This window comes from Vibrio genomosp. F6, from assembly GCF_005146325.1.
Lineage (GTDB): Bacteria > Pseudomonadota > Gammaproteobacteria > Enterobacterales > Vibrionaceae > Vibrio > Vibrio cortegadensis.
This window is the reverse complement of the sequence record NZ_SYUT01000016.1, coordinates 115,343-173,013: the sequence shown is the minus strand read 5'-3', so window position 1 is coordinate 173,013 and position 57,671 is coordinate 115,343. Positions and strand designations below refer to the sequence as shown.

The 57,671-nt window shown below is 42.6% G+C and carries 49 protein-coding genes and 1 tRNA gene (2 of these 50 running past the window's edge); 23 read left to right on the top strand and 27 right to left on the bottom strand.

The window, feature by feature from the left end; all coding sequences use genetic code 11:
• On the top strand, window positions 1-219 hold the 3' portion of the coding sequence (folA, locus tag FCV43_RS05125; RefSeq protein WP_136994195.1) for a type 3 dihydrofolate reductase. The gene continues 267 nt to the left of window position 1, outside the view; 219 of the gene's 486 nt are visible here — the last part of the coding sequence; its start codon lies off the left edge, out of view; its stop codon occupies window positions 217-219.
• 69 nt (window positions 220-288) lie between these two features.
• Here folA and apaH read toward each other — a convergent pair whose 3' ends face one another.
• From apaH to lptD, 6 genes are all read right to left on the bottom strand, one after another.
• A complete protein-coding gene (apaH, locus tag FCV43_RS05120; protein WP_017051151.1) occupies window positions 289-1,092 on the bottom strand; it encodes a bis(5'-nucleosyl)-tetraphosphatase (symmetrical) ApaH in 804 nt (267 codons plus the stop codon).
• Window positions 1,093-1,112: 20 nt separating this feature from the next.
• Complete coding sequence (apaG, locus tag FCV43_RS05115) at window positions 1,113-1,493, bottom strand: Co2+/Mg2+ efflux protein ApaG (protein WP_017051150.1); 381 nt, start codon at window positions 1,491-1,493, stop codon at window positions 1,113-1,115.
• Window positions 1,494-1,564: 71 nt separating this feature from the next.
• Window positions 1,565-2,380 carry a 16S rRNA (adenine(1518)-N(6)/adenine(1519)-N(6))-dimethyltransferase RsmA gene (gene rsmA, locus FCV43_RS05110; protein ID WP_017051149.1) on the bottom strand — a complete coding sequence of 272 codons (816 nt, stop codon included), beginning with the start codon at window positions 2,378-2,380 and terminating at the stop codon, window positions 1,565-1,567.
• Complete coding sequence (gene pdxA, locus FCV43_RS05105; RefSeq protein WP_017051148.1) at window positions 2,377-3,369, bottom strand: 4-hydroxythreonine-4-phosphate dehydrogenase PdxA; 993 nt, start codon at window positions 3,367-3,369, stop codon at window positions 2,377-2,379. The genes rsmA and pdxA overlap by 4 nt, the downstream gene beginning before the upstream one ends.
• Window positions 3,369-4,658: a peptidylprolyl isomerase SurA gene (gene surA / locus FCV43_RS05100; RefSeq protein WP_113799565.1), complete on the bottom strand. Its 1,290-nt coding sequence runs from the start codon at window positions 4,656-4,658 to the stop codon at window positions 3,369-3,371. Before surA ends, pdxA begins: the two co-directional genes overlap by 1 nt.
• A gap of 74 nt (window positions 4,659-4,732) precedes the next feature.
• Entirely contained in the window at window positions 4,733-7,075 is a 2,343-nt protein-coding gene (lptD, locus tag FCV43_RS05095; RefSeq protein ID WP_017051146.1) for an LPS assembly protein LptD, read from the bottom strand.
• Window positions 7,076-7,227: 152 nt separating this feature from the next.
• Here lptD and djlA point away from each other — a divergent pair, with 152 nt between their 5' ends.
• Both djlA and FCV43_RS05085 read left to right on the top strand, forming a co-directional pair.
• Complete coding sequence (gene djlA / locus FCV43_RS05090) at window positions 7,228-8,073, top strand: co-chaperone DjlA (RefSeq protein WP_017051145.1); 846 nt, start codon at window positions 7,228-7,230, stop codon at window positions 8,071-8,073.
• 13 nt (window positions 8,074-8,086) lie between these two features.
• Window positions 8,087-8,623: a DUF924 family protein gene (locus FCV43_RS05085; RefSeq protein ID WP_136994194.1), complete on the top strand. Its 537-nt coding sequence runs from the start codon at window positions 8,087-8,089 to the stop codon at window positions 8,621-8,623.
• Between the two features lie 31 nt (window positions 8,624-8,654).
• Here FCV43_RS05085 and FCV43_RS05080 read toward each other — a convergent pair whose 3' ends face one another.
• The 5 genes from FCV43_RS05080 to leuA form a co-directional block, all read right to left on the bottom strand.
• On the bottom strand, window positions 8,655-9,434 hold the full coding sequence (locus tag FCV43_RS05080) for a DUF547 domain-containing protein (protein WP_136994193.1): 780 nt from the start codon (window positions 9,432-9,434) through the stop codon (window positions 8,655-8,657).
• 151 nt (window positions 9,435-9,585) lie between these two features.
• Window positions 9,586-10,188, bottom strand: a complete 603-nt coding sequence (leuD, locus tag FCV43_RS05075; protein ID WP_017051142.1) for a 3-isopropylmalate dehydratase small subunit — start codon at window positions 10,186-10,188, stop codon at window positions 9,586-9,588.
• A gap of 12 nt (window positions 10,189-10,200) precedes the next feature.
• Window positions 10,201-11,616, bottom strand: a complete 1,416-nt coding sequence (gene leuC / locus FCV43_RS05070) for a 3-isopropylmalate dehydratase large subunit (protein WP_017051141.1) — start codon at window positions 11,614-11,616, stop codon at window positions 10,201-10,203.
• 15 nt (window positions 11,617-11,631) lie between these two features.
• Window positions 11,632-12,723, bottom strand: coding sequence for a 3-isopropylmalate dehydrogenase (gene leuB, locus FCV43_RS05065; RefSeq protein WP_113799557.1), 1,092 nt, complete (start codon window positions 12,721-12,723; stop codon window positions 11,632-11,634).
• Between the two features lie 83 nt (window positions 12,724-12,806).
• The gene (gene leuA, locus FCV43_RS05060) at window positions 12,807-14,354 is read right to left on the bottom strand and encodes a 2-isopropylmalate synthase (protein WP_113799555.1); all 1,548 of its coding nucleotides are present in this window, start codon (window positions 14,352-14,354) and stop codon (window positions 12,807-12,809) included.
• A 649-nt stretch (window positions 14,355-15,003) separates the two neighbouring features.
• Between leuA and FCV43_RS05055 the strand changes: the two genes are divergently transcribed.
• The 8 genes from FCV43_RS05055 (at window position 15,004) to FCV43_RS05020 (ending at window position 27,292) form a co-directional block, all read left to right on the top strand.
• Entirely contained in the window at window positions 15,004-15,654 is a 651-nt protein-coding gene (locus tag FCV43_RS05055; RefSeq protein ID WP_017051138.1) for a TetR/AcrR family transcriptional regulator, read from the top strand.
• Window positions 15,654-16,994 (top strand): efflux RND transporter periplasmic adaptor subunit, encoded by a 1,341-nt coding sequence (locus FCV43_RS05050; protein WP_136994192.1) that lies wholly within the window; start codon window positions 15,654-15,656, stop codon window positions 16,992-16,994. Before FCV43_RS05055 ends, FCV43_RS05050 begins: the two co-directional genes overlap by 1 nt.
• A complete protein-coding gene (locus tag FCV43_RS05045) occupies window positions 16,991-20,104 on the top strand; it encodes an efflux RND transporter permease subunit (RefSeq protein ID WP_136994191.1) in 3,114 nt (1,037 codons plus the stop codon). Before FCV43_RS05050 ends, FCV43_RS05045 begins: the two co-directional genes overlap by 4 nt.
• 493 nt (window positions 20,105-20,597) lie before the next feature.
• Window positions 20,598-21,557, top strand: coding sequence for a transcriptional regulator LeuO (gene leuO, locus FCV43_RS05040; protein WP_017051135.1), 960 nt, complete (start codon window positions 20,598-20,600; stop codon window positions 21,555-21,557).
• 198 nt (window positions 21,558-21,755) lie between these two features.
• Entirely contained in the window at window positions 21,756-23,564 is a 1,809-nt protein-coding gene (locus FCV43_RS05035) for an AMP-dependent synthetase/ligase (protein ID WP_136994190.1), read from the top strand.
• 458 nt (window positions 23,565-24,022) lie between these two features.
• Window positions 24,023-25,744, top strand: coding sequence for an acetolactate synthase 3 large subunit (locus FCV43_RS05030; protein WP_017051133.1), 1,722 nt, complete (start codon window positions 24,023-24,025; stop codon window positions 25,742-25,744).
• Between the two features lies 1 nt (window position 25,745).
• Window positions 25,746-26,240, top strand: coding sequence for an acetolactate synthase small subunit (ilvN, locus tag FCV43_RS05025; RefSeq protein ID WP_017051132.1), 495 nt, complete (start codon window positions 25,746-25,748; stop codon window positions 26,238-26,240).
• A 134-nt stretch (window positions 26,241-26,374) separates the two neighbouring features.
• On the top strand, window positions 26,375-27,292 hold the full coding sequence (locus FCV43_RS05020) for a sensor domain-containing diguanylate cyclase (RefSeq protein WP_170961605.1): 918 nt from the start codon (window positions 26,375-26,377) through the stop codon (window positions 27,290-27,292).
• Window positions 27,293-27,797: 505 nt separating this feature from the next.
• Here the strand turns inward: FCV43_RS05020 and FCV43_RS05015 are convergent.
• The gene (locus tag FCV43_RS05015) at window positions 27,798-28,460 is read right to left on the bottom strand and encodes a GntR family transcriptional regulator (RefSeq protein ID WP_017051130.1); all 663 of its coding nucleotides are present in this window, start codon (window positions 28,458-28,460) and stop codon (window positions 27,798-27,800) included.
• A 173-nt stretch (window positions 28,461-28,633) separates the two neighbouring features.
• The gene (gene pykF, locus FCV43_RS05010; RefSeq protein WP_017051129.1) at window positions 28,634-30,043 is read right to left on the bottom strand and encodes a pyruvate kinase PykF; all 1,410 of its coding nucleotides are present in this window, start codon (window positions 30,041-30,043) and stop codon (window positions 28,634-28,636) included.
• 430 nt (window positions 30,044-30,473) lie between these two features.
• Between pykF and FCV43_RS05005 the strand changes: the two genes are divergently transcribed.
• Complete coding sequence (locus FCV43_RS05005; RefSeq protein WP_136994188.1) at window positions 30,474-31,235, top strand: DeoR/GlpR family DNA-binding transcription regulator; 762 nt, start codon at window positions 30,474-30,476, stop codon at window positions 31,233-31,235.
• 108 nt (window positions 31,236-31,343) lie between these two features.
• Window positions 31,344-33,176 (top strand): glutamine--fructose-6-phosphate transaminase (isomerizing), encoded by a 1,833-nt coding sequence (glmS, locus tag FCV43_RS05000; RefSeq protein WP_136994187.1) that lies wholly within the window; start codon window positions 31,344-31,346, stop codon window positions 33,174-33,176.
• Window positions 33,177-33,425: 249 nt separating this feature from the next.
• On the opposite strand, the gene nagB is transcribed toward glmS, so the two are convergent.
• From nagB to rpsU, 8 genes are all read right to left on the bottom strand, one after another.
• Window positions 33,426-34,226, bottom strand: a complete 801-nt coding sequence (gene nagB, locus FCV43_RS04995; RefSeq protein ID WP_017051126.1) for a glucosamine-6-phosphate deaminase — start codon at window positions 34,224-34,226, stop codon at window positions 33,426-33,428.
• A gap of 454 nt (window positions 34,227-34,680) precedes the next feature.
• Window positions 34,681-34,956 carry a D-fructose-6-phosphate amidotransferase gene (locus tag FCV43_RS04990; RefSeq protein WP_136994186.1) on the bottom strand — a complete coding sequence of 92 codons (276 nt, stop codon included), beginning with the start codon at window positions 34,954-34,956 and terminating at the stop codon, window positions 34,681-34,683.
• A 250-nt stretch (window positions 34,957-35,206) separates the two neighbouring features.
• Window positions 35,207-36,244: a TRAP transporter substrate-binding protein gene (locus FCV43_RS04985; RefSeq protein ID WP_240697130.1), complete on the bottom strand. Its 1,038-nt coding sequence runs from the start codon at window positions 36,242-36,244 to the stop codon at window positions 35,207-35,209.
• Window positions 36,245-36,676: 432 nt separating this feature from the next.
• Window positions 36,677-36,752, bottom strand: a tRNA-Ile gene (locus tag FCV43_RS04980).
• Between the two features lie 174 nt (window positions 36,753-36,926).
• Complete coding sequence (gene rpoD, locus FCV43_RS04975; protein WP_017051123.1) at window positions 36,927-38,774, bottom strand: RNA polymerase sigma factor RpoD; 1,848 nt, start codon at window positions 38,772-38,774, stop codon at window positions 36,927-36,929.
• Window positions 38,775-38,873: 99 nt separating this feature from the next.
• A complete protein-coding gene (gene dnaG, locus FCV43_RS04970; protein ID WP_017051122.1) occupies window positions 38,874-40,619 on the bottom strand; it encodes a DNA primase in 1,746 nt (581 codons plus the stop codon).
• A gap of 154 nt (window positions 40,620-40,773) precedes the next feature.
• Window positions 40,774-41,217, bottom strand: coding sequence for a GatB/YqeY domain-containing protein (locus tag FCV43_RS04965; protein ID WP_017051121.1), 444 nt, complete (start codon window positions 41,215-41,217; stop codon window positions 40,774-40,776).
• 25 nt (window positions 41,218-41,242) lie between these two features.
• Window positions 41,243-41,458 (bottom strand): 30S ribosomal protein S21, encoded by a 216-nt coding sequence (rpsU, locus tag FCV43_RS04960; protein WP_004396009.1) that lies wholly within the window; start codon window positions 41,456-41,458, stop codon window positions 41,243-41,245.
• Between the two features lie 256 nt (window positions 41,459-41,714).
• Between rpsU and tsaD the strand changes: the two genes are divergently transcribed.
• Together tsaD and FCV43_RS04950 are read left to right on the top strand one after the other, a co-directional pair.
• Entirely contained in the window at window positions 41,715-42,731 is a 1,017-nt protein-coding gene (tsaD, locus tag FCV43_RS04955) for a tRNA (adenosine(37)-N6)-threonylcarbamoyltransferase complex transferase subunit TsaD (protein ID WP_136994185.1), read from the top strand.
• Between the two features lie 191 nt (window positions 42,732-42,922).
• Window positions 42,923-43,738, top strand: a complete 816-nt coding sequence (locus FCV43_RS04950; protein WP_136994184.1) for an alpha/beta fold hydrolase — start codon at window positions 42,923-42,925, stop codon at window positions 43,736-43,738.
• 130 nt (window positions 43,739-43,868) lie between these two features.
• On the opposite strand, the gene plsY is transcribed toward FCV43_RS04950, so the two are convergent.
• Window positions 43,869-44,474 carry a glycerol-3-phosphate 1-O-acyltransferase PlsY gene (plsY, locus tag FCV43_RS04945; protein ID WP_113799506.1) on the bottom strand — a complete coding sequence of 202 codons (606 nt, stop codon included), beginning with the start codon at window positions 44,472-44,474 and terminating at the stop codon, window positions 43,869-43,871.
• Window positions 44,475-44,596: 122 nt separating this feature from the next.
• Here plsY and folB point away from each other — a divergent pair, with 122 nt between their 5' ends.
• The 3 genes from folB to FCV43_RS04930 are packed head-to-tail and all read left to right on the top strand — an operon-like array spanning window position 44,597 to window position 46,290.
• A complete protein-coding gene (gene folB / locus FCV43_RS04940) occupies window positions 44,597-44,956 on the top strand; it encodes a bifunctional dihydroneopterin aldolase/7,8-dihydroneopterin epimerase (RefSeq protein WP_017051117.1) in 360 nt (119 codons plus the stop codon).
• Window positions 44,953-45,450 (top strand): 2-amino-4-hydroxy-6-hydroxymethyldihydropteridine diphosphokinase, encoded by a 498-nt coding sequence (gene folK, locus FCV43_RS04935; RefSeq protein WP_136994183.1) that lies wholly within the window; start codon window positions 44,953-44,955, stop codon window positions 45,448-45,450. Before folB ends, folK begins: the two co-directional genes overlap by 4 nt.
• A gap of 36 nt (window positions 45,451-45,486) precedes the next feature.
• Window positions 45,487-46,290, top strand: coding sequence for an undecaprenyl-diphosphate phosphatase (locus FCV43_RS04930; RefSeq protein WP_017051115.1), 804 nt, complete (start codon window positions 45,487-45,489; stop codon window positions 46,288-46,290).
• A 56-nt stretch (window positions 46,291-46,346) separates the two neighbouring features.
• On the opposite strand, the gene FCV43_RS04925 is transcribed toward FCV43_RS04930, so the two are convergent.
• Complete coding sequence (locus FCV43_RS04925) at window positions 46,347-47,561, bottom strand: multifunctional CCA addition/repair protein (RefSeq protein WP_136994182.1); 1,215 nt, start codon at window positions 47,559-47,561, stop codon at window positions 46,347-46,349.
• 86 nt (window positions 47,562-47,647) lie between these two features.
• Here FCV43_RS04925 and FCV43_RS04920 point away from each other — a divergent pair, with 86 nt between their 5' ends.
• Together FCV43_RS04920 and FCV43_RS04915 are read left to right on the top strand one after the other, a co-directional pair.
• On the top strand, window positions 47,648-49,348 hold the full coding sequence (locus FCV43_RS04920) for an AAA family ATPase (RefSeq protein WP_136994181.1): 1,701 nt from the start codon (window positions 47,648-47,650) through the stop codon (window positions 49,346-49,348).
• Window positions 49,349-50,299 carry a general secretion pathway protein GspB gene (locus tag FCV43_RS04915; RefSeq protein ID WP_136994180.1) on the top strand — a complete coding sequence of 317 codons (951 nt, stop codon included), beginning with the start codon at window positions 49,349-49,351 and terminating at the stop codon, window positions 50,297-50,299.
• Window positions 50,300-50,429: 130 nt separating this feature from the next.
• Here FCV43_RS04915 and FCV43_RS04910 read toward each other — a convergent pair whose 3' ends face one another.
• The 3 genes from FCV43_RS04910 to FCV43_RS04900 form a co-directional block, all read right to left on the bottom strand.
• On the bottom strand, window positions 50,430-51,041 hold the full coding sequence (locus FCV43_RS04910; protein WP_017051111.1) for a TIGR04211 family SH3 domain-containing protein: 612 nt from the start codon (window positions 51,039-51,041) through the stop codon (window positions 50,430-50,432).
• 196 nt (window positions 51,042-51,237) lie between these two features.
• On the bottom strand, window positions 51,238-52,500 hold the full coding sequence (locus FCV43_RS04905) for an inorganic phosphate transporter (RefSeq protein WP_017051110.1): 1,263 nt from the start codon (window positions 52,498-52,500) through the stop codon (window positions 51,238-51,240).
• A 130-nt stretch (window positions 52,501-52,630) separates the two neighbouring features.
• Window positions 52,631-53,311, bottom strand: a complete 681-nt coding sequence (locus FCV43_RS04900) for a TIGR00153 family protein (protein WP_017051109.1) — start codon at window positions 53,309-53,311, stop codon at window positions 52,631-52,633.
• 206 nt (window positions 53,312-53,517) lie between these two features.
• Between FCV43_RS04900 and FCV43_RS04895 the strand changes: the two genes are divergently transcribed.
• A complete protein-coding gene (locus FCV43_RS04895) occupies window positions 53,518-55,035 on the top strand; it encodes an inorganic triphosphatase (protein WP_136994179.1) in 1,518 nt (505 codons plus the stop codon).
• A 60-nt stretch (window positions 55,036-55,095) separates the two neighbouring features.
• Here the strand turns inward: FCV43_RS04895 and FCV43_RS04890 are convergent, their stop codons facing one another.
• Window positions 55,096-55,857 (bottom strand): potassium channel family protein, encoded by a 762-nt coding sequence (locus FCV43_RS04890; protein WP_136994178.1) that lies wholly within the window; start codon window positions 55,855-55,857, stop codon window positions 55,096-55,098.
• A gap of 96 nt (window positions 55,858-55,953) precedes the next feature.
• Between FCV43_RS04890 and FCV43_RS04885 the strand changes: the two genes are divergently transcribed.
• A complete protein-coding gene (locus FCV43_RS04885; RefSeq protein WP_136994177.1) occupies window positions 55,954-57,210 on the top strand; it encodes a methyl-accepting chemotaxis protein in 1,257 nt (418 codons plus the stop codon).
• Window positions 57,211-57,432: 222 nt separating this feature from the next.
• A protein-coding gene (gene glnE, locus FCV43_RS04880; RefSeq protein ID WP_136994176.1) for a bifunctional [glutamate--ammonia ligase]-adenylyl-L-tyrosine phosphorylase/[glutamate--ammonia-ligase] adenylyltransferase crosses the window boundary here: on the top strand, window positions 57,433-57,671 show its 5' end (the start). Its footprint extends 2,608 nt past the window's final position; the window shows 239 of its 2,847 coding nt (coding positions 1-239); it begins with the start codon at window positions 57,433-57,435; its stop codon lies off the right edge, out of view.

Here is a 57,671-nt window from a genome sequence, read left to right as displayed (position 1 = left end):
TGTGCAGAGCTAATGGTTATTGGTGGAGGATCCATTTATGAGACCTACCTCAGCCAGGCAGATAAATTATATCTAACATTTATCGATACCGATATTGAAGGTGGTGATACTCAATTTCCTGAATGGGGACGGGGTTGGATTGAGTCATATTCAGAAAGCTATGCAGCTGACGATAAAAATGCTTATGACATGAGATTTGTTACGCTAGAGCGTGGTTAATCGCTTTTTATGCCCTGTGAGTCTACAGGGCATCATTATCATCTTTAGGACGCTATATTCACGGCGAAGTTATAGTGCTGGCTGAGTAAAAAATTGTTTATCTTCCCATCTGATCATAGTTAAGTGACCACCCCAAACACAGCCTGTATCTAACCCGATGACATCCTCCCCAGAGTATCCCTCAAGTGCAGCCCAGTGACCAAACAGAATAGGCTTTTCAAAGGCGACTCGTTGTGGAAGTTTGAACCAAGGCATAAGCTTGTCGTCATTGAGTTCATTAGGGGGGAGTTTACACTCCATATCTAAACGCATGTCATTAAAGCAGAAACGCATTCTGGTATAAGCGTTAATAATGTAACGGTAACGCTCTATTCCTGCCAGGTTGTCATCCCACAAATCGGGTTTGTTATCGTACATATTCGTGAGTAACCAACGCCACTGGGCACTAGACAATACCTCTTCAATCTCTTTGGCTGCTGCTCTTGCCTGTTCCAAATTCCATTGTGGTGAGACGCCAGCATGGCACATAACAAATTCATCATGTTCAGCTAAAAGAGGCTGTTTACGTAGCCAATGGAAGAGCTCATCTTTATCAGGGGCATCAAAAATATCGGCTGTTCTATCTTTTTCCTTGATCGGATGTATACCAATTGAGATTGCGAGAAGGTGGAGATCATGATTACCAAGCACCACTTTGGCTGCGCTACCTAGTGATTTTACGAATCGCAATGTTTCAAGTGATTTTGGACCACGAGCCACAAGGTCACCCGCAAGCCAAAGCGTATCTTGATTCGTGTCAAAAGAGACCGTATCTAAAAGCTGACGTAATTCATCGTAGCAACCCTGTATATCTCCAACGACATATGTGGACATAAATGGCTCTCTATCTGGCGTTAATTTAGGATGTTGGGAATCGCTAAGCGGAATGGATCAATTTCAGCAGCAAACTCTTGCCCGTGCTCATCACGCATGATGTATTTTCCTTGCATGACTCCAACAGGGGTTTCAATTGCCGTTCCGCTGCTATAGCTATACTCGTCGTTTGCATCAATAAATGGTTGTTGGCCAACCACACCATCCCCTTCAATCACAAGCTGCTTTCCATTGGCATCGGTGATCAGCCACTGACGGCTAATAAGTTGAACCGTTTGAGTGCTGAGGTTTCGGATGGTCATTAAATAAGCAAAGACGTAGCGTTTCTGTTCTGGCTGAGATTGCTCTTCAATGTATCTGGTTTGAACTTGGCACTTTATACAAGGGATGGATACGTCCATGTCATTCTCCTATAAAGGGGATTGCTAGCCGATAGAAAAAGGGTTCTAAATCTAATTTAGAACCCTTTATTTTAATTTGAAACGGCGTGATTATCTTCAAGCCAGTTTGCCATATCAACAAACTGTTTTAGCGTTAAATTCTCTGGACGCATGCTAGGGTTAACGCCCAACTCTTCCAAAATTTCTGTACTAAGAAGCGTTTTGTAGCAATTACGAACCGTTTTACGACGCTGGTTGAAACCTTCGCGACATACGCGATCTAACCATTTTAGGTTCTTCGCAGGGTAAGGTAACACTTCGTATGGCATTAAGCGCACGACAGCTGAATCCACTTTTGGTGGTGGGATGAATGCCGTTGGCGGCACTTCCAGAACCGGAACCACTTTACAAAAGTATTGTGCCATTACGGTTAAACGACCATAAGCTTTACTGCCAGGCCCGGCCGCTAAACGGTTCACCACTTCTTTTTGTAGCATGAAGTGCATATCTTGAATATCTTTATGAAACTCAAAGAGATGGAACATTAGAGGCGTTGAAATGTTGTATGGCAAGTTACCAAAAATACGCAGTTTGTTATTTGGTTTCACTAACTGTTCAAAATCGAAACGCATAGCATCACCTTCATGAATGGTCAGTTTATCTGCCAATTCAGGGTGGTTGCGAAGGCGTTCTGCGAGGTCTCGGTCAAGCTCGATAACTGTAAATTTATCAACTTCACGACCAACAGGCTCAGTGATGGCACCAAGTCCAGGGCCAATTTCCACTAGGTTTTGACCTGGAAGTGGATTGATAGCTGATACGATACCGTCAATGATATAAGGATCATGAAGGAAGTTTTGACCAAAACGTTTACGCGCTTTGTGTCCTAAGTGGACATCATTTCTCATTGTTTATTCTCTACTAATTCAATCGCGTGCGTGAGCGCTGTTCTAAAGCTCCCTGTATCCGCTTGGCCTGTCCCAGCCAAATCTAAAGCAGTACCGTGGTCTACCGATGTTCTGATAAAAGGTAGCCCAAGAGTAATGTTTACTGAGCGACCAAAGCCTTTGTATTTCAATACAGGCAGTACTTGATCGTGATACATTCCTAAAACAGCATCTGCATCTTGCAAATACTTGTCATTAAAGATGGTGTCTGCTGGCAATGGACCAATCAAATTTATACCATCTTGTTGTCGAATTTTATCTAGCGTTGGAGTGATCGTTTCGATCTCTTCACGTCCTAAACAGCCATCTTCTCCTGCATGCGGGTTTAAGCCACAGACGTAGATTGATGGGTTTTCTATAGCAAACTTCTCGACTAAATCTTGATGCAAAATCTTGATGATTTTCTCAAGACGTTCTTCCGTGACCGCTTTCGAGACGTAAGCGAGTGGGATATGAGTTGTAACCAGAGCAACTCGTAACCCTTCGGTTGCCAACATCATCACTACTAGTGGTGTATTGGACTTTTCAGCAAAAAACTCAGTATGGCCGCTAAAAGCAACGCCAGCTCGGTTAATTACTCCCTTGTGAACAGGGCCGGTGACAATAGCATCAAATTCATCATTCATACAGCCTGTCGCGGCTCTTTCTAATGTATTTAATACGTAATGTCCATTCGCTTCATCTAAAGCTCCGGCGACGACAGGTGCCGCCAAGGGTAGATGATCAACAATCAAAGAGCCTGCTTTTTGTGGCTGAGCGGCTAACGTTGAGTCATAATCGATGAGTTCAACATCAATATTTAGCTCACGAGCTCTTTGATTTAATAAGTTTTTATCAGCACATACGACAATTTGATGAGTCCAAGATTCTCGTGACAATGCAAGTACGAGATCTGGTCCTATACCTGCTGGTTCACCAGCGGTTACGACTATGCGTCGAGTAATTGCCATTATTGCTCCTTAGCTTCAGCCATTTCAACAAATGCACTCGCACGAATTTCTTGCATCCATGCCCCTGCTTCTTCGTTAAATTTGCGATTGAAAAGGATGCGGTATGCTTTGTTTTTCAATGCTGAATCGGTTTTGTCTACTTCTCTGCGATCAAGAACTTCCACAATATGCCATCCATGAACCGTTTTAAATGGTTCGCTGATTTTGTTGACTGGCAACGTTTCTATTTGATGTTTGAATTCTGGAACATAAAGATCTGGCGTTTGGTATCCCAGCTCACCATTTTGAGCAGCAGAACCAGGGTCTTGGCTATATTGTTGAGCAAGATCCGCAAATGTAGCTTCTCCAGAATTGATACGTTGCGTGATGTTTAATAGCTCTTTCTTAACACCTTCATCGCTAAGGATTAAGGTCGGCTTAATCAATATATGACGAGCATTCACTTCCGTAACGGCAACAGTCTCTAGCCCTTTAATGTCTTCAATTTTTAGGATATGAAAGCCGACACCACTTCTAAATGGGCCGATGATGCTGCCTTTATTCTGTAGCTTAATTTGATCGGCAAAGATCGTTGGCATCTCTTCTTTACGCATCCAACCCCAATCACCGCCTTGTAGCGCTTTTGGGCCTTTAGAGTAGGTGTAAGCCATTGTGCTGAAATCAGCGCCATTGGCGAGTTTTTCTGCAAGTTGATTTGCTTGTTCTTCGATCTCTGACTTCTCTTGCTGGTCATTAAATCGTAGCTGAATATGGCCAATTTTGTATTGTACGGTTGCATTCGTTTCTTGAGCTAGGATATTCGCAAGGTTATCCACTTCCGCTGGAAGAATGTTAATGCGGCGGCGAACCAGTGCATTACGCGCTTCACTGGCTGCGATTTCTTTACGAACTTGCTCGCGAAACGCAGGGTAGCTTAACCCTTCAGCCGCAATAGAAGCGCTGAGTTGTTCAATGGTTTGGTTATTCTCTTTTGCAATTTCAGCAATCGCTTCGTTCAGACGGTTATCATCAATACGAACCCCAATACGATCGGCTTCTTGGGTTTGAATTGTATCGAGAATGAGTTTCTCAATAACCTGTTCACGTAATACAGCTTCGCTTGGTAACGTTTGGTTGTTTTTCTTCGCATTGGCACGCAGTGTCTTCAGTGATGCATCAATATCGCTCTGCAATACGACACTTTCATTGACAATAACCGCCACTTTATCAAGCTCGACAGGGGCAGCATTCGCTTGTGCCATATTAAGAGTTGCCAATAGACTCAATAGAGTACATTTCCACGATTTCATTCAAAGTCTCATTTTGTTGGGGCTTACCTCATTAGAAGTAAGCCAAAATAGTAATTTAGTTAATACTTAGAGCATTAATTGTTTAGATAAAAAGGTCTACCGTAAGTGATCGCATTATCTGAAGTATCAATATCTCTTAATTCAGTTCGGGCTGAGCTATTGGTTGCAAAACCTTCAATACCAAAGTTGATGCCAATGTTGTTTTCATAATCCGGTTTTGAGCCTTCAGAGCCAATGACTGCTTTATTCCAGCCTCGAATCTGGTTTGAGTAAGTGAAGGCGATATACCAACAATCAGAGCGGTAACGCAAATTGGCTAGCCACTCAAGTTCCACATCTTCAGTTAGATCATGGTAATACTGACCGCTAATTGTCCATTTAGAATCAATATTGTAAGCGCCTAAGATCCCAGCTTGGGATATACCATCTTTTGTCACTTTGTTTAGGTCAGTAAACTCAATGGTATCTTCAATGTACTCTTTGGTTACGTAGCGATAGTTTGTCTGGATAAAGCCCTTTTTAAATTGGTATTCAAAAGTGCTGTTAGCCAGTTGCATTGAACCTAAGTCAATGTCGTACTGCATGCCACCATGATAAAATAGGAAGTCATCATAGTTAAAATCGGTTTCAATCGCCCATGATGAATAGTTGGATGATGACTCTTCATTCGACGCGATTTTAGTGGTCTTATCGATGTAGTAAATCTGACCAAATGAGATGTTCAGACGCTCTTTGTAGCTCTCATCAAAAAAGCGAGTACTTGCGCCATAGCTGACTTGGTTTGCTGGTGCGACTTTATCAACACTGCTGTATTTACGACTGCGGAACAGTCCGTAATAGTCGGTTTGTAGCAGAGTTGTATCGTAGTTATAAATATTGGTTTGATCTTCATCTGGTACGTATAAGTATTGAACTTGTGGCTCTAAACTTTGTACATAGCCATCAAATATTTGAGTTTCACGCTCTAGATAAATTCCTGCATGAGTTCGAAACTCTGGAATGACGCGAGAAACTCTCTCATCTAAGCTATTTTTTAGATTGTTGGTATCTTGTGTGATGCTATCTAGATCTTGCTGATAGTAGGTTGCTAAGACTCGAGCTTCGGTTGTCCAACTCGCCCATGTATTTGATAGGGGAATGGTAATTCCGGGCTCTATATGAGCACGAGTAGCCGATGGTTTGGCTTTGTCATTAGTATCAAAGCGGCTAACTTGACTCTTTAGATCAAAGTTAACGTAGTTCCCCCAAAGAGGTGTGTAATAATTAAAGCCAACCTGCGGCAGTAGTCGGTAGGGTGAACTATCGTCAACTAAGACTTGGAAATCACGAACTTGCAGTGACATATCCCAAAATTGTGAGCGATAAAATACCGCGCCTTCTTGCATGAGTTGGCCATCTTCACGCTTACCAATATCAGAGTCTAAATCACGGAAATAATCGTTATCACTGACTTGAGAGTAGTCTGCCATGACCCTCCAGTTGCTATTGATGATACCGTCGTGTTTATATTGAAAAGCCCAACGCTCACCTGGGTCGGTATATTTTCTATCTGAACCTAAATATTCGGTTTTAATCTCACCTTCACCAAATCCATCGGTTAGGTAGCGGAAGTCAGCATCAAACTTTGTTCCACGCTCTTGCATATAAAGCGTGGTAATGGTGGCATCATAATCCGGAGCAATATTCCAATAAAATGGCATCTCAAATTCAAAACCATCACTAGAACCATAAGCGATGCTTGGGAATAAGAAGCCCGTCTTTCTTGTATTACCGATTGGTACCGTTATATAAGGGGCATAGAAAATAGGGACATCGAGCACTTCAAATCTTGGGTGATAGAATGTGGCGCTCTCTTCGTTTTGATCGACTTTGATTTCAGATGCAACCATGCGCCATGAATTGTCACCATCGGGACATGAGGTGATAGAACCATCTTGTAATTGGTAAACCGCTTTACCTGTTTTTGAGATATAAACGGCATCCCCACGACCTTGTTGGCAAACAAAGTTATATTGAGTATTTTCTAATTCAAACTCATTGCTGGCTAAATCGCTAGTTACGCGGGTCGAATTGGCTTCAAATTGCCCATCAGTAAAATGCACATTACCTTCAGCTATTGCAATGTTATCTTGTTGATGCAGTGTGATTTTATCGGCAGAAATAACCTTCTGGCCTTGAGTGATTTTGACGTCACCAGAGTATGAAGCTTTATCGCCATTAATCGCTTCTAAGCTATCGGCAGTGACAACAATAGGCTCTTGATTCGCATTAGAATTGACAGAAGAGTCGATCAAACATTGATCTGTAGAGGGCATTTCCTGCACACTATCAGTTGCGGTAGTTTCTGCCTGGGCGGTTGGCACTAACAAAGCGGCGCTAATAGAAGCGGCTAAAAAGGTGCGGGAAAAACATTGCATTGAATTGAACTATCCTTTGTCACTAACTTAGCGGTTGTTTAACATACAACCGAAATGAGAAAAAATTATCTCCCTTATGATAAAGGAAATAAATGCATCCAGCACTATAAGACCACATTACTCCTAAAAAATTCATAGATAGAGAACACATAATGCAGATTTTTGGCAAAATTCTTGGCGCCTTTTTTGGTTTTTTATTTGGTGGCCCGTTGGGCGCCATGTTCGGACTTTTTCTAGGTCATCAATTTGACAAAGCTCGTCGCTTAAATCAGGCCGGCTTTAGAACGGCTGGTTTTGGTTCAGGGCCAAGCCAAGTGGAGCGTCAGAACGAGTTCTTTAAAGCCGCATTTTCGGTGATGGGACATGTAGCAAAAGCAAAAGGCCAAGTTACACGTGAAGAGATCCAATTAGCTTCAACCATGATGGAACGCATGAATCTTCATGGCGAACAACGGAAAGCGGCGCAAGATGCATTTCGTGATGGTAAAGAGTCAGATTTCCCTTTAGATGAAGTGCTACAACGCGTCCGTGTTTCGACGGGAGGGCGTTTTGATTTAATGCAGTTCTTCTTAGAATTACAAATCTCCGCCGCATTTGCAGATGGTCAACTCGATCCGAGTGAGCGCAGTGTTTTACATAAAATAGCGCAAGGTCTTGGATTTTCTGCTGAACAACTAGAACGTCGTTTGCACATGCAAGAGGCCGCGTTTCGTTTTCAGCAGGGTGGTGGTCAACAAGGTGGGCATGGCCAGCAAGGTAATTGGCAACAAGCCTCACAAGCAAGTCAATTGGCCGATGCCTATAATGTACTAGGTGTGAGTGAAGATACTGAGCCAAAAGAGCTTAAACGTGCTCACCGTAAACTGATGAACGAACATCACCCTGATAAGTTGATGGCGAAAGGCTTACCACCAGAAATGATGAATGTTGCAAAAGAGAAAGCACAAGAGATCCAAAATGCTTATGACTTAATTAAGAAAGTGAAAGGCATTAAATAGCAAGGAGCTATCTATGTATAAGGATGTACTGACGTTTTGGTTTGAAGAGTTGACTCCCGCAGATTGGTTCAGCCGTAATGATGAACTGGATTCTTGTATTCAGCAGCGCTTTGGGGGTTTGTTGATTCAAGCTGCTCAAAGTGAGTTGTTTGACTGGAGGGATAGTGCGGAAGGGCGTTTAGCAGAGATCATTGTTCTTGATCAGTTCTCGCGCAATGTATATCGAGATACTGCACAAGCGTTCTCTGCTGACCCACTTGCATTAGGATTAGCTCAAGAGGCGATTGCGCAAGGCTGTGATCAACAACTGACGGCGATTCAGCGTAGTTTCTTATACATGCCTTTCATGCATAGTGAATCATTAAAAATTCATCAACAAGCGGTGGCGCTGTTTGAATCGAATGGTCTTGAAGGGAACGTTGAATTTGAACATAAACACAAAGTGATTATTGAGCGTTTTGGGCGTTACCCTCATCGTAATGATGTTTTAGGTCGCCCTTCAACGGCTGAAGAGGTTGAGTTTTTAACCCAACCGAACTCTCGCTTTTAATGGTTGCAGTCGTACGCTCATTCTTTCGTACTTACTTTTTATTTAGGTTCCAATCGTAGTCGTAAGTGATCTTTCCTTTGAAATCGGCAAGATCATTTCGATAGGAACCTAAGTGCTGAAATAACATCTCTTCTGAACCAAAATCCTCAATGAACCAGTCATATATCGAAGAGAGCTGTAAGTTCTTACCTTGTCGCAAAACACCTTTGTCACTATTAATGTATTGAGTCGCTGCGAGCTCAAGCAGTTGTTCGGCATTGTCGGCGCGGAATGCTGTAGCTTGTAAATTTGGACAACCTAAACTGGCGCAATTAACGGCATAATGGGTACGTGGATCTTGCCAGATTGGACGCAAGATTCGGTGTTCAATATCATTTAAGGTCAACGTTTTTCCTGCAACCGTCGTGATGTCCTCTCCCCAAGGTCCAAAACTGAAGAACCCACCAAGCTTGGTTATTGACTCTATCGGGTAATTTTCGATGATGATGTTGACGGTTAGGGCGTTATAGAAGTTGATCCAATAGGCATATTGTTCGTCTTTTGAATAGTGGCGAGGATCCAGCGACGCGAGTTGCTTTAGATAATTCGTGAGTTTGTTTTGATCGGCAATAGTCACTTTGTCATACGAAAAAAGGGTGTTTTCACCTTCAACGCTCAAGTATTGATTTAAAATCTCCTGCCAAGATTGATGAGATATTTTGGCTGTGTTTGTTTCGTCACTTTGATTCCAATAAGACCACAAGTCAGATTTTGGCGCCGCAAGGCTAGAGGTGGAGAAGAGAATGATGAGGATGGATAAAATGTATTTCATTGAAGGCTCCACTAGTAATTTGAATGATACAGCTTAACTTATCAGACCTTGTCGCTTCGTATTATATTTCAAGTTAAACAAGAAAAAGGTGAGCCACATACATGACTCACCTTTATCGCTATTCTTACCTTTAAAACGATGACCGAATTATCTATTTTAAAAAGTTGGGAATAGAGGTTTCGTATTGAGCAATCTTATCCGCGTGTTGCAGCGTTAAACCAATATTATCTAACCCATTCAATAAGCAGTGGCGACGGAATTCATCAATCTCAAAAGAGTATTGCTTACCATTCGCTGTGACTAACATGGCTTCCAAATCTATTGTAACTTTAGCCCCTTCGTTTGCTTCGATAAACTGGAAGATCTCATCGACTTCAGATTCCGTTAAGCGAACGGGTACCATTTGGTTATTGATGGAGTTGCCGTAAAAAATATCAGCAAAACTTGGGGCGATCATCACTTGGATGCCATAATCCGCGAGTGCCCAAGGTGCGTGTTCACGCGAGGAGCCACAACCAAAGTTTTCACGGGCAAGCAGAACCGTAGCGCCTTGATAGCGAGGGGCATTCATCACAAACTCTGGATTAGGTTGTTCACCTGCATCATCAAGAAAACGCCAATCATGAAATAGGTGTTTACCAAAACCAATGCGATTTACTTTTTGTAAAAATTGCTTTGGTATGATGGCATCCGTATCAATGTTTGCCGTATCTAAAGGAACGACTAGACCTGTATGTTGCTTAAAACCTGACATAGTAAATTCCTTTTATGCGTGTTCAGTAATGGTGCGAATATCAACAAAGTGACCCGCAATTGCGGCAGCCGCAGCCATCGCTGGACTGACTAGGTGAGTTCGACCATCACGGCCTTGGCGACCTTCAAAGTTACGATTAGATGTTGATGCACAACGCTCTTGTGGGCCTAGTCGGTCGTTGTTCATAGCAAGACACATAGAACAACCCGGTAGACGCCATTCAAAGCCAGCTTCTTTAAATATCACATCCAAACCTTCTTTTTCTGCTTGTGCTTTTACTTGTTCAGAACCTGGAACAATCAGAGCTTGAACATGAGCCGCCACTTTATTGCCCTTGGCTACAGCCGCCGCCGCGCGCATGTCTTCAATACGTGAGTTAGTACATGAGCCAACAAATACTTTATCGACATTGTAATCAGACAGAGATTTACCCGCTTCAAGCCCCATGTAAGCTAATGCTTTTTCAGCAGACGCTTTTTCTACTGGGTCAGCAAAACTCTCAGGTGCAGGGATTGGTTGATCAACGGCAATCACTTGACCCGGGTTTGTGCCCCAAGTCACTTGCGGTTTAATCTCTGAAGCATCAAGGGTGACTACTGCATCAAATTCTGCGTCATCATCCGTTTTTAGTGAAGACCAGTACTCGATAGCTGCCGTTAAATCTTCCCCTTGAGGTGAAAATTTACGGCCAGTGATGTAATCAAATGTGGTTTGGTCAGGTGCAATTAAACCGGCTTTAGCGCCTAGCTCAATTGCCATGTTACATACCGTCATACGACCTTCCATCGTTAGATCGGTAATGGCTTCACCGCAAAATTCAACCACGTAGCCTGTACCACCCGCAGCGGTTGTTTTGCCGATAATGGCAAGAACGATATCTTTTGCGGTAATGCCTTCGGCTACTTTGCCTTTAACTTCGATTTTCATGGTTTTAGCACGCGCTTGTTTTAGCGTTTGTGTCGCTAATACGTGCTCAACTTCAGAGGTACCAATACCAAAAGCCAAAGAGCCAAATGCGCCGTGGGTTGCTGTGTGTGAATCACCACAAACAATCGTCATACCCGGTAAAGTAATACCAAGCTCTGGCCCCATAACATGAACAATACCTTGGTATTTATGGTTGAGATCGTAAAGGGTTACGCCAAACTCTTCACAGTTTTTAGACAGTGTTTCCATTTGGATACGAGCCATTTCACCAGAGGCATTAATGTCTTTGGTTTGGGTCGATACGTTATGATCCATGGTTGCGAAAGTTTTACCGACTTGGCGAACTTTACGGCCTTTTTCACGTAGGCCATCAAACGCTTGTGGTGAGGTCACTTCGTGCACCAAATGGCGATCGATGTATAAAATTGGGTTTTCACCTTCCGCTGCAACGGCAACATGGGCATCGTAAATTTTTTCGTATAATGTTTTTGCGTTAGACATTGCTTCTTCCTTGAATTACGAATTCAAAATGTATTCAGCGATTTTATCGCCCATTGCTGAGGTCGTTAGTGCTGGCTTATCACCGGCTAGATCCGCCGTGAGTTCCCCGGCTGACAGCGCTTTAGATACGGCAGCTTCAATGCTTTGTGCTGCTTCTTCTTCACCTAGGCTGTAACGTAACATCAGTGCTGCAGATAAGATCTGAGCTACTGGGTTTGCGATGTTTTTACCTGCGATATCAGGCGCTGAACCACCTGCTGGTTCATACAAACCAAAGTTGCTCTCATTCAGGCTTGCAGAAGGAAGCATGCCCATTGAACCTGTGATCATCGCGCACTCATCAGAGATGATGTCACCAAAGATGTTTGAACACAGCATCACATCAAATTGAGAAGGGTCTTTGATTAGTTGCATGGTCGCGTTATCAATATACATGTGGTTTAGTTTTACATCTGGGTAATCTTGAGCGATCTCTTCGACCACTTCACGCCATAAAATGGAGCTTTGTAGAACGTTGGCTTTATCGATTGAGTATACGTTCTTATTACGTAGACGAGCCGACTCAAAAGCAATTTTGGCGATACGTTCAATTTCATAACGGTGATAAATTTCAGTATCAAATGCTTTCTCGTTTGGCCCTTCGCCTTCACGACCTTTTGGCTGACCAAAGTAGATACCACCAGTCAGTTCACGAACCACCACGATATCAAAACCACGCTCTGAAATGTCAGCACGCAATGGAGAGAAGTTTTCTAATCCTTTATGGATCTGGGCTGGACGAAGGTTACAAAACAGTTGGAAATGCTTACGTAAAGGTAGTAGAGCACCACGTTCCGGTTGATCGTTTGGTGGAAGGTGCTCCCACTTAGGACCACCAACAGAACCAAATAATACGGCATCAGATTCTTCACAGCCTTTCACAGTACTTTCAGGAAGTGGGCAGCCGTGGTTATCAATCGCAATACCGCCAACATCATGTTGTTCGCGAGAGAATGAAATCGCGTGTTTTTTCTCAATGGCATCCAGTACTTTATGCGCTTGTTCCATCACCTCTGGGCCAATACCATCGCCCGGTAAAATGGCAATCTTGTATGTTTTATTCGTCATGTTAATCCTTTAATCTTTTTATTTAACTTGGTCAGTCAGGGGAGAGTTTACTTCCTCTGACTTAAAATTATTGTCTGCTTCTTCTAAACTGCGGCAATCTTCTTTTGTTTCATTTCAGCAATTTGATCGGCTCGGTGAATGCTATTGATTACATGCAGTAGTGCTTGGCCAGACGCTTCGATAATATCGGTCGCTAAGCCAGTACCGTGATATTTACGACCTTTATAGTTAGCAATGATATCGGCTTGGCCTAAACCATCCTCACCTTCACCCTTCGCGGTTAGGTGGAACTTGTCCAATACGATTTCGTAACCCGTTAATTTGTAAATACACTGGTAAAGAGCATCAACGGGACCATTTCCGACAGCGGCTTCGCATTTTTCTTCATCACCACATAATAACTTGATGCTGGTGGTCGCCATTACACTGCCTGATTGCACACTTAGATAGTTCAGCTTATAGAAATCATCTTCATCACGAAGGTTAGCGAAATGCATCAATGCTTCTAAATCATAATCAAAGACTTGGCCTTTACGGTCGGCCAGTTTCACGAAATCAGCGTAAAGCGTATCGAGGTTATACTCTTCTTCTTTGTAACCCATCCCATCCATGTGGCTCTTAACAGCGGCACGGCCAGAACGACTGGTTAGGTTCAACGCTTGGTTTTTCAGACCAATCGACTCTGGAGTCATGATCTCATAAGTATTTTTATTCTTAAGCATGCCATCTTGGTGGATACCAGAAGAGTGGCTAAAAGCGTTCGCCCCAACAATGGCTTTATTGCTTTGAATTGGCATATTGCACAGTTGACTGACTAGCTTGCTGGTGCGGTGGATTTCATCATTTTTAAGCCCTGTTCGAACCCCTAGAAACTCAGAACGGGTTTGAAGGATCATTGCAATCTCTTCTAATGAACAGTTACCCGCACGCTCGCCAATACCATTGATGGTGCCTTCTACTTGGCGAGCCCCGGCTTGAACCGCCGCAATAGAGTTAGCAACCGACATGCCTAAATCATCATGGCAGTGAACCGAAATGATGGCTTTATCGATGTTCGGTACGCGGTTGAATAGCTGCTGGATAATGCCACCAAACTCATTAGGAACCGTGTAGCCAACCGTATCTGGAATGTTGATGGTGTTAGCGCCAGCATTAATCGCCGCTTCAACCATGCGGCAAAGGTTATCGATCGGTGTACGACCAGCATCTTCGCAAGAAAATTCCACATCATCGGTATAGTTACGAGCGTGTTTTACCGCTTTGACGCCCATCTCGACAACGTCATCATAGCTGCGACGAAGCTTATCTTGAACATGAACCGTCGAGGTTGAAATAAAGGTGTGAATACGGAACGCTTCTGCCACTTTTAACGCTTCGGCAGCGGCATCAATATCTTTGGCGACAGCACGAGACAAACCACAAATACGGCTGTTTTTGATATTTCTCGCGATAGTTTGGACGGATTCAAAATCGCCAGGTGAAGAGACTGGAAAACCGGCTTCGATTACATCGACACCCAGTCGTTCAAGCGCATAGGCAATTTGCAGTTTTTCTTTCACTGTCAAACTGGCGGAGAGTGCTTGTTCGCCATCACGTAATGTGGTGTCGAAAATGATGACTTGATCGTTCATGAGTGCTTCCTTCTTCCGATGTAGACCGTTTACTTCCATAGAATAATTTTAAGGTGATCGTTGGTTTTATATGCGTAGCACGCTTAAATTTTTACCGTTATAAAAAAACCCGCATCAAGTGCGGGTTTCTAGAAATTGTGTACATATTCGCCGTTCACAACCTACCCGCGTGCATTGCTCACGATCAGGAGGAGGTTCAGTAGAAGTGGCGAAGTTAACATCATTACACAAGTATCCTTAAAATTTGTTAACCACATATTTACCGTAAATTTCATTAAGCGTCAAACAAGAAAATCTATTATCCTCCTCACACTTAGAAGGGAATCTTTGTAATTGACTCTTGTGGGTGCTTTATTTGGTGTTTTATGCTGATTATTCCAATATCTTCCTGCTGATGATGTCACGTGATTTTATATATGCAGGTTAATATTTTATATGTAGAGTTGGTTTATTGTTAACAAGAGAAAGAGAGGAAAATAGACGATAGGCGTGTTGAGTTAATGACCACTAAATTAACATTTTACGTTTCTATGAGCTTGATTCGATTAATTAATCACTTGATTGATTAGTGTTGAATTAATCTCCTGCTTATTTGATTCATTTCTACCTATAATTAATCGCATGATTAATTGAGTAGAGAAGGGCGGCCGTGACAACGAGAAAAGCAGGGAGACCTCAGCAAGATGTGGATGTTAGAGCGCTGTTGATTCAGCATGCTCGTGATCTGTTTGTGGTTCAGCCTTATGACAAGGTATCAACTCGCCTCATTGCAGAACGCGCGGGCGTCAACATCGCAATGATCCGGTATTATTTTGGTAATAAGGCGGGGTTGTTCGAAACCATGTTGCGAGAAACATTACGCCCGATGCAGCTACAGATGAATAAGTTAGTTCAAGATAGCAACCAAGAGAACTTTCTAGACTTGATGCGAACTTATTATAAAGAGATGGTTAAGGTACCGAAGTTTCCCCGTTTGATTGCCCAAGTGATGAATATGCCGCCTTCTGAAATGCAAAGGGAGTTACTAGAAAAAGTATTCCTTGATGTGACGAAACCGGCTCAAGATGTCATTTTTGACAAGCTTGTTGAACGTGGTGTACTGAAACCCGGAATGGATCCCAAGTTATGTCGGGTCTCTTATATAAGCTTAATGGTTTTTCCCTTTATCGCTCCTCCCCCTCTACTTGCTTTTCATGGCATCGAAATCAATGAAGAATTTCTAAATCGATTACTCGAACATAACATCAAATTGATGACTCATGGTTTTATCCAAAAAGATAATATTCAAGGACCAGAATAATGAAAGTGAACCGCAAATTTCTTTTCTTCCCTGCGTTAGCGGTAGGTGTTGTCGTTTTAGTACTGGCGATTAATTTACGCCCTGATTTACCGACAAACCCTGCCACCGATAGAGCCCGACTTGTGGATACGATGCCGTTAGAACTTAAATCCATGGCTCCTGTCGCTATTGGTTATGGCAAAGTGACGCCTAAATTTGAATGGAAAGCGATCGCAGAAGTCACAGGGAAGGTGGTGTATCGTCACCCCAATTTAGAGAAAGGTCAGGTACTTCCGAAAGATACTGAAATTATCAGAATTGATCCCCTAGATTACGAATTAAAGTTGACCCAAGCTCAAGCGGATCTGAAGTCAAGCCAGACTCAATTAGCGAAACTGTCGTTAGAAGAGCGAAACTTACAACAAACGCTTGGAATCGAACAAAACCGTTTGTCATTGAGTAAACAAGAATTAGGACGTATCGAAAATTTACGTAAGAAGGGTCTCTCTTCTCAGTCTGATGTGGATCAACAGACGCAAAGCTATTTATCCCAGCAAAAACTCGTCCAAGATATGAAGAATCAACTACAGCTTTTTCCTGACGAGCAGAAAGTTGCGCAAGCTGTTGTTAGAGTGAATCAATCGAAGGTCCAAGAAGCCCAGCGTTCATTAGATAAAACATCGATCCGCTTACCTCGTTCTTTACGAATCGCCAGTGTGGATATCGAGATAAACCAAGTGGTGAACTTACAGCAAACGATGGTGGTAGGGCATGGAATGGATGTAATGGAAGTAGAAGCACAACTTTCGATTCATGACATGCATACCCTTGCTTCAAGTGTTGGTTCGTTTACTCGCGATGATGCAGGTATTCCTAAACCGGATATGGCGTTCATTAACGCAGAAATTGAATTGAACAGTGGTAATTTAAAAGCCATTTGGCCTGCGAAAGTTGCACGTATCAGTGAAACGGTTGATGTGAATCAAGCGACTGCTGGTGTCATTTTAGAAGCGACGCAAAATTACGCCGATCTGACTCCGGAAAGTTTACCGCCTTTAGTCAATGGGATGTTTGTGCAAGCGACCATTGAAGGTCAGCAGCAACCAAGCTGGGTGATTCCTGAAAGAGCATTGCATGGCAATCGCATCTACCTTATGAGCCCTGAATCTCGATTGGAAATCCGAACGATTGAAGTGTTGTACCGCAGAGATAACCAAGTCGTTATCAATGGGGATATCGAACAAGGAGAACGCTTGGTTCTGAATGATCTTCTTCCTGCGATTGATGGAATGATGCTACGCGAAGCGACGGTGAACTCAGTCAATAGTACAGGAGCGAATCAAGTAGGAGACGAGTCATGATCCGTTTTTTCTCTCGCCATCCAACGGCCGCAAACTTATTGATGCTGGGTTTGCTCGTACTTGGTATCACATCTTTATCGACGATCAAACGTGAAACCTTTCCAGAGTTTGATCCTCCATACATCATGGCGAGTGTGATCTATCCCGGAGCCTCCCCTCAAGAAGTTGAGGAGAGCTTATGTGTACGTATGGAAGATTCGGTGGATGGCTTAGCTAATATTGAAGAGACTCAGTGTGAAGCGGTTGAAGGTTCGGCTCGGTTGATCTTAAAGTTGAATGAGAAAGCAGACATCGGACGAATGCTGGTGGATGTCCAAACTCAGATCAACTCAATCAATGATTTTCCCACTGAGATCGAATCACCAATGGTTCAAGAGCTTGACTGGAATGAGCCCGTTGTTGATGTTGCGATCACAGCCGATACCAGTTGGCCAGAGTTAAAGGCTTATGCTGAAGATCTTAAACGCACCATGAAGCTTGATTATGGCGTCTCTTTGGTGTCGGTTAGTGGCTTTTCAGATCACCAGTATCGTGTAGAGCTTGATACTCAAGCTATTCGTCAATTAGGGTTAAGCGTCGGTGATATCGCGGAACAGATCGGGCGTCAGAACGTTAAATTACCGAGTGGTAGTATTGAAACTCGAGATAAAAACTTTTTAATCCGTTTTGATGAACGTCGAGTGACGCCAGAAGAGTTGGAATCGATCGTCGTAGCATCGGGCGCAAATGGATCCTTGATCCGTTTACGAGATATCGCCACGATCACCGATCGTTTTGAGTTGGATGAACAGAAAGTATTGTTTGATGGTAAGCCATCTGCGTTACTGAAGATCAGTAAAAACAAAGAAGATGACGCGCTGAGAATCAAAGATCAAGTCACGCGATTTGTGGAAGACCAACGTAAAATTGCACCGGATGGCGTAACGCTACAATTGACCAATGATCTCTCATCAGTATTGTGGGATCGTCTGACCATGATGGTCAAGAACGGATGGCAAGGGATCATTCTTGTGTTTGCTACCATGTGGCTATTTTTTAGCTTCCGCTACTCTTTTTGGGTGGCGGCAGGTTTACCCGTCGCATTTTTGGGCGGTCTATTCTTGATGGCTAATATCGGCTTATCGATCAACATCATGTCACTGGTTGGTTTGCTAATGGCAATAGGGATCATGATGGATGATGCGATTGTGATTGCTGAATCGATCGCGTCCCACTTAGACAGAGGCCAGAATATTGACGATGCGGTCTATAATGGCGTTCGAAAAGTATTCCCTGGCGTGCTCTCCTCATTTTTAACCACAGTATGTATTTTTGGTAGCTTGCTCTTTTTAGAGGGTGAAATGGGGGCCGTGTTAAAAGCGGTGCCGCAAGTACTGATTTTAGTCTTATCATTAAGCCTAATCGAAGCGTTTCTAATTCTACCCAACCACCTTGCTCATTCATTGCATAAAGAGAAGAAAGAGAAGGCTCCGCTAAAATTCAAACGTGTTTTGCTAGATAGATTTGAGCAATTTCGTAATACCACGTTGGTTAATGCCGTTGGAAAAGTGGTTCAGTTTCGTTATGCCTTCTTGGGTGGTGTAGTTGCGCTGATGCTGATATCCATCTCTTTAATCGTAGGTGGTGGGGTGAAATTTGTTCCGTTCCCTGATCTTGATGGTGATACTGCTGAGGTTCGCATCATCCTGCCTCCCGGCACATCACTGATGCACACTGAAAAAGTCGTTGAGCAGGTGGTCTCATCAGCGAAGCGACTTAATGAAGCGTGGTCTAAAGAGGTTGAGAATGGGATCCCACTCGTAGAGCATATTACCAGTAAGTTTAATGTTAATGCGGATGCCAATGAATCTGGACCACATCTGGCGACGGTGCGTTTGGATCTCCTTGGGGCAGAGAGCCGTAACACTCGAATCGATGATTTTGTTGATGCATGGCGCGAAGATGTCGGAGATCTTGCGGAACCGATCTCCATGGTCTTCAAGCAACCAACTATGGGGCCTGGTGGCCGAGCTATTGAGATCCGAGTAAAGCATAATGACTTGGATGAACTAAAACAGGCATCCATTGATATTCAAACCTATTTGAACACATTCGATGGTGTGACGGGTGTGCTTGATGACATGCGAATGGGTAAAGAGGAGATTCTCGTTAAGCTCAGACCCGGTGCGGAAACGTATGGCGTGAATGGGCAGATGATCGCGGCACAGCTAAGGGCTGCATTTTTTGGTCAAAGTGCCGATGAAATACAGCTTGGTGTTGAGAATATTTCGATTGAAGTGCGTTTAAATAAAACGGAAGCGGGTGATCTTCAACGCTTGTCTAACTTCCCCATTATTACACCAGATGGAAGCCAAATCCCACTGGCCACACTGGCAACATTAGATTTCCAGCGTAACTATGTACGAATTCAACGTATTGATGGTTTAAGAACGATCAGCGTATATGGTGACATAGATAACAAGAAGGCCAGCTCGACTGAAATTGTTCGCCAGTTTCAAACCGATGAAATGCCGAAATTGTTAGATAAGTACTCAGGACTTCGATTTGATTTTGAAGGCGAAGCAAAAGACTCTGCGAAAACGGGAGCCTCAATGGGGAAAGGTTTCTTACTTGGATTGTTTGGTGTATTTATTATCTTAAGTTTCCAGTTCCGTAGCTACTTAGAACCTTTTGTCGTGATGCTTGCGATCCCATTGGCTTTCATTGGTGTTGTGTGGGGACATTGGCTATTAGGACACTCTTTAAGTATGCCGAGCATCATGGGGTTTGTATCGTTAGCGGGGATAGTGGTCAATGACTCTATTCTATTAGTGCAGTACATTCGTCACCATGTGGATGAAGGTGATAATGTCCATGATTCAGTCGTAAAAGCGAGTCGAGAAAGATTCCGCGCAGTGTTTTTAACTTCGATGACAACCGCCGCTGGGTTATTACCACTGCTAATGGAAACGAGCCTTCAAGCGCAGGTGATTCAACCTCTAGTCATCTCCATCGTCTTCGGGATTTTTGCTTCTACATTATTGGTGTTGTTCATGATACCAGCCGCTTATGCGGTGTTGGCTGACTTTGGCTTAATTCATAAACATGAGCCAATTGATATGGAAGCCTAATCTTCGTTCGTTTGATTCTGTGATACAAAAAATAGGCCCTGAATGCTTGATGCGTTCAGGGCTTTTTAGTCTCAATGTTTCTCAACTACCCGGAGTTTGATTTGTGCACAACAGCTAAATATCAATGTTATCTATTTTAAGGCTAACCCATTTACGCTGTTTTTAGGTTTGGGTCGTTACTCATTCATAGCGGGAATGAAATGTAACAAATGTAACAAAACCCATAACTCACCATGATGTTTAATGTAAAAGTGATAAAAAGGTGGTTTTTATAGTTTTTTATAAAATTGTAATAGTCTGTTTTAAAAGATAAATTATATAAATAGGGTAAAATTAGCTGATTCTTTCTCAATCTTGTTGGTGTCGCTAGATTGATTGGTTAATAGTTGTGTTGTTCCTAGATATATCTGAGTCGTCAATATGACAATTTCTGGTTATCTATTACGACTAACTTTAAGCAAATACTATTGACTACCAGTAAGAGGCGCCCCCTATGTTAGATAAGAAAAATGCAATGAGTGCCATTGCAAGCTACCGAATGGAAAGTACTTTACGTGGAGTTGATTTGAACCTTCTGACAGTGTTTGATGCTGTTATGCAGGAGCAAAATATTACCCGTGCAGCGCACAATTTAGGGATGTCTCAACCAGCAGTCAGCAATGCAGTGGCTCGGTTAAAAGTTATGTTCAATGATGAACTCTTCATGCGTCAAGGCCGTGGTATTCAACCCACTCAACGAGCTCGTCAACTATTCGGACCGATGCGCCAAGCGTTGCAATTAATTCGTAATGAACTGCCAAGTTCTGTATTTAATCCTGAGTCTTCAACTCGACTGTTCAAGCTGGCGATTTGTAGCCCTTGCGACATGCGTTTTGCACCGAAAATCATGACCAATATCCATGAACAAGCACCCGATGTCCAACTTCATATGGATGCGGAATTTGACCGTAAGCTTTCTGAGCGTATGCGTTACCAAGAGATCGACTTTGTGATTGATTACGCTCGTTTTGATGAGCAAGGCTTCTCTAGCACTGAAATATTCCAAGATGAGTTAGTTGTTGTTACTTCAAGTTCTCACCCACGTATTCAAGGTGATGTGACGGCAAATCAGCTGCTGAATGAGAAACATGCCAAGCTATCTAAAATTCACGGTCAGCGTAGTTTCTCTGAGCAAGCGTATCGAGACTTAGATTGTCCTGCTTACTATGAAGGGACGAGTTTAAGTAATGTATTGTACGTTGTGGGGCAGTCAGAATTAGTGACCATCGCACCACGCTGGATGGTTGAAAATGCGGCAAATAAGGATCAACTGAATATCATCCAGTTCCCATTTGATAATGCATCTATTTGCGGCTACTTGAGCTGGCATGAGTCGAGCGAAAAAGACAAAGGCCATATCTGGTTACGAGATCAGCTGATGATGATCTGCGGTGAAGTTGTTGCAGTGAAATAACGGTCCGATAGCTCTGTTGCTTTAACCCTAAACCGTGAATCACTGTTTAGGGTTTTTTTATGGTTTTAAGACGAGGTATTATTTTAGGGTATAGCAAACTATTAGTGATAACTTTGACACTCGTCAGTTGCCTTTTTTTACATCGAAGGTACACTTGTGCGCTCAAACGCTTACAGGTGTAAGCCAAAGGTAAGAGACATGGCCAACTTAGATTTTCACATCGTAAAAAAAATCCGTGAGCAAGTAGCAAAAGGCGGAGACCGTGCAGCCCTAAAGCATAAAAAAAATAATGCTTGGCAAGATATTAGCTGGAAACAGTTTGGTCAGCAGATAGACACACTTTCTTTAGCTTTACTCTCTCGAGGTTTAAAAGTTCAGGATAAAATTGGTATCTTTTCGAACAACATGCCTGAATGGAGTTTCGCCGATTTTGGTTCGCTTCAGGTTCGTGTTGTCACGGTTCCTATTTATCCGACCAACACACCAGCACAATCGTCATACATTATTCAAAATGCAGATGTTAAAGTTCTGTTTGTTGGAGAGCAGGCTCAATTTGATGCTGCTGTTACTCTTTATGAAGAGTGTGAGCAATTAGAGTTAATTGTTGCAATGTCGGCAACGGTCGATCTTCAAGGTCATGAGTTTGCGATGTCATGGGCTGATTTCATGGCAACGGCGGATGAGGCTCATCAACCAGAGCTGGATAAACGTATTGCTGATGCCAATATGGATGACTTGCTGACGTTAATCTACACTTCTGGTACCACAGGGCAGCCTAAAGGTGTGATGCTTGATTACATGAATATCGGCTCTCAGCTTCAAGCACATGATGAGCGATTAAGCTTAACGCCTGATGATGTCTCTCTTGCATTCTTACCACTATCACATGTATTTGAACGTGCATGGAGCTTCTACGTATTGTACAACGGTGCGACTAACTGTTACCTGCAAGATACGATGCAAGTTCGTGATGCGCTAACTGAATTACGCCCAACCGTGATGTCAGCTGTACCGCGTTTTTATGAAAAAATATTCTCAGCTATTCATGAAAAAGTGTCTAAAGCCCCGTTTATCCGTAAAGTGCTCTTTACTTGGGCGGTGAACATGGGTGCGAAAATGTCGGTGTGTCACCAAGAAGGTCGTACTCCGTCATTTATGTTACAGAGAAGCCATCGCTTGGCGGATAAATTAGTTCTGTCTAAGTTACGAGCACTGCTTGGTGGTCGAATCAACTTCATGCCATGTGGTGGTGCGAAGCTAGATGAAACGATAGGCCGTTTTTTCCATGCTATCGGTATTAACGTCAAGCTTGGCTACGGCATGACAGAAACAACAGCAACGGTATCTTGCTGGGATGATAAATGCTTCAACCCAGATTCTATTGGTATGTCGATGCCTGGCGCACAAGTTAAAATTGGTGCGAATAATGAGATTCTTGTTCGTGGTCCTATGGTGATGCGCGGCTACTACAAGATGCCAGAAGAGACCGAAAAAACGTTTGATGAACACGGTTTTTTGAAAACAGGAGATGCTGGTCATTTTGATGAGAATGGCAATTTATTCATTACCGACCGAATCAAAGAGCTGATGAAAACATCAGGTGGTAAATACATAGCACCGCAAGTGATTGAAGGTGCGATCGGTAAAGATCATTATGTTGAACAGATTGCGATTATTGCTGATACGCGTAAATTTGTTTCCGCATTGATTGTTCCTTGTTTCGATACGCTAGAAGAGTACGCGAAAGAGCTTAATATTAAGTACCACGATCGCTTAGAGCTGATTAAACATAATGAAGTGGTAGAGATGTTTGAAAAGCGAGTGAATGGCTTACAGACTGAGCTAGCGAAATTCGAGCAAGTGAAGAAATTTAAGTTGCTACCGAAAGCTTTTTCGATGGACAAAGGTGAGTTGACGCCAACTCAGAAATTGCGTCGTAAAGTCATTAACGATAGGTATCAGGACGAAATTGAAGAAATGTACACAGAAAAGAAGAAAGATAAGTAATTTTCTGTGAGATAAATTTTCAGTTGCTTAAAAATCCCCCATTTTAATATTGAATTATTAGTGGGGGATTTTTGTTGCAGCTTACAAATTGAAGCCTGTTTTATCACACACTTTTATTTCGTATTTTGATGACGATTTAGCACTTTCTATTAAAATATTATCCTCTTTTATTTGCCCAGTATGAAAGTTAAGCCTGATCTGGGCTTACTAGTTGGCATCTTCATCTTTTATTTTCACTAACGATAGAATATTTATAAAAACCTTTCAAAACCCCCATTAGACCCAATGATAATAAAGGGTTACAGTTGTTGCGTACCCTCTCTTTTTGTTATGACAAAAGGAAGGCATAGCCGAAAAGTGGAAGTATTTCGATTTAGGCTAAAAATAAGACCTAGACTATGGAAAACCAGAGCCAACCGTATTACCAATACAGATGGTTTCAGGTAAGGAGAATATAGATGGAAATGTTATCTGGCTCAGAGATGATCGTACAGTCTTTGATTGATGAAGGTGTTGAGCAAATTTTCGGTTATCCGGGTGGTTCAGTGCTTGATATATACGATGCTTTGCACGCAAAAACGGACGATATACAGCATGTTCTTGTTCGTCATGAACAAGCAGCGACACACATGGCGGACGGCTATGCGAGAGCATCGGGTAAACCGGGTGTGGTGCTTGTCTGTTCTGGACCTGGAGCGACGAATACAATTACGGGTATTGCGACTGCTTATATGGACTCCATTCCTATGGTTGTGCTATCAGGAAACGTGCCTAATAACCTTATCGGTAATGATGCCTTCCAAGAGTGTGACATGGTGGGGGTTTCGCGCCCTGTCGTGAAACATAGCTTTTTGGTTAAGAAAGCAGAAGACATTCCAGAGACCATAAAGAAAGCCTTCTATATTGCATCAACGGGCAGACCTGGACCTGTGGTGGTCGATTTGCCAAAAGATGTCATGAATCCACAAATAAAATTCCCTTACCATTATCCTGAGTCGATTAAGTTGCGTTCATACAACCCAACAACGACAGGTCATAAAGGACAGATAAAGAAAGCCTTGAAAGCGCTTTTAGAAGCTAAGAAACCCGTACTTTATGTTGGGGGAGGTGCCATAATTTCGGAAGCGGATCGTCAAATTATGCAGCTATCTGAAAGCTTAAATCTTCCAGTGGTAAGCACCTTAATGGGTCTTGGCGCTTTTCCTGGCACCCACAAAAATGCGTTAGGCATGCTAGGTATGCACGGCACCTACGAAGCCAATATGACCATGCATAATGCGGATCTTATTTTCGGTATTGGTGTTCGTTTTGATGATCGTACGACCAATAACCTTGAGAAGTATTGCCCCGATGCAAAAGTAATTCATATCGATATTGATCCGTCATCGATCTCTAAAAACGTACATGTTGATCTTCCCATTGTTGGTTCTGCTGAAGTTGTACTTGATTCAATGTTGACACTGCTTATCGAGCAAGGTGGATCGAATGATGAAACCGCGATAGAAAGCTGGTGGAAAGATATTAATCAATGGCAGTCACGTAACTGCTTGAGTTATGACAAGTCGAGTGAGCGGATTAAGCCTCAACAAGTCATCGAAACTTTACACAAACTAACAGGTGGTGATGCCTTTGTTGCGTCAGATGTTGGCCAGCACCAAATGTTTGCCGCTCTCTATTATCCGTTTAACAAACCACGTCGCTGGATCAATTCTGGTGGCCTCGGCACTATGGGGTTCGGTTTTCCTGCCGCTTTAGGTGTTAAATTTACTCATCCAACGGAAGAGGTGGTATGTGTGACGGGGGATGGCAGTATTCAAATGAATATTCAAGAGCTGTCTACGGCAATGCAATACGATATACCCGTGAAAATAATCAATTTGAATAACCGTTTTCTCGGTATGGTGAAACAGTGGCAAGATATTATTTATCAAGGTCGCCACTCTAACTCTTACATGGATTCTGTCCCAGATTTTGCGGCCATTGCAGAAGCGTACGGCCACGTTGGTATTCGAATTAACACACCTGATGAGCTTGAAGCAGGATTGAAAAAAGCATTGGATATGAAGGACCGTTTGGTTTTTGTAGATATTAATGTGGATGAAAATGAACACGTTTACCCTATGCAAATAAAAGGCGAGGGCATGGATAATATGTGGCTAAGCAAGACGGAGAGAACCTAATATGAGACATATTCTTTCACTATTATTAGAGAACCAACCGGGTTCATTATCTCGTGTTGTAGGGCTATTTTCGCAGCGTGGTTATAACATTGAATCACTGACGGTTTCACCAACTGATGACGAGACACTCTCTCGCCTCAACATTACCACTGAATCTGATTCATTAGAGCTTGAGCAAATTCAGAAGCAACTGCATAAACTGATAGATGTACTTAAAGTTCAAGAAATATCTGAATTTGAGCACATTGAACGTGAATTGATGATGGTGAAGGTAAAGGCGGGTGGTTTTGCTCGCGCGGAAGTTAAGCGCACCGCTGATATTTTCCGAGGGCAGATTGTTGATGTCACAGCGTCCCAATATACCGTGCAGCTAGCTGGTACAAGTGAAAAGCTTGATGCATTCATTCAAGCCATTTCTGAGGTTACCGACGTAATCGAAGTCGCTCGAAGTGGCGTAGTAGGAATTGCTCGTGGAGAGCGTGCCTTAAAAGCCTAACTATTGATCGCGGTAATTAATTGACCACTTATTGATTTGAGCCACTTATTTGAAGTGGCTTTATTGTTTTTTAAAGTATGATGGGTGGTATAATGTTTTTTCATTAATTAGTGCCGTGAAGTGTAGGAATGGTAGTGAGATATAAAAAAGAAGCGGCTGTTATTCTAGCCGTGAGTTTGTTCTTGGGATCATTATTTTCGCTTTACTATCACCAACGGGCTGATTCAATTTATACAGACACGGCAAGGCAGATCGCCAATCAAACACTTGACCAGTTAGAGTTTACTGCACGCGAATCTGAACATCTGCGTTACCAAATGAAATCAGTGGTGAGTTTACTTAGCCACAGTATTGTTTTACTGGACTATACATCCTCTCCTGAGCCTGATAAGAAGAAATTTCTCGAAGATAACTGGAAATCCATAGCGTCGAAACAGAAGTGGTTCACACAGATGGGCTCTCCTTTTATCGGATTGATTCGAATTCATGGTGTATTGGATCATTCAGATAAAGTCAGTTATTACATAGTATCGATTGTGGATATTACTGAGCGAAAAGAGTTAGAAGATAAATTCCGAAACTTAAGTGAAAGAGATGCATTAACTCAGTTATGGAATCGTCGTAAATTTGATGAAACGATAGATCATCATACGGCTCTTTTGCCGCCTGGTTCTGAAAGTAGTCAAACTTGTTTAGCCTTGATTGATATTGACCATTTTAAGCTGATTAATGATAACTCAGGACATGATGAAGGCGATCGAGTGATAAAAGTGGTGGCCTCTTTATTGGCAGAGAATGTCAGAGACTCGGACTTTGTCGCGAGAGTTGGCGGAGAGGAGTTCGCTATCATTATGCCTTGTATAGGCCTTGATAATGCGGAGTTGTTGTTAAACCGGTTACGACGATTGATTGAGGGCTCTATGGAGGCTCCTGTGACGATAAGTATCGGATATAGCAACTTTACTTTAGATAGCAGTGAAACTTATAAGAAGTCAGATATTGCACTTTATGAATCAAAAGCATTGGGTCGTAACAGAGTGACATCGGCTTAATGTAGGCTTTCTAAGCAATATTTGCTAAGTAAGACTTCCTAAGCAATACTTTGCCATTTAGCGGTGATTGGTGGTTAGACTAAAGTCTAATGCTTAACCAATTTTAGGCTAAACTTGGTAGAAGGTAAGTGGATATATTTTTGAATTGACCATGCTTCATTCAAAAATTCTTATCTTTTTGAGAAAGGATTCGTGCAGTAAAGCAAAAAATAATAAGGAAATCATACAGTCTAGTTACAGAGGCATCGTATGTTAAGCCATTTTCTAGTGAGGCTCACGATAGGTATTTTGGTGGTATTGGGTATTCAATTAAGTGCTCTCTACTTTTTACCTATGGTTTTGTTACTCAACACACACCATAAAGAATTTTTTGGATGGTGAACATTGAAGACATTAAGCAATGTTAGTAGCACTATTCATATTATTCTAAATAGCAAAAAATCGGGATTTAACCCGATTTTTTGTTTTCAGCATGGCCGCTCTTTAGCGTGTAACCGCCATCAAATTAAGCGGCGTTAATGATGGTCTCAATTTCTTTCATTGAACCAGCAAGGTGCTTATCAAGTAAATCAAGCGCTTGATCGGTGTTCTTTGCTAAAACAAGCTTCATGATCATTTCGTGTTCATCAATGTTGAATAGCTCGCTTGAGCTATCTGGGTTCGATGTCATGGCTAAGTAGCGATAGCGTTTAACTTGATTGATTAAGTCGCTGAAGAATTCAAACATATTCTTTGAGTCAGCCCCTTCTAATAGAGCGACATGAAATTGGTGATGTCTCTCTTCCCATTCCGTATAGTCAAAATGGTCTTGATTATTCTTCACACGAGAAAGCTTATGGTAAGACGTTAATACATCAAGCTCCCAGTTTTCATCTCCGGAGTTAATCGCTTTCTTCAGTAAAACAGAAGAGACGACACGTAGGCTTTCATACAAGTCATGAAGTTCGACGACGGATACAGGTGCAACCCAACAGCCTTTTTGTGGTGCTAACTTCACGTATTTGCTCCACGACAATTGAACCAGCGCTTCACGAATTGGAGATGCTCCAACATTATATTTGTCTTTTAATTCAGCAACGACCAATTTTTGGCTAGGAAGTAGCTCGCCGTTAAGAATATCTTGGCGAATCATTTGGCAAACTTTATCTGTCAGAGTTGGGCTAGACACGTTGGAACCTCATTTAATAGTCGTGTGGAGTCGAGACACGATGATAATTAATTTAACGGTACGAAGTACCAATGAGATCGATAATACAGCGTACTGATTAATTGGGCAAGTAAGATTCATAAAAAAAGAGAGCCGAAGCTCTCTTTTATATTTTTTTGATAAATACGTTGTTCTTATAGAACTTGTACAGATACTGTGTTTGTGCAAGAAGATACTAATGCACCAGATACCATTACAACGATATCGCCTTTATTACCTAAACCAGACTCAAGAGCAAGTTTCTTACCGTTGATGTAGAAGTCATCAGTGCTGTCTAGAGAATCAACAACAACAGGAGTTACACCTTTAGTAAGAACAAGCTGAGCAGCTGTCTTAGTGTTGTTTGTTAGTGCGATGATGTTTGCTGTTGGGAAGTACTTACGTACTGAACGAGCAGATTTACCACCTTCAGTTGAAACAACAATTAGCGGAGCTGCTAGTTTCTCAGCTGTATCTACAGCACTTTTACATACTGCTTCAGTGATACGTAGACGTGGGCTATCTAGACGAGAGCTTAGCTCTGCTTTTAGAGCGCCATCTGTACGGTTACAGATTTGAGCCATGATAGTTACTGCTTCAACAGGGTATTTACCTTTAGCTGTTTCGCCAGAAAGCATTACCGCATCAGTACCATCCATAACCGCGTTCGCAACGTCGCCAGCTTCAGCACGAGTTGGACGTGGGTTGCTGATCATAGAATCAAGCATTTGAGTTGCAGTGATAACCATCTTACGAGCACGGTTACACTTCTCGATCATCATTTTTTGAGCGAAGATTACTTCTTCAGCTGGGATTTCAACACCTAGATCGCCACGAGCAACCATGATGCCGTCAGAAGCTTCAAGAATAGAATCGAAGTTATCAACACCTTCTTGGTTCTCAATTTTAGAGATGATGTGGATGTTTTCGCCGCCGTTAGCGTTTAGAAGCTCACGGATTTCTTTAACGTCTTCTTCTTTACGGATGAAAGAAGCAGCAACGAAATCTACGCCTTGCTCACAACCAAACTTAAGGTCAGCTTTGTCTTTCTCAGAAAGAGCAGGAAGTTGAACAGAAACGCCAGGAAGGTTAACACCTTTGTTTTCGCCTAGAGCACCGTTGTTAAGAACTTTACACTTAACTTCAGTTTCTGTTGTTGCGATAACTTCCATTTCGATTAGGCCGTCATCAACAAGGATAGTGTTACCTGCTGTTAGGTCTTTAGCGAAACCTAGGTAAGTTACTGCTACTACGTCTTTGTTACCAACAACTGTTGCGTCAGTTGTGAAAGTGAACTCTTGACCAGCTACTAGATCTACGTCGTTACCATCTTCAAGTTTGATAGTACGGATTTCTGGACCTTTAGTATCTAAAAGGATAGCAAGTTGCTGACCTTTTGCTTCCATAACAGAACGGAAGTTCGCGATGCGAGTGCCATGTTCAGCGAAGTCACCGTGAGAGAAGTTTAGACGCATAACGTTCATGCCTGCATCTACAAGTTCAGTTAGTTTCTCTACAGATTCTGTTTTAGGGCCAATCGTACATACGATTTTGGTCTTTTTCATGGAAGGTGCTCTCCGGTAAATATAATTTAAATTGAAATTTTTGTATTGGTATCTGAAGGCTACTCGTTCAATCACTTTTCATATCAGCAATCGTCTCATCTTGAGCAGTCTTTAAAGCCATCAGATCTGAAAGTCTTTCATCAACTTTAGTCATTTTATGACCAGTTGGTCTGTCTATTTTGGCTGTTTTTTGTGACTTACTCGACTATATCGGGAGAAAGTGGCAAAAAAATGACAGCTAATTTTGTAATTTATTTTCTTTTCGGAGGCGGATTCTACCATTGAATTGATCTTATTTCACTGCTTAAGAATTGTCTTAGGACAAGGTTTTTGCGCTATTTATTAATTTTTTAGGTCGAAATAAATAGACCTTATTGTTTCGACTTGATTATAATAAGTTCTGAAACGAAACTTTTTTTAAGAGTATTAAATGTCGAAACGAAACACTCAGTTAAGAAGGCACACAATAGCCAATCTTGTAACAGAGAAAGGTGAAGTGAGTGTTGATGAGTTATCTATCAAATTTGGAACATCGGAAGTCACCATTAGAAAGGATCTTGCTTCTTTAGAGAAGAATGGTCAGCTCCTGCGTCGTTATGGTGGCGCGATTGCTTTACCAAAAGAGGTAGTGAATGATGAGTTGAGTCAAAATGTTTCGGATCGAAAGATAGCACTTGCGAGTGCCGCAGCTGAACTGATCAGAGACCATAACCGGATCGTGATAGACAGTGGTAGTACGACTGGGGCATTAATTCAGCAGCTTAATCATAAGCGCGGCCTCGTGGTTATGACTAATTCATTGAATGTTGCGAGTGCTCTCAATGAATTAGAAAGTGAACCTACACTTTTAATGACAGGCGGAACTTGGGACATGCATTCGGAATCTTTCCAAGGGCAAGTCGCTGAGTCTGTATTAAGAGCTTACGATTTTGACCAACTATTTATTGGTGCTGATGGAATCGATTTAGAGCGTGGCACGACGACATTTAATGAGTTAGTTGGGTTAAGTAAAGTCATGGCAGAAGTGTCACGTGAAGTGATTGTCATGGTGGAATCTGAAAAAGTAGGGCGAAAAATCCCGAATCTAGAGCTGTCATGGGAAAGCATTGATGTATTAATTACCGATGCTGAGCTCTCAGAAACCGATTTACAAACAATAGAATCAAATAATGTTCGAGTTATTCGAGCATAAATAAATGCAATTGATTTCTTATCGCTATACTGAATAGATTCAGTATCAATGGGTTTGATTGCCGCCGATAAGAAATAATCAAAAAATTAATAATATTGGAGACGCTTTATGTGTGGGATTGTTGGTGCAGTAGCACAGCGTGATGTAGCAGAAATTTTAGTTGAAGGTCTACGTAGGCTTGAGTACCGTGGATATGACTCTGCGGGTGTTGCTGTTGTCGACCAAGATTCTAACCTAACTCGAGTTCGTCGCTTAGGTAAAGTGAAAGAACTTGCTGCGGCAGTGGAAGAGCAAGAAGTACTTGGCGGCACTGGTATTGCACACACTCGCTGGGCAACGCATGGTGAACCTTCAGAAGTGAATGCACATCCACATGTTTCTGGTGATATTTCATTAGTACATAACGGTATTATTGAAAACCATGAAGAGTTACGTTCTCTGCTTAAAAGTCGCGGCTACGAATTCCAATCTCAAACAGACACTGAAGTTATTGCTCATTTAGTAGAGTGGGAACTGCGTACTTCTGAGACTCTTGTTGAGGCACTACAAAAGACAGCTAAGCAGCTAGATGGCGCATATGGCACCGTAGCCTTTGATCGTAAAGATCCTAGTCGTGTTGTGGTTGCTCGCTCTGGTAGCCCTATTGTTATCGGTTTTGGTGTTGGTGAAAACTTCCTTGCATCTGACCAACTTGCTCTTTTAAGTGTGACACGCCGCTTTATGTACCTAGAAGAAGGTGATGTTGCTGAAGTTACTCGTCGTGACGTTACCGTTTATGATCAGCAAGGTGAACAGGTTGAGCGTGAGATTGTTGAGTCTAATATCGAACAAGATGCTGGAGATAAAGGAAAGTTCCGCCACTTCATGCAGAAAGAGATTTTTGAGCAACCAAAAGCGCTTATTAATACGATGGAAGGACGAATCACTGATAAAGCCGTGATCACAGAAAGCATAGGTGTGAATGCGGTTGAGATCTTAAACAAAGTTGAACACGTACAGATCATCGCTTGCGGTACTTCTTACAATGCAGGTATGACGGCGCGTTACTGGTTTGAATCTCTTGCGGGTGTGAGTTGTGATGTTGAGATCGCATCAGAATTCCGTTATCGCAAATTTGTCACTCGTCCAAATAGCTTATTGATTACGCTTTCTCAGTCAGGCGAAACCGCAGACACGCTAGCTGCGCTTCGATTAGCGAAAGAAAAAGGCTACATGGGAGCTATGACGGTTTGTAACGTTGCTGGTTCATCATTAGTTCGTGAATCTGATTTTGCCTTCATGACTCGTGCTGGTGCAGAAATTGGCGTTGCATCGACCAAAGCATTCACGACTCAATTATCAGCTCTACTTATGCTTGTGACAGCCTTAGGTAAGCAAAAGAACCTGATCTGTACTGAAAAAGAAGAAGAGATTGTAAAAGCGCTGCATGAATTACCTGCTCAAATTGAAACGGCACTTTCATTCGATAAAGAAATTGAAGCGTTAGCACCAGACTTTGCCGATAAACACCACACGTTATTCTTAGGACGTGGAGAGTTTTACCCAATCGCGGTTGAAGCATCACTTAAGTTGAAAGAAATTTCTTACATTCACGCTGAAGCTTACGCTGCAGGTGAATTGAAACATGGTCCACTGGCTCTGATTGATGCGGACATGCCTGTTGTTGTTGTTGCTCCAAGTAATGAATTACTAGAGAAATTAAAATCGAATGTAGAAGAAGTGCGTGCTCGTGGCGGCCTACTGTATGTATTCGCTGATGAAGAGGCTGGTTTTGAAGCTGATGAAGGAATGAAAATTATCACAATGCCGCACGTTAGTGAGATCACCGCACCAATCTATTACACAGTGCCAATGCAACTGCTGTCGTATCACGTTGCACTGATTAAAGGTACGGATGTCGATCAACCTCGTAATTTAGCTAAAGCAGTGACGGTAGAGTAATAAACGTCATCACTTAGCATTAAAATCCTGATAGTAAATGGCGATGTGTCTTTTGGTTACATTGCCATTTTTACTCCTTTCTTTTCTCCAAAATCCATTACTACTCACAGCCAATATTCGAAAACTCGATGGCTAATAACTCGAACTACTGAAAGGCTTCTATTGGTTTTCGTTGGTATCCAGTGACGCGGAAAATAAAAAACCACTTTAATATAAAGTGGTTTAAGTTGTTATTAAGTGAACGGTAACTTATAGATCTTGAATGTTCTCAGCTTCTAGATCTTGGAAATATTTAAGCGTTTTCACTTTTAGTTCTTGCTGTGCTGGTTCATCAGCAACGATAACGGCTTTTGGATGCATTTGAAGCGCAGTAACCGTCCACATGTGGTTCACAGAGCCTTCGATAGCCATTTGAAGCGCTTGAGCCTTGTTATGACCTTGCGAGAGGATCATGACTTCTTCAGCGTCGAGTAGTGTTGCTACACCAATGGTTAATGCAAATTTTGGTACCTGATTCATATCATTATCGAAGAAGCGTGAGTTCGCGATACGAGTATCTGGCGTTAGAGTTTTGATACGAGTGCGAGAAGATAGAGAAGAACCAGGTTCATTGAATGCGATATGACCGTCGATACCAACACCACCCATGAATAGGTTGATTTTACCGTAAGAACGAATCTTTTCTTCATACTCGGCGCAGTGTGCATCCACATCTTTCGCTAGGCCGTTAAGTAGGTTGATGTTCTTTTCTTGGATGTCAACGTGATTGAAAAAGTTGTCATACATGAAAGAGCGGTAAGATTCAGGATGGTTTGGATCGATACCAACATACTCATCCATGTTGAAAGTCACAACATTTTTGAAGCTAACATCGCCAGCTTTGCAAAGGGCAATCAGCTCTTTATATGTCGCAAGAGGTGTACCACCTGTTGGTAAACCAAGAACAAATGGACGGTCTGCTGTTGGGTTGAATGCGTTGATTTTGCTTGCAATGTGACGAGCTGCCCATTTACCAACTTGTGCAGCATTATTTAGAGGAATTAGTCTCATTTGTCTTTTCCTATAGAAATAGTATTGGATGTGATTCTTAATTTTCATTATAAAATAAGATTGAAATATTGGCTAGTTTTTTCGCGATTCAAGCAATACTTTAACGATAGTAAGATTTACATTAATGCCATCATTGTGAATTTAGATAAAAATCCACCTCGTTTTTTAGCTTGGTTAAAAAAGAATGAGAGACCCGTTTGATTACGAACTATTGGTTTGTAAGCTCGCTAGGGAATCTCATCTCTTAAGATATAAGTAGGGTTCTTGTTACTAAGGGCGAACTATTGGGAAAATCTTGCAATCGTGAATGTGGTATTAAGTCGGCAGTTCTTGGATAGAGATGTTTTTAGAAGTAAGAGCCCATCAGTATCGGGCTCTTCTGAAAATACTAACTTGGAAAACTAGACATTATCGCTATTTAAGAAAAATGTAAGATATGGCCTATCAGTCGTACTTAGAATTGTTCATTCTTACTTTTGTTTAATTGGTATTCTTGAACAGCCACAATCAATTCTGGGCGATTGATAAACTTCCAAATGAAATATGGTGGAATAAGGAAGGCTATGAAATACAAAGATTCATGGAAGAAGGTATTCGCGATGATATCTTCATGACTGAAATATGCGATGCCTCCCATGATATCGAGTAGGAAACTCAATACAGCAAACGCAGTTGAAACGATTAGAGCCAAGCCCAGCAAGTCCCTTAGAAAATTTTTAGACGCTGTCATATATATTCTCCTCAATATGAACGCCAGTAAAAATACGCCTCTCATCGCTATCTTTATTTGATCTCCATCACTATTTTTTTGTAAGTAATAAGAATAGATTTTATATGCCTGTATTTACATACTGGATGGAAATTACTGCATTGAATAACATGATTTTTTAACAAAATAGCCCACTAAAATCATAGTGGGCTAATTTGCTGGTTTAAGGGTTTAAGGGTTTAAGGGTTTAAGGGTTTAAGGGTTTAAGTATCTAATTGTTATTCAAATATGCCTTTGTTGAGATATCTGTCCACCCACGGACTTTTTGTAGGTAGTTTGCCTGTGATTCGATGATTTTTCTGGCTAGAGGATCTTGGCTTGCTTGCTCTTCTAATAGTTGCTCTGTCGCTAAACGCATGGTACTCAAAACTTCAGGCGGAAAATCTCTAACTTTAATATCAGGATATTCAGCAAGCATCGAACTCCAGCTATTTGCATTTGCATCTATGGCTTGTACGTACATATCAAATGCCGCAACGCGGAAAGCGGTTTCTAAAATTATCTGTAAATCTGCTGGTAATTTATCCCACGTTTTCTTATTCACTAGGAACTGGGTTTCTGAACCTGGTTCATGCCACGCTGTATAATAGAAAGGAGCAATTTTCTGAAAGCCCATACGAAGATCAAAAGCGGGCCCAACCCACTCTAAGGCATCTATTGTTCCACGTTCAAGAGAGGTAAAGAGTTCTCCTGGTGCAATGTTGGTTGGCTTTGCTCCTACCTTTGCGAATACCTCGCCAGCAAAACCTGGAATGCGCATTTTAAGCCCTTGTAGGTCGTCGATAGATTTAATCTCTTTCTTAAACCAACCTCCCATTTGGATATCAGAGTTACCTCCTGGGAAGGAGAGTAAGTTATGCGGTGCGTACACCTCTTGCATTAGCTCCATGCCCCCACCACGATAAAACCACGCATACTGCTCTGTTGTCATCATTCCGAATGGCATTGATGAGAAGTATAGGGTGTTTGGAACCTTGCCTTTCCAATAGTAAGAGCTTGAGTGGCCTAGATCGTATTGCCCTGATTTCACCATGTCGAAAATACCCAACGGCGCTTTGTGCTTGTTTGCGGAATCAATGCGGATCTGTAAGCGGCCGTTAGACATTTCATTGGCAAGCTTCGCCATATTTTTAGTCGCATCGCCAAGGATAGGGGTATTTGGTCCCCAGGTTTCAGCGAGTTTTAATCTATAGGTTTTCTCTGCGGCATGTAGCGATAAAGAGAGTGTGGCAATCGCTGCCATAGCCATTGTTTTTAAAAGTAATAGGACTTTATTGTTAGTTTTCATTCATTCCTCTTTTCTAGCTTTAATTATTATTGGCAAAGCTAGATTCACGGGGTATGTGTGTTAGGTCAAATGAGTTATAGGTAATCTTGGGAGATAAAACTGATCGTATATTCTAGAGGTAGGAGAGAGGTGATTGGTTATATGTTGGAATATTCATATATGGATGGTTGTTAATTCTTTCTTGCTTAGTGTAGATGGTGGTTTATCGTTATTGTTTAATTGATGCTCTTATCACGTAGTTAGTTGTGATCATGCATTCGAATGTAGGAATCGCTAATGGTTCGATGCTGAATTGTGATTTGTCTTAGAGAGTCGTTCATCTTCAAAAAGCAAAAAGCAAAAAGCAAAAAGCAAAAAGCCAGAGCAGCGTAAACTGTTCTGGCTTTTCTAATTTGGTGGCCCCTCCCAGATTTGAACTGGGGACCGAACGATTATGAGTCGTGCGCTCTAACCACTGAGCTAAGGGGCCGAATAGGGGATAGATTATAGGGGATGCTGCCTAATGTGTCTAGATGCTAAATAGGGCATTTGCGCTTAGTTTTTATCCACTTAGACTAGTAGATATAAAAAAAGGTGAGCCAACGCTCACCTTTTTCAAATGTTGCTTATAAATCGTTCTATCTGCCGATTACTTTACTAACGATTACTCGTCTAAGAAGCTACGCAGTGTTTCTGAACGACTTGGGTGACGTAGTTTACGAAGTGCTTTTGCCTCGATCTGACGGATACGCTCACGAGTCACGTCAAACTGCTTACCTACTTCTTCCAAAGTATGGTCAGTGTTCATATCGATACCAAAACGCATACGCAGTACTTTAGCTTCACGAGGAGTTAAGCCAGCAAGAACGTCTTTAGTTGCGCCACGTAGGCTTGTCGCCGTTGCAGAGTCTAAAGGTAGCTCTAGAGTTGTATCCTCGATGAAATCACCTAGATGCGAATCTTCGTCGTCACCGATTGGTGTCTCCATTGAGATTGGCTCTTTAGCAATTTTCAGTACTTTGCGGATCTTGTCTTCTGGCATCTGCATGCGTTCAGCAAGCTCTTCCGGTAACGGTTCACGGCCCATCTCTTGTAGCATTTGACGCGAGATGCGGTTTAGTTTGTTGATCGTTTCGATCATGTGAACTGGAATACGGATAGTACGCGCTTGGTCAGCAATAGAACGTGTAATTGCTTGACGGATCCACCACGTTGCATAAGTCGAGAACTTATAACCACGACGGTATTCAAACTTATCAACCGCTTTCATCAGACCGATGTTACCTTCTTGGATTAGATCCAGGAACTGTAGACCACGGTTGGTGTACTTTTTAGCAATTGAGATTACTAGACGTAAGTTTGCCTCAACCATCTCTTTCTTCGCACGACGAGCTTTAGCTTCACCGATAGACATGCGACGGCTGATGTCTTTAATGCTTTGAACCGTTAACGATGTTTCACGCTCAATGATGTTCAATTTTTGAATCGAACGGCGGATTTCGTATTCGTTACGCTTCACTTTTTCTGCGTATGGTTTACCAGAAGCAAGCACTTCATCTAACCATGCTTCACTAGATTCGTTACCAGTGAATAGCGCAACAAAAGATTTCTTCGGCATTTTTCCGTATTCAACGGTTTGACGGATGATCAAACGCTCTTGAGTACGAACACGGTCCATCGACGTACGAAGTTCTTTTACTAGGTAATCAAACTTTTTAGGCGTCAGACGGAATTCGCGGAAAACGTCTTGCATCAATTCCGTGGCTTTAGCTGCTTTCGCGCTGTCAGCACCATGTTCATTGATAGCAAGTTGACGGTTTTGGTAGCTATTACGAAGATCGGTGAATTTCTCTAGAGCAAGCTCTGGATCAATACCAGTGTCTTCTTCTTCCTCGTCCTCTTCTTCTTCCTCGTTCTCGTCTTTATCTTCATCAGCTAAATCTGTTTCAGCTAACTCAGAACCGATGTGAGTCGCGGTTGGAGCCGCAGTGCCATCGTCATTTGGATCAACGAAACCAGAGATAATATCGGTAAGACGAAGTTCTTCAGCAAGGACTTTATCAAACTGTTCAAGAATGTATGGAATAGTACCTGGGTATTCAGCCACAGAGGATTGAACTTGGTAAATACCATCTTCAATACGCTTTGCAATATCGATCTCGCCTTCACGAGTCAATAGCTCAACAGTACCCATTTCACGCATATACATGCGGACTGGATCAGTTGTACGGCCAATTTCGCTCTCTACACTAGATAGTGCAGCAGCGGCAGCTTCAGCTGCATCTTCATCTGTGACAGATTCGTCATCATTCAATGCAAGATCATCAGCATCAGGAGCAGTTTCAACTACCTTGATACCCATGTCATTGATCATTTGAATAATGTCTTCTACCTGCTCTGAATCAACGATCTCTTCAGGTAGGTGGTCATTTACTTCGGCGTAGGTCAGATAGCCTTGTTCTTTGCCTTTAATGACAAGTAATTTTAGCTGTGACTGCGGACTTTGATCCATAGACGATATCCAACTTCAAGTTCTGGTGGCGGAATTAGTATGCGAAATGCAAACCACTAATATTAACAAATTTATTCACTGCTGACTAATCAATCTGGGTTACGCTTTTAAATCTAGCATTAGTGCTAGTAGCTCCCGTTTCTCTTCGGCTGATAAACCGATACTTCTTGCTTTAGCCTGCAAGTTTTCAATTTGTTTTTCTACGCATTGGGCAAGAATTTTGTCCAATGAGTCTAAGAATAGATCTTCTTGATTGTCTTCATCGAGTGGGATTTCCCAGCTCGCAAGACGAGACAGAAGTGCCTCATGTTTGTTATTGCGCCAATGTTCTAATAATTGACCCGTGCTGATATGGGGATTCCCTCGACATTTATCAAGGACTTCTATCAATAAACTTAATCCCGGTAGTGTTAATTCTATAACACTGGATAAATCCGGTACCATATCAGCATAGCTTGGATTTTGAATAAGCAAAGCAATAACTTCGCGCATTGGAGTTCGCTTGATCTCTTTATGCGGTTGAGCTGTAGGCCGATTCTGCGGTTTTTTATGGGACTTGTTTTCCATAAAAACGCCGGTGCGTTCGCCTAGAATTTTAAACAACTGAGCTTGAAGAAAATTATCAGGAACTTTTTCTATCAATGGGGTTGCTAGTGCCGCTAATGCCGCTTTTCCTTCATTATTCCCAACTTTTACCTGGCTGGTTAAGTTAGTAAATAGATATTCAGAAAGCGGCATCGCATTTTGTACTTCTTTTTCAAATGCTTCTTTACCAAATTGACGAATATAGCTATCTGGGTCTTCACCATCTGGTAAAAACAGGAACTTTAAAACATTGCCACTTTTAAGATAGCTTAGCGCATTCTCTAGTGCTCGCCATGCGGCTTCTCGGCCTGCTCTGTCACCATCGTAGCAACATACCACAGTGCTCGTTTGTCTAAACAGCATTTGAAGGTGATCACCTGTGGTCGATGTGCCAAGCGATGCGACGGAATAATCAACCCCGTATTGCGCTAAGGCGACCACATCCATGTAACCTTCCACAACAAGAACTTGTGGTGGTTCTCGGTAGGCTTGAAGCACTTCATAAAGGCCATAGAGCTCTTTACCTTTATGGAATATAGGTGTTTCTGGTGAGTTAAGGTATTTCGGTGTTCCATCTCCAATGACTCGGCCACCAAATCCAATTACGCGCCCACGGCGATCTCTAATTGGAAACATCACGCGGCCTCGGAAGCGGTCGTAGCGATTACCGTTGTCATTTTCGATTAACATGCCACCAGTCACGAGCATCTCTTGTGCGTCTTTCTGCTGGCCGAAGTTTTTCCTTACTGCATCCCATTCATCAGCGACAAACCCGATACCAAACTTTTGTACAATCTCACCGGATAGACCGCGATCTTTAAGATACTCAATCGCATGTTTGTTTGCTGATTGTTTTAATTGAGAGCGATAAAATTGGCTAATGCTGCCCATTAAATCGTATAAATTGCGCTTTTGCTCTGTGTTGGCTCTTGGCCCCGATGAAACACTGCCATTACGCTCTTCCCTTGGAACATCAAGGCTCAAGTAAGAGGCGAGCTCTTCAATCGCTTCAACAAACTCTAAGCGTTCAAACTCCATGATGAAATCAATGGCGTTGCCATGAACACCGCAACCAAAGCAGTGATAGAACTGTTTTTCTTGGCTAACACTGAAAGAGGGGGTCTTTTCATTATGGAAAGGGCAACATGCCCCGTAGTTCTTGCCTTTTTTCTTAAGTTTTACGCGTGCATCGACGATATCGACAATATCGAGACGAGCGAGGAGGTCATCAATGAAACTACGCGGGATGTGTCCTGACATAAAACCTAAAATAAATAAGTGATGAAAGAAGAATTAAATCATTATTTGTAAACGAAAGATGAGAGCTTGCTCGGTTTAAAAATAAAGACTTCAGATACAAACAAGCCGTGCCTTCCAATGGATAGCACGGCTTGTTGCAATATAGCGCTGGATATTAAGCGAGTTTAGAACGAACTAAACCACTTACTTTACCCATGTCTGCACGCCCTTGAATTTGTGGTTTCAAGATAGCCATCACTTTACCCATGTCTTGCATGCCCGCAGGTGTCGATTCTGCAATTGCGCTTTCAACAAGAGCAACAACTTCATCTTCAGTTAGCGGTTGAGGCATAAAGCCTTCAAGTACAGTAATTTCTACTTGTTCCACGTCAGCAAGATCTTGACGACCCGCTGATTCATATTGAGCAACAGAATCGCGACGTTGTTTAACCATTTTTACCAGCACAGCAAGAATGTCTTCGTCGGTCAGAGTGATCTGCTCGTCGACTTCACGTTGCTTAATTGCTGAAAGGGCTAAACGAATAGTGCCAAGGCGCGGTTTGTCCTTGGCTTTCATCGCTAAAATTTGCTCTTTTTTGAGTTGTTCAATCAGAGCCATAACTCAGTCCTTATGGATTAAGTTATTAGTACAGGCGAACGCGACGTGCGTTTTCGCGAGCTAGCTTCTTAGCGTGACGCTTTTGAGCTGCTGCTTTAGCGCGTTTGCGAACTGTAGTTGGTTTTTCGTAATGCTCACGACGACGCACTTCAGAAAGGATACCTGCTTTTTCACAAGAGCGCTTGAAACGACGTAGTGCAACGTCGAACGGTTCGTTTTCACGTACTTTAACTATTGGCATATGCCTTTCACCTCAGGGGTTATTCATTATCGCTGGTTACTCATTTCCAAATCAGAGAAGTTGCCCATTAAGCTAACTCTCTATGTTGTTTGGTCTCTAACCAGCTTGATCAAAAATGGTGCGGAATTTTAATCCGATCACAGTGGCTTTGTAAAGCACTTTGTCGATTATAGTCTGTGCAAAATTTGTTTGAGAAGCCTCAACAAGGTAATATTGCGCTAATTTCCGATTTAAGACAAAGCGTGCTGAGAAAAATATGCGAATTATTGGTATCGAAACCTCTTGTGATGAAACAGGTATCGCTATTTATGACGATGAGAAAGGGCTGCTTTCTCACCAATTATATAGCCAAGTAAAGCTGCATGCTGATTATGGCGGTGTCGTACCTGAGCTAGCTTCTAGAGACCATGTAAAGAAGACCATCCCACTGATTAAAGCGGCGCTTGCTGAAGCTAATTTAACTAAAGATGATATCGATGGCGTTGCGTATACCGCAGGGCCTGGTTTAGTTGGTGCTTTATTGGTTGGTGCGACAATCGGTCGTAGCATGGCGTATGCGTGGGATGTTCCGGCTATTCCTGTTCATCATATGGAAGGGCACCTGCTTGCACCAATGCTAGAAGATACCCCACCACCGTTTCCTTTTGTTGCGTTGCTCGTTTCAGGCGGTCACACAATGATTGTTGAAGTGAAAGGGATTGGTGAATATAAAATTCTTGGTGAATCGATTGATGATGCGGCGGGTGAAGCGTTTGATAAAACCGCGAAACTCATGGGATTAGATTACCCAGGCGGTCCTCTGCTTTCTCGATTAGCTGAGAAAGGGACGCCGGGTCGTTTCAAATTCCCACGTCCAATGACAGATCGCCCTGGTTTAGACATGAGCTTTTCTGGTTTGAAGACATTTGCGGCAAACACGATTCGAGCAAATGACGACGATGACCAAACCCGCGCTGATATTGCATACGCCTTTCAGGAAGCGGTATGTGCGACCTTAGCAATAAAATGCAAGCGAGCTTTGATTGAAACGGGTATGAAGCGCATTGTCATTGCCGGTGGCGTGAGTGCGAATAAACAGCTAAGAGCAGAGTTAGAAGCACTGGCGAAAAAAATGGGCGGGGCGGTGTACTACCCTCGTACGGAATTTTGTACCGATAATGGTGCCATGATCGCTTATGCAGGTATGCAGCGTTTGAAAAATGGTGAAGTAGCCGATTTAGCCGTTCAGGCAACTCCTCGCTGGCCAATCGATCAACTTGAACCTGTAAAATAAGAGTCACTCTATTCATGAGTCATTACACGGTCGCTTTATCGCGGCCGTTTTATTTAGTGCTCAGGACTGTTTTATTTGGTGCTTAGAGAGGTTTCCGTAAAATATGAACGGGTTCCTTTAATACATGAGCTGATTCTCGTCAAACAGATGATAGTATTAACGTTTATAAAATAATAACAATGGATGAAATGATGAAAACATTTGCTGTAGATGGCCGCACCATGACCTACCAAGATGAAGGGCAAGGACCGGTGCTTCTTATGGGACATAGTTACCTATGGGATAGCAAAATGTGGGCACCTCAAGTTGAGGCATTGAGCCAATCTTATCGTTGCATTGTGCCGGATCTTTGGGCGCATGGCGGGTCTGAATTTGCCCCTCAATCTACACGTAACTTAACGGATTACGCGAAGCAATTGTTAGCGTTAATGGATCACCTCGAAATAGATGAGTTCTCTGTTGTTGGGTTATCCGTAGGCGGAATGTGGGGCGCTGAATTAACGGCTCTGGCCCCATCGCGAGTAAAATCGCTAGTGATGATGGATACCTTTGTCGGGTTAGAGCCTGAGGTGACGCATAAAAAATATTTCACAATGTTAGATGCGATTACTCAGTTGAAACTGGTTCCTCAGCCAGTATTAGACTTAGTGGTACCGATGTTCTTCTCTAAGAACGTAAAACAGACATCTCCAGCTTTAGTTGAAAATTTTTCGACTTATCTGCAATCCTTAAAAGGTGAACAAGCAGAAGAAGTATCACGTATGGGACGAATGATTTTTGGTCGCAGGGATTTGATTGAAGAGGTGGAAACTTTTGCTCTACCAACACTGATTGCGGTTGGTGCGGAAGATTCCCCAAGAACGCCTTTGGAATCTTACTTGATGAATGATGTGATTACTGGCAGTGAATTGGTCGTGATCCCCGCCGCTGGGCATATCAGTAATTTGGAACAACCTGGCTTTGTGACCGATATGCTGAAAACATTTTTGGCGAAAGTTCACCAATAGTAAGGTTTACCTACAGTAAATTTATTGCCGATTGAGTTGATATTGCCGATTGAGTCAATATCAATTCAAGGTACTTAAAGGTCTCAGTGAACTTAATGGTGATTGCACTATTGAGCGACAGAGGCCTTTTTTATTGATTAGACGATATTTTCTTCTCGCCAAACTTAGGTTCATTACCCTCAAGTAAACGACGAATGTTTTGATGGTGTCGTAACACAATCAAGCAGCAGAGCATGGCAACGGGTAGGGTGTAGTGAGGCTTTACGAGCCAAGTATAAAAAGGCGCTAACAGAACGGTAATGATGGCAGCTAAAGAAGAGTAGCGAAATAGAAAAGCGATCACTAACCATGTCAGCATGATCATGCCAGTAAGATCCAGTCCTATTGGCGCAATGGCACCTAATGCGGTCGCGACCCCTTTACCACCTTGAAAGTGAAAAAAGATGGGATACATGTGACCTAAACAGGCGGCAATCGCGACGACCCCTAATAATATAGGGTCAATGTTTAAGAAATACCCACCCCATACCGGGATCGTTCCTTTAAGCATATCGCAAATTAATACGGCAAATGCCGCGCCTTTGCCTCCAATTCTTAAAACATTGGTCGCCCCAGGGTTATTTGAGCCGACTCCCCTTGGATCCGGTAATCGTAAAAGACGGCAGATCAGCACGGCACTCGATATCGAGCCTAACAGATAGGCGGCAATAATCATGATGAGAGCCAAAGAAGTCATAGTGGTCCTTAAGGAGGGGAAATTAATGCTCAATCAAAGAGTAATTGATATCATATCCTGAATGGCAATAATAATACGATTTTTTACCCGCTTAGGGTATCCGACCTCTAAAGGGACAGTAAATGACATTGGATAAAGTTTTTATCGAGCAATTAGAAGTAATCACAACCATCGGTGTTTATGATTGGGAACAAGAAATAAAACAGAAGCTAGTTCTTGATATTGAAATGGCTCACGACAACCGCCCTGCGGGTAAAAGTGATGATGTAGTTGATGCTCTGGATTATTCAAAAGTGAGTACCGCAGTGTTGGAGCATATAGAAGGTGGGCGTTTTCTACTGGTTGAACGCGTTGCAGAAGAGATTGCGGAATTAATTATGTCTCGCTTTTCAGTGCCTTGGGTTAAAATCCGTTTAGCGAAACCTGGAGCTGTACCACAAGCAAAATCTGTTGGTGTTGTGATAGAGCGAGGCGCGGCATGAACACCGTGTATGTTGGTGTCGGAACCAACATAGAACGAGATAAGCATGCCCAAGCGGCATGGGATGAGCTTGCTCTTCTAGGGGAACAACTACGCTCATCGCCAGTATATGAGTGCGAACCTGTTGGTTTTGATAGCCACGCTTTTTACAACTTTGTCATTGAGCTAAAAACGGATCGCTCTTTAACTGAATTCTCACTTTTGCTTCGTCAAATCGAGCTAAAATGGGGGCGTTTAGAGAATGCTCATAAATATCAAGATCGTAATTTGGATCTTGATATCGTGTTGTTTGGTGATGTGATTTCTCAATCTTCACCAGAGTTGCCGCGCAGTGATATTTTTAAATATCCATTCGTTACCCAGCCGCTTTATGATTTATGCCCAGAGAAGGTCATCCCTTCTGACGGGCGAAGCGTGGCACAAATCTATCAACAGATGGATAACCTCGATTCATTGCAAGCTGTAAGTCTATGTTTTAACCAAGACTTCAAATAAAACCAAAGGTCTAAGGCCTAATAATAAGAGTAAAAAATGAGTTATATAGAAGCGTTTATTTTGGCACTCATTCAGGGCTTAACTGAATTCTTACCGATCTCTAGTTCAGCCCACTTGATTTTACCATCGGCCATTTTGGGTTGGGAAGATCAAGGTTTAGCGTTTGATGTTGCTGTTCATGTGGGAACTCTAGCGGCCGTAGTGATCTACTTTAGAAAAGAGGTCGTGACACTGTTTGGTGCACTATTTGGATCCATCTTCAAAGGCGATCGCAGTAAAGAGGCGAAACTGGCTTGGATGATCGTACTTGCGACGATCCCTGCTTGTGTCTTTGGTTTATTGATGAAAGACATTGTTGAACTTTACTTACGCAGTGCGTGGGTAATTGCGACTACCACGATTATTTTTGGCTTATTATTGTGGTGGGTTGATAAGAACTCATCGCTGGCTGATGATGAATACCAAGCTGGTTGGAAAAAAGCCTTGTTTATTGGTATTGCTCAAGCAATGGCGATTATTCCTGGAACGTCTCGCTCAGGTGCGACCATCACCGCCGCGCTGTATTTAGGTTTTACTCGTGAGGCTGCCGCGCGTTTCTCATTCTTAATGTCGATTCCAATCATCGCTCTTGCTGGTGGCTATCTAGGGCTTAAGCTTGTCATTAGTGGCGATCCGGTTCATGTCGGTTTCTTGTTGACGGGGATTGTCACGTCATTCATTAGTGCCTATATCTGTATTCATTTCTTCCTAAAGCTCATTTCACGCATGGGTATGATGCCGTTCGTTATCTATCGCTTACTACTTGGTGGTGGTTTGATAGCATTTTTGCTGATGAACTAGAGAGCTACTCAAGCATCTAAAAAAGGCTCACGATTAATCGTGAGCCTTTTTTATAGTCAGACGATTGAGGCGATGGTTTCTACTCTTCTTTTTTCCATCTCATTTCTGATCTGTTCACCTTGAAAGCCGTCAGCGATGATTGATTGCACTTGAACGGTGAGGGCTTGGCGATAAGCCTTTTCAAAACGATCTCGTTGAGGGTATGGATTCTCTTCACACCCTTTCCGACCTGCGTGATCCGCTTGGCAACAGATGAGAATATCATTGAGTCTTTCAGGTTTGCGCCAGACATCAAACTTATTAAGGATCTTCAATATCGTTGCTGGCTTAAGCTCCATCGCGCGGTGAATATTGGTATGTTGTTCGCATACTAAAAGGGCAAGATCTTTAAATTCATTAGGAATTCGAACCCGATCTGACAGCGATTGGATGAGCTTGATACCCGTATGACAATGCATTTTGTGGCTCGGCCATTCGCTTTCAGGCGTCACGCCTTTGCCTAAATCGTGCAGTTGAGCGGCGAGGCGTACGGGTAACGACGGGCTGAGTATAGCGGCCTGTTGTGCGACCATTAAAGTATGAATGCCAGTGTCTATTTCTGGGTGCCACTTCTCAGGCTGGGGAACGCCAAATAAAGCGTCAATTTCAGGCAATACCGCTGCCAATGCACCGCATTCTCTTAGAGTCGAAAGAAAGACTTCAGGGTTCTGAGTGCTGAGTGATTTATGCCACTCTTGCCAAACTCTTTCTGGTGTCAAGTGTGCAAGCTCACCAGAACGGACAATATCTCTCATTAAGTTGAGAGTCTCATCGGCAACTCGAAAACCAAGGTGAGCCAGTTTTGCCGCAAAGCGTGCGACTCTTAATACTCTGAGAGGATCTTCAACGAAAGCGTGAGAAACATGGCGAAGAATGCGGTTGTTGAGATCATCCTTACCGCCGTAAGGATCGATAAGATCACCATTTTGGGCTTGAGCTATCGCATTGATTGTCAGATCGCGGCGTTGTAGATCGTCCTCTAAAGAGACATCTGGTGAAAAGTGGCATTCGAATCCAGTATATCCAGCTGATGTTTTTCTTTCCGTTCGAGCAAGAGCATGTTCCTGCTTAGTTTTGGGATGCAAAAAGACAGGGAAATCTTTACCTACGGGTGTATAACCTTGTTTGATCATCTCTTCTGGGCTCGAACCAACCACCACCCAATCTTGATCATAAACGTCAATATTCAACAATCGATCGCGAACTGCGCCGCCAACTAAGTAAACTTGCACGTATTACCTCTAATTTTTTCAGATGCTGTTGGACATTGTAGCAAGCAATGGTACTTTCCTTTAACCATGATTGTAGAGACGAGAGTATGTATAAGGATTTTTTTGGATTTAATGAGGCACCGTTTTCGATTGTGCCAAACTCTCGTTATCTTTTCTTAAGCCAACGTCACCAAGAAGCGATGCAGCATTTACAAGCCGGACTGGGTGATGGCGGTGGTTTTGCCATGCTTACTGGTGAAGTGGGGACGGGGAAAACAACGGTTGCTCGTGCAATGCTGGCTAATTTAGATAGCAGTACGAAAGCGGGTTTGATTTTAAATCCCACCTTCTCAAGCTCTGACTTGCTTGAAGCCATTTGTGATGAATTTTCACTAAAGTATCCAGAGCAAGCGAGCCTTAAACAACTTAGCCAAACGATCAGTCATTACTTGATTGAAAACCATGGTAAAAATATCCAAACCCTGCTGGTGATTGATGAAGCCCAACACCTAGCAGCTGAAGTGCTAGAACAACTACGTTTATTAACCAACCTTGAGACAGACCAACGTAAGCTGTTAAAAGTACTGTTGGTTGGCCAACCTGAGTTACAACAACAACTGCAAACGACTCAGCTTCGTCAACTTGCCCAGCGCATCACAGGGCGTTATCACTTGCTTCCTTTAAACGTAAGTGAGACCGGGCAATATATCGATTTTAGAATCAAAATGGCGGGTGGTTCTCGTGACATCTTCCAAGCGAGTTCAATAAAGGTTATCGCGCAAGCAACGCAGGGCATTCCAAGGTTAATTAACTTAGTGTGTGATAAATCTTTGCAATACGCCCATCATCATGGGGAGCCTAACTTGAGTGTGCAGACGGTGAAGCGAGCATGTCATGATGTCATGCAGTATCAAGTTTCTCCGCATGGCAGTGATATCAATCATTCGAAAAAGTCATCTCGCCAAGCACTCAGCACTCAGCCTGTATGGAAATATTTAAGTGCACTCTCGCTTGGGTCTGTATTAGCGGTTGCAAGCTATAACGTGGTTTTGCCATACATTGATGTCATAGGGAAAGAAGCTCAACAAGGTACAATTTCAACAGTTCAGATGACGGCTCAACAACAAAATATTGACTCAAAAGACGATGGCGATGCTGGTTTAAATGCTACGACTGCTGATGATAATGAGATTTCCATCCCCGCTGAACTTGTGAATGTCTTGCAAAAAGGCGCAAGCCAAGTAGAAGCAATACAAGAGCTGTATAAGTTATGGGGCTATCAGGCATCCGTACGAGACGGATTATGTACTGAAAACCTACAAAGCCTGTTTATCTGTGATACGAAGAAAGGGCGCTTAGTGGACTTAATCAAACAACAAACCCCAGTTGTTTTACTGTTGAGTTATAACCATGAAGAGTTGTATGCCGTGCTTTATGCCGCATCAAAGGATCAGGTTGAAATTTTGATTGGGCAGCAACGAGTACAGATGTCATCATCTATGCTTCAAAGCTTATGGAGTGGTGAATATTACGCCATTTGGAAGAGTGAATTGCGCGAAACGTTAAAAAAATCTCAACGCAGTGAGAAGGTTCGAATACTCGAACGCAAGCTTTCTATCGTACTTGGAGAGCCATCACTCGATAGTCCATATTTTGATAGCAATGTTGAACAGAAAGTGAAAACGTTCCAACGTTGGCAAAATATGTCGGTCGATGGCATTGCGGGCAAGCAGACGTTGCAACGTTTAGAGCAGTTAGCTCAACCCGATGCGCCTAAACTACGCACGATTGAACCGGAGGTGGCGTAAATGTCACAAGTCATGAGTGCATTACAGGATTCAGAACAAAGCAGACAGGCAATGTTGACTCCTTATCAAAACCTTTCTAACGGGCGAAATGAAGAGCACGGGCCTCAGCTCAAATTGTCTTATATGCTGATGCTTGGGGTACTTCCTATCGTTGCGGTGGCTAGTTATTTAGGGCTCGAAGCTTATCGTGCTAACGAGGTGCGTCTGATTAGCGAGCAGCACCCGATAGTCAATGCCGCTGCTATTCAAGCGGATACTCCAATTCGGATTCAGGCTCAAAGCCAAGCTCAAGAGCAAGGCCAAAATGCAGTCAAAACGGTGAGCGCCTCAGTAGAGGAAAAATCGGAGTTCAAATTACTGAGCTATCCAACTTATTCTCAACTTGAGCCTACCCCTCAGTTAGTTGATATTGAGAGTCTCGATGATACTTCGCTCTCTTCCGCAATAGTGCCTGTAGCCGATTCTAAGAGTGTTGAACCATCTGATGAGGCATTAACGAAGTTAGACCGACTAACAGCACCAGAGCTCACGTCCCCACCTCTTAAGGAGAATCCGGACGCGCCTCTTTCAATGGATCAAAATATGGGATTAGAGGAGCTAGACTTAAGCTCCCTATCACCAGAGTTAGCCTTGAAGTTTCAGTCGGCTTTACAGGCAACGGCAGACTCAGACTCATTCAGCGCCAATGAGAAGCTATTTAATCGTGAAACCATCGATATAGACAAGACTGGCGATCAATATCAAGGCCGCTTGCCTGCGCTGAACTTGCAGACTCATATGTACTCGAGTGACAGCCAGAGACGCTGGGTAAAAATTAATGATCATGAATATAGCGAAGGGGATTGGATCGAGAATCAAATTCAGCTATTGAAAATCAAACCTCAATCGGTGATCGTTGAATTTGAAGATCAATTACTTGAACTTCCTGCTTTGTATGAATGGCAAGGTTAAGCGCTGATATCGGTGTTTGCGTCTACACCTGAAGTGATGCATGACAAATGTTTAAGCGATCAAAAAAGGTCACTCCAGTTAGGGTGACCTTTTGTCTTTTTACTACCGCAATACGATTAAAGTATTGTTATTATGCCCAGCCGTTTGGTGCTTTTTTACGGCGAGGGATAATGTGAGGAAGTAGTAAACCAAGAAGCAAACCAATACCTGCAACACCACCACCGTAAGTGAAGTATTTCAGTAGCAAATCATCTTTCTGAGTATCAAGCTTGGCACGTAACTCTCGATTCTCTGTTTGAGAAGAGGTGAGCTTTTGGCTGATATCGCTGTAGCTCTGTTCTAAATCTGAAATCTGTTTATTACGAGTCGCAAGTGAGTCCGCAAGACCCGCTTTTTCATTGTCCGCATTTTTACGTGCGTTAGCTAAAAGTGCCTTAACATCGGTGAGCTCTTTTTCTAACTTAGGCAAACGGATCGCCATGCTTTCTTTGCGAGTGATGAACTTGCTTTCAACCCAGCCTTTGCGACCTTTAGCATCAACGATTTCGCTAAAGCCAGTCTGTTTGTTTGTTTTGATGAACTTTACTTTATCACCAGCGTCAACACTGCCGATAATGCGGAAAGTGTTATTTGGGCCAGAATGTAGGTAAGTAAAGAGCTTGTCAGCAATATAACGGTCTTGAGCAAAGGCTGCAGGGGCAGCGAGAACAGCAAACAAAACCATACAGATCAGTTTTTTCACAGTAAATCCCTTAACAATTCAAATTGGGAGGCCATTGTCTTAATTCTAGCCTTCATATTTTCTTAGCGAATAGTATGAACTTTCTTATTCTCGTGCAACAAAGAAGGGAGGCAAAGCCTCCCTTTCTGTGCGATTGAGTCAATAATGACATAGTATTTACATAGAAATACTATGTCGGACTCATTTCTAATATGGCTTAAGCGGCGAAAGCGGCTTGGATACCATAGAAGAAGATAACCGCAAGCAAAGCACCTGCTGGTAGCGTCACAATCCAAGATGCCACGATATTACGTACAACACCTAAGTTAAGTGCTGCAATACCACGAGCAAAGCCTACACCCAACACCGCACCAACAAGTGTTTGTGTGGTTGAGATTGGAAGGCCAGTACCAGATGCTAAAACAACAGTACAAGCAGTTGCAAGCTGAGCAGCAAAGCCACGGCTAGGTGTAAGCTCAGTAATACCAGTACCTACTGTTGCCATTACTTTATGGCCCATGGTTGCAAGACCGACAACAATACCAATACCGCCAAGTGGAAGGATCCACCATGCGATAGTACTTTTCGTTGTGATTTCACCCATATGTTCAACGGTTGAAACTACCGCTGAAAGTGGACCGATTGCATTCGCCACATCATTTGAACCGTGAGCAAATGCCATTGCACATGCCGTGATAACCATTAACACACTGAAGATGCCTTCAACGCCAGAGAACCCGTGGTCTTCTTCGCGGTTAGCAAATTTGTGTTTGATGTATAAGAAACCACCAACCATGACTAGAGTGGAGAAAGCCGCAGCCCAAACCCACGCTTCAGTATTGCTTAGGTGAAGACCAACGTGTTTAAGACCTTTCTTAATCGTCACTAATGCAATCACCATCGTCGTGATGAACATGTATACAGGGACGAATCGTTTAGCATTAAACAGAGGGTTTTCAGTATCAAATATCAGTCGCTGGGCGCTGACAAAGATGACATAAGCGAAGAAACCGGAAATAACAGGAGTAATAATCCAACTTCCGACAATACCTTGAACTGAATCCCAGTCAACCGCTTCAGTACCCACTGAAACACATGCAAAACCGATGATTGCACCGATAATAGAGTGAGTCGTTGAAACAGGCCAGCCCATGTATGACGCGAGTAATAGCCATGTACCTGCGGCTAAAAGCGCAGACATCATGCCATAGACGAGCACATCAGGTTGATCGGCAAATAGAGATGTTTCGATAACACCTTTACGGATTGTATCTGTAACTTCACCACCGGCAAGATAAGCGCCAGCAAATTCAAAGATCATTGCAATAATGATCGCTTGTTTAACTGTTAATGCTTTAGAGCCAACAGATGTACCCATCGCATTGGCAACATCATTCGCACCAATACCAATAGCCATCAAGAAACCGAAAGCGGCTGCAACAATAATCAGGACAGTGCCGTAATTCGCAAGGATATCCATCGCGTAATACCTAGTTGTTTGATAACAAGCGGAACAAATTTAGACGCAAAAAACCACTCAGCGCGGAAATGACCATCGCTTAAGTGAATTGGGTTAAAAAATGCTCTTCGTTATATAGTTAACTTATGATTTAAGATCGAGAAAGCATAACTTCAAGACGAGCGCCTACGCGCTGAGCTTGATCTGCAATGCCACCGACCCATTCAAGAATTTTATACAGGAACATGATGTCGATAGGATTGTGGTCTGCTTCTATTGCCATTAATTGTTGGCGAAGAACAATCTGTATCGCGTCCGTATCATCTTCAATCACATCCAGTTGATTGATCATTTCAGCTACAAGTGTGACTTCGCGGCCTTTAAATCCTGTTTCCAATAACTCATCGAGCTCATTAATTACTTTCTGAGCTTGATTCGCTGCGTCTAAGCAACGCTTGACGTAAGCAATGAAGTTTTCTTGCATCACTTCAGGAATGACAAGTTGACGGCCATATACACGACCAGAAATGTCTTTCGCGAGGTTGGCGAGTTTATCTTGCTGAGTTAATAGCTCCAACATATCGGTGCGATCAACGGGCATGAATAAACCACGAGGAAGTTTAAGACGAATTTCGCGCTTGAGTACGTCAGCTTCTTTCTCTAGGTGAGAAATCTGAGCGCGAATTTCTGCTGCTTTTTCCCAGTCACCTTTTGAACTGACTTCAAAAAAATTGACTAGGTGAGAGCAACATTCATTTACGCACACAACGTGGCGCTGCAAAGGCTTAAGAGGGGACTTTGCAAATAACCCCATAATTGTATTTACTGGCATGGTCATCCAACCTAATAAATAATAACCTTAAAAAAACATACACCATATTCAGGTGAAATGTTGAGCGATGGCTACAAAGTCGCGCATGTTAACCCAATCAATCACGCATTAAAACTGTTTTAGATCATCAATCGGTCGAAATTTCTGACTTGCCCACATTTCAAATAGGCAATATCCTATTCTTATCTTCATTGAAAGGCATCACTATGGAAACCGAGATAGAACTGAAGTTTTTTGTTTCTCCAGATTTTTCAGAGACTTTACAGCGTAAAATCTCTGATACCAAAGTACTTCAGCAAAGTTGTCGTAATTTAGGCAACACTTATTTTGATACTCCAGATAACTGGTTACGTAAGCATGATACGGGTTTGCGTATTCGACGTTTTGATGACGTTTTTGTGCAAACCGTAAAAACCGCAGGTCGCGTTGTTGCGGGTTTGCACCAGAGACCTGAGTACAATGCTGAGCATGATAGCAATACTCCGAAGCTCTCTCTTCACCCTCAAGATATCTGGCCAAAAGATAAAGATATCGACACATTACAATCTGAACTTTTCCCTCTCTTTTCAACCAACTTCACTCGTGAACAGTGGTTGGTGAGCATGCCTGATGGTAGCCAAGTGGAAGTGGCTTTTGATCAGGGGGAAGTCGTCGCAAACGAGAAGCAAGATCCCATCTGCGAAGTTGAACTAGAGCTGAAATCGGGGCAAACCGATGCGCTCTTTAGTTTAGCTCGCCTGTTTAGTGATGAAGGTGGCATGCGTTTGGGTAACTTGAGTAAAGCAGCCAAAGGCTACCGACTTGCACAAGGTTATGCAGGTGATGAAGTTAAGGCATTAACTTTGGTGAATACCGATCAAAATGACACGGTTGAATCCTGCTTTATTCAATCGTTAGAGCATGCTCTTTCACATTGGCATTATCACGAGCAGATTTACACAGAGCGTGAGTCCATAAAAGCACTGCATGAAATTAGCCATTCCATTAGCTTTATTCGCCAAACACTTACAATTTATGGTGGCATTGTTCCACGTAGGGCGAGTGCGATTATTCGTCAAGAGCTCAAGTGGCTTGAGGAAGAGCTGTCTTGGCTAAAAATGTACGATTATTTAGATGACTTGCTTGAAGATAAAGGGCATGTCTTACGAAAACTTGATGCTCGTAAATTTTTAGTCGCTGAACTGCAAGAGCAACAAGTCCAACTACCAGACAGAGAGAGCATACTGACGTTACTCAGCTCCGCTCGCTATACTGGTTTGTTGCTTGATCTTAGCCGTTGGATCTTAACTCGTGGCTGGCAGCCATTTTTAGACGATAAAGCTCGTGAACAGATGTCGGGAAATATCAAACCTTTCTCTGTACAACAGCTTGACCGCACTTGGGCTGAACTGATGGAAGCTTTTCCGCCAGAATGTACCTTAACCAGTCAAGACTATGTAGAGCAGCAATATCGTTTGATGCGTAATTTATACACAGGTGTCGGTTTTGCTAGCTTATATGATGTAGAAGAGCGCAACACCTTCCGATTGCCGTGGGCTGATTTAATCCAAGGGATTGATGACCTGCTAATGCTTAAACCATTAGAGCAGTGTATTAACTTGTTGCAAGGTGATGAGAAAGAGCAGTTAGAGCGTTGGTTGGCAAGGCAAGAAATTTCAATCTTGCATGCCATGGAGCAAACTCGCCAAATTAGTGTTGAAGTTGAGCCGTATTGGCAAGACTGATAAAAACCAAATTGCTTTTTTTTGCCATCCACAAAAATAGAAATAAGGAACTCCGGTTCCTTATTTTTTTTCGTCTGAATTCATCCGCTCTATCTTTTCAAGCCGCTGCAAAATTTGTTGCTGTTGAGCGACTATTTGCTCAAGTAGCTTCTCTTTATTCTCAGAGCGTTGATTTTGAGTATCGCTTGGAGAGGCGATAAGCGAAGTAATCAAACCTGAAATCATACCAAAAATACCCACACCACAGATGATGATCCCAGAGGCTAATAACTTTCCTTCCAGCGTAATCGGGTAGTGATCGCCATACCCAACGGTTGATATGGTAACAAAAGCCCACCACAAGGCATCGCTGGCTGTTTGAATGTTTGAGTCTGGATTTTGTCCCTCTATCGCTAGCATCATTCCAGAGCCAACGGTGAGTAGAATCACAAGCAAAAGAATAATTGAGGCGAGAGTGGTTTCTCTTTTATTCGCTAATAGCTGTTTTAGAACGGTTCTTCCGGACCGAATCACTAAAATTACGCGCAAAATATGGAATAAGCGGCCAAATCGTAAAGGTTCAATCATCGGAATGCTGGCGATAAAATCGATCCAGTGATGCTTAAGATATTGCTTCCGATCATCTGAACGGATGAGATCAATGGTGAGCTGTAAAATAAAAATACTGCAAATGATAAAATCTAAACCGATAAATATTCCCTTAGCTTTACTCTCCGGTGGCATAAACAATAAGGCTGAGATCACAAATAACGCTAAGAAAGATAAAATTAGTGACAATAAGCTCATAGGCTTAGTGTCGTCTTTGGTACTATATGTTTTCATACGAAGCTCGAAATAAATCGTAAATAGATGATTAAAAATCTTTTTAACGAAAATAAATATTCAGCACATAACATTAAACTTAGCGGAGAACTGATCATGGAAAAACCGACATTCAAGCCTTGGGAAAGGTTAATTTCAGATGTTCGCTTAGTTCCTAAAATGGTGATGCTAATGGTATTTAGCACCATTTTAATCATCACCAAACAGTTATGGGATGCATCTAGTTTCTATAATGCTCTTATTGCGGCGACCAACGACATTCAAGTTGCACAGAAACATTATGATGCCTACTTAGTTGAGGTGGTGTGGCAGACAGGGATCATGATTGCTGTTTTTGTGGCTCTGCTTATGGCGGCCGCACGAGTTATGTTACGCCAAACTGAATACTTAAGCGAATCGATTAAACTGATGGCAAGTAAAGATTTGTCGGTTCCTATCGTGATGGATTGTAAAGATGAATATGGTGATGTCGCGCGAGAATTAGAGAAAACTCGTAGGCAGCTTCATGATGTGATTAAAACTCAAATCAATGCTTCAGATGAACTGTTCACCTTAACTGAGGTGATGACAATTAGCATGTCTGAAACGAAAGAGTCGTCACAAGAAGAGTTTGCGGAAATTGATTTACTGGCAACCGCAATGAGTGAAATGACATCAACGGTACAAACCGTAGCAGACCACGCTCAAAACGCATCAGCATTAACAGAAGAGACGTCTGGTCAGGCTCAAACCGGGCGAGATTTTGTTCGAGATACCGTGGCTAAAATGAGTGAACTCTCTTCAGATATTGCCGCTTCAGCAGGAGCCGTTAATCAAGTAGAAGAACGAGTTGGTTCGATTGGTAGTGTAGTAGGAACCATTCAAGGCATTTCAGAGCAAACCAATCTATTAGCACTAAATGCTGCCATTGAAGCGGCTCGAGCGGGCGAAGCTGGGCGTGGGTTCGCGGTTGTTGCTGATGAAGTTCGTAACCTTGCACAGCGCACTCAACAAGCAACGGTTGAAATTCAAGAGATGATTTCACAACTACAAAGCAGTGCTAACTCTGCCGTTGAGTTGATGGAGAAAAGTGTTGTTGAAGCGGCGGATGGCGTTGAACTGGTTGCCAATGCGGGTTCTGAGCTTGATGGCATTGTTGAGCAGGTGAATCAGATTAACGACATGAACTTCCAAATCGCGACGGCTGCGGGCCAACAAAGTAGCGTTGCGGATGAGATGAATCAGAACTTAACGAATGTGAGAGAGCTTGTTGAAGCTTCCGTTGTGGTGGTGAGTGAATTGCTAGAGACCTCTGAAATGATGGAGAGCAATGCTCAAGATTTAGATTCGAAGATTAAGTCATTTAAAGTGTAAATGAATCGCTCGTCATTAGACGAAATCAAACGCCTATTTACCTGTCTTAACAAAACAGAGTATGTAGGCGTTTTTTATTGCGTTAAGTTTGATATAAATAGAGAACAGCTCTTGAATTGAATGAGTGCCGAGTGGATTTATACCAATGAAACTCAGCTTAAAACGGACTTTACTCGTTCGCTATATGCCGCCAAATACCATTAAATATCGCAAGGAAGATCTATGCTACTGCCTGATAGCCTTACCTCTGATTCATTATCAGCCTATTCACAATTATTAGAACAGCAAGCGGATGGATTAAGCCATTGGAGTGATGAGTCTATTGAGTCATTGAAATATGTCTTAGGCTTGAGTCAATTTGTAGCGGAAAACTTTCAACGGGATACTCAACTTTGTACTGATTTTCCTAGCATGTTGCAGTGTTCATCTCGTTCTGATTCTTATCGTCAGCGTCTCGCTGA

Bases quoted from the DNA above. Each gene is read 5' to 3' on its own strand.
- apaH (WP_017051151.1), bottom strand. From the start codon at position 1,092: ATGTCCACATATGTCGTTGGAGATATACAGGGTTGCTACGATGAATTA.
- apaG (WP_017051150.1), bottom strand. From the start codon at position 1,493: ATGGACGTATCCATCCCTTGTATAAAGTGCCAAGTTCAAACCAGATAC.
- rsmA (WP_017051149.1), bottom strand. From the start codon at position 2,380: ATGAGAAATGATGTCCACTTAGGACACAAAGCGCGTAAACGTTTTGGT.
- pdxA (WP_017051148.1), bottom strand. From the start codon at position 3,369: ATGGCAATTACTCGACGCATAGTCGTAACCGCTGGTGAACCAGCAGGT.
- surA (WP_113799565.1), bottom strand. From the start codon at position 4,658: ATGAAATCGTGGAAATGTACTCTATTGAGTCTATTGGCAACTCTTAAT.
- lptD (WP_017051146.1), bottom strand. From the start codon at position 7,075: ATGCAATGTTTTTCCCGCACCTTTTTAGCCGCTTCTATTAGCGCCGCT.
- djlA (WP_017051145.1), top strand. From the start codon at position 7,228: ATGCAGATTTTTGGCAAAATTCTTGGCGCCTTTTTTGGTTTTTTATTT.
- FCV43_RS05085 (WP_136994194.1), top strand. From the start codon at position 8,087: ATGTATAAGGATGTACTGACGTTTTGGTTTGAAGAGTTGACTCCCGCA.
- FCV43_RS05080 (WP_136994193.1), bottom strand. From the start codon at position 9,434: ATGAAATACATTTTATCCATCCTCATCATTCTCTTCTCCACCTCTAGC.
- leuD (WP_017051142.1), bottom strand. From the start codon at position 10,188: ATGTCAGGTTTTAAGCAACATACAGGTCTAGTCGTTCCTTTAGATACG.
- leuC (WP_017051141.1), bottom strand. From the start codon at position 11,616: ATGTCTAACGCAAAAACATTATACGAAAAAATTTACGATGCCCATGTT.
- leuB (WP_113799557.1), bottom strand. From the start codon at position 12,723: ATGACGAATAAAACATACAAGATTGCCATTTTACCGGGCGATGGTATT.
- leuA (WP_113799555.1), bottom strand. From the start codon at position 14,354: ATGAACGATCAAGTCATCATTTTCGACACCACATTACGTGATGGCGAA.
- FCV43_RS05050 (WP_136994192.1), top strand. From the start codon at position 15,654: ATGAAAGTGAACCGCAAATTTCTTTTCTTCCCTGCGTTAGCGGTAGGT.
- FCV43_RS05045 (WP_136994191.1), top strand. From the start codon at position 16,991: ATGATCCGTTTTTTCTCTCGCCATCCAACGGCCGCAAACTTATTGATG.
- leuO (WP_017051135.1), top strand. From the start codon at position 20,598: ATGTTAGATAAGAAAAATGCAATGAGTGCCATTGCAAGCTACCGAATG.
- FCV43_RS05035 (WP_136994190.1), top strand. From the start codon at position 21,756: ATGGCCAACTTAGATTTTCACATCGTAAAAAAAATCCGTGAGCAAGTA.
- FCV43_RS05030 (WP_017051133.1), top strand. From the start codon at position 24,023: ATGGAAATGTTATCTGGCTCAGAGATGATCGTACAGTCTTTGATTGAT.
- ilvN (WP_017051132.1), top strand. From the start codon at position 25,746: ATGAGACATATTCTTTCACTATTATTAGAGAACCAACCGGGTTCATTA.
- pykF (WP_017051129.1), bottom strand. From the start codon at position 30,043: ATGAAAAAGACCAAAATCGTATGTACGATTGGCCCTAAAACAGAATCT.
- FCV43_RS05005 (WP_136994188.1), top strand. From the start codon at position 30,474: ATGTCGAAACGAAACACTCAGTTAAGAAGGCACACAATAGCCAATCTT.
- glmS (WP_136994187.1), top strand. From the start codon at position 31,344: ATGTGTGGGATTGTTGGTGCAGTAGCACAGCGTGATGTAGCAGAAATT.
- nagB (WP_017051126.1), bottom strand. From the start codon at position 34,226: ATGAGACTAATTCCTCTAAATAATGCTGCACAAGTTGGTAAATGGGCA.
- FCV43_RS04990 (WP_136994186.1), bottom strand. From the start codon at position 34,956: ATGACAGCGTCTAAAAATTTTCTAAGGGACTTGCTGGGCTTGGCTCTA.
- FCV43_RS04985 (WP_240697130.1), bottom strand. From the start codon at position 36,244: ATGGCTATGGCAGCGATTGCCACACTCTCTTTATCGCTACATGCCGCA.
- rpoD (WP_017051123.1), bottom strand. From the start codon at position 38,774: ATGGATCAAAGTCCGCAGTCACAGCTAAAATTACTTGTCATTAAAGGC.
- dnaG (WP_017051122.1), bottom strand. From the start codon at position 40,619: ATGTCAGGACACATCCCGCGTAGTTTCATTGATGACCTCCTCGCTCGT.
- FCV43_RS04965 (WP_017051121.1), bottom strand. From the start codon at position 41,217: ATGGCTCTGATTGAACAACTCAAAAAAGAGCAAATTTTAGCGATGAAA.
- rpsU (WP_004396009.1), bottom strand. From the start codon at position 41,458: ATGCCAATAGTTAAAGTACGTGAAAACGAACCGTTCGACGTTGCACTA.
- tsaD (WP_136994185.1), top strand. From the start codon at position 41,715: ATGCGAATTATTGGTATCGAAACCTCTTGTGATGAAACAGGTATCGCT.
- FCV43_RS04950 (WP_136994184.1), top strand. From the start codon at position 42,923: ATGAAAACATTTGCTGTAGATGGCCGCACCATGACCTACCAAGATGAA.
- plsY (WP_113799506.1), bottom strand. From the start codon at position 44,474: ATGACTTCTTTGGCTCTCATCATGATTATTGCCGCCTATCTGTTAGGC.
- folB (WP_017051117.1), top strand. From the start codon at position 44,597: ATGACATTGGATAAAGTTTTTATCGAGCAATTAGAAGTAATCACAACC.
- folK (WP_136994183.1), top strand. From the start codon at position 44,953: ATGAACACCGTGTATGTTGGTGTCGGAACCAACATAGAACGAGATAAG.
- FCV43_RS04930 (WP_017051115.1), top strand. From the start codon at position 45,487: ATGAGTTATATAGAAGCGTTTATTTTGGCACTCATTCAGGGCTTAACT.
- FCV43_RS04920 (WP_136994181.1), top strand. From the start codon at position 47,648: ATGTATAAGGATTTTTTTGGATTTAATGAGGCACCGTTTTCGATTGTG.
- FCV43_RS04915 (WP_136994180.1), top strand. From the start codon at position 49,349: ATGTCACAAGTCATGAGTGCATTACAGGATTCAGAACAAAGCAGACAG.
- FCV43_RS04905 (WP_017051110.1), bottom strand. From the start codon at position 52,500: ATGGATATCCTTGCGAATTACGGCACTGTCCTGATTATTGTTGCAGCC.
- FCV43_RS04900 (WP_017051109.1), bottom strand. From the start codon at position 53,311: ATGCCAGTAAATACAATTATGGGGTTATTTGCAAAGTCCCCTCTTAAG.
- FCV43_RS04895 (WP_136994179.1), top strand. From the start codon at position 53,518: ATGGAAACCGAGATAGAACTGAAGTTTTTTGTTTCTCCAGATTTTTCA.
- FCV43_RS04890 (WP_136994178.1), bottom strand. From the start codon at position 55,857: ATGAAAACATATAGTACCAAAGACGACACTAAGCCTATGAGCTTATTG.
- FCV43_RS04885 (WP_136994177.1), top strand. From the start codon at position 55,954: ATGGAAAAACCGACATTCAAGCCTTGGGAAAGGTTAATTTCAGATGTT.